The organism is Myxococcus xanthus (genome assembly GCF_006402735.1).
GTDB classification, from domain to species: Bacteria; Myxococcota; Myxococcia; order Myxococcales; family Myxococcaceae; genus Myxococcus; species Myxococcus xanthus_A.
In genome coordinates, this window is the sequence record NZ_CP017174.1 from 8,736,064 (window position 1) to 8,793,734 (window position 57,671).

A 57,671-nucleotide genomic window follows, 5' to 3' on the forward strand; every position below is an offset into this window, starting at 1 on the left:
GCAGCAGCGCTTCGAAGGCTTCACGTCGGTGGCCATCAACCTGCCTCGGATGCGGGCGGTGGCGCAGGAGCGTCTGGCTCCGGGTCAGCGCGCGCTGCTGGTGGACCCGGACGGCAACGTGGCCTTCGACACCGGCGCCACACCCGGGCCGGAGCCCCAGTCCCTGAAGGGCACCGCGTTGGGGGAGATGCTGTCGACGCTGCCCGCCACGGGCACCCGCACCTACGACACGGAGCCCCAGGCCCCCCCGTTGCGGCGGACCCTGGGGGCGCGGCACCTGGCCACCGCGACGCTGCTCCAACCGGGTTGGCGCGTCCTGGTGGAGCATCCGATGCACGACATGGACTTCAGCGTCATCGGCACCTACAGCGCGCTGCTGGCCACGCTGGCACTGGCGCTGGTGCTGGCCATTCCCGTCACCCGCCTGCTGACGCGCATGCTCTCCAGGCCGGTGGAAGCCGTGTCCCATGCGGCCGGCCGCATGGCCGCGGGCGAACGCGACGTGCGCGCCTTCGGAGCGCTCCACCACTCAGGCGCCATCGAGGTGGAGAAGCTGGGCCTGGCCTTCGACGAGATGGCGGCCCGGCTCCAGCGGCACCTGGAGGAAGTGGAGCGCGTCAGCCAGGCCAAGGCGGCCTTCTTCTCCATCGCCAGCCATGAGCTGAAGACGCCCCTGGCCACCCTCAAGCTGCGCTTGCAGCGGCTGCGTCCGGACACCGTGCGCCAGCAGGACCTGGTCCTCATGGACCGGCAGGTGGACCGGCTGGCGCGGCTGGTCAACCAACTGCTGGATGTGTCCGAGCTGGCCAGCGGCCGGCTGTCACTGGCGCAGGTGCCCCTGGAGCTGTCAGCGCTGGTGAGGCGGGTGTCGGAGCGGCGCGCGGCGTCCGCGCCCCAGCACCCACTGAAGCTGAGCCTGGAGCGCGTGGACGGTTGGTGGGACGAGCCCCGGCTGGAGCAGGTCGTCTACAACCTGGTGGACAACGCCATCCGCTACAGCCCGGAGGGCGGACCGGTGGAGGTGGTGCTCCGGCGGGAGGACGGTGACGCGCTGCTGGAGGTGAAGGACCGGGGCGTGGGACTGGGGCCGCGCGGGGGCGAGGAGCTCTTCAGCCGGGCGCTTCGCGGCGGCACGCTGTCCACCATCAGCCGCGTGGAGGGATTGGGCGTGGGATTGTATTTGAGCCGTGAAATCATCACCCGCCATGGCGGAAGCATCCACCTGGCCGCCCGCGAAGGCGGCGGCACCTGCGCCACGGTCCGCCTGCCCCGGAACGACCCGCGCGAGGCGTGACGCGCTCGCCCTCTATGGGTCGACGGGTGGCACGTCGGGCCAGGGCTGCGGCAAGGAAGGCGCGGCCACGTGTGTCAGCCGTAACAAGCTGCGTCCCAGGTCGAGCTGGTAGCGGACGCGAAAACCCGAGTCGAGCACCACCAACCCACCCTGGTCCGACATCAAAGGCCCGTCGAGCGGAAGGCCCGCGGCGAGAGCCCCCAGCTCACACTGGAGCTTCTCTCGCACCGGAGTCGAACATCCTGCCAGGGTCCGGAGTGCCCGGGGAGCGAGCTGAAGTCGAAGGGCCATGGTCGTTTCACACTGACGAGCCGTGGCGATGACGACAAGCTGTACCCGAAGTGCCTATTTGACGTCGGCTTCCAGCCCCATGAGGGGACCACCCCTCACTTCGCTGTGGAGTGCCAGACACCCAAGGGCGGTGAAGACGCCGTCCAGCCGATATTACCGCTGCCGCGCGAGGATACGCCGCCCTTCGACATCGATGGCGCAGGTCGCTTCCATGTCCATGATGATGTTCTGCTTTTCACAGACATCCGGACGCAATGTCACACGGACGAATGTCACGCCTTCGGGGCCCGGGGATGCAATCACTTCGTACGAGAAACCTGTTTCATCCGCCGGTACCGGTTATCGAATCTGGACGGGAAACGCTGGCGGGGTTGCCGTAGCGCCACCGAGGCTCGACTCCACCCAACCTGTTCAGCCCGTATCCGGGAAGAAACCTTTCAGGTGGGTATCGGCACAGCCCACAGGTCCTCGGGAAGCACCGGAGGCCCAGGTGTCGGGCATCGGACGCGGAGCGCGCTGGCCCCTGGCGCATCCCTCGGGTCCGGGGTATCCGAGCCCCCTCGCCTCTTCTTCCACCATGTCCCGGCCGCTCCAGCACCTGCTTCTCGTCGAGGATGACCTCGCCTGGCGCGAGCGGCTGACCGTGGTTGCTCACGCGGAAGGGGTGAAGGTCTCCCACGCGGCGGATGGCCAGGAAGCCCTGGACTGGCTGTGCACGCGGCCCCGGGCGAGCCACCCTGATCTCATCCTCCTGGACCTGCTGCTGCCGCGGATGGACGGGTGGGAGCTCTACGGACAGCTCCGGACCAACGCGCGTCTGCGCCATCTGGGCGTGCTGATGTTCTCTGGCGCGCTGAGCGGCCAGGAGCCCCCGCTGGACGGCGTGGTGGGCTACCTGCGCAAGCCGCACGCGCCCGAGGCCGCAGATGGAGCGCTGCGCGCCCAGCTTCGCGGGCTCCCTGAGCTTCCCTCGCGGGACTCCGCCGAGCCCTACGCACTGCACCTGCCCGAGGACGTGTCCCTGCCGCTGCGCACCCTGCCGGGCGCCCTGAGCCACGCGGTGCGCCTGCACCTGCTGCGCGCCGCGGAGCTGGCGGGCACGGAGCTGCCCCTGGCCTCCACCTGGCTGATGGCGCTCCCCGGGACGCCCCCCTCGCTCCTGGTGACTGTGGACGGCGTGCAGGTGGAGCTGGAGGTGGATGACGCGCGGCGACGGCTCACCGTCAGCGACGTCACCCTGTCACCGAACCTGCGCCACGGCGCCTGACGGCTCAAGGCACCGGCAAGTGCCGGACCTCACCGCTCTCCAAACATACACGAGCGGCCACAGGTCCGCGGTCCCTGGCGTGCGCCGGCCCGCGAGCGCCGCGGCGGCGGCGGGAGGTACTCGAAGTACGAGCCCCCAGGACACGTGCGGTGCGCCGCACGGCCTCGCTCTTCGCGGTGCCCGGCGGACCGATGACGAGCAGGTGCTCCCCCGCCACGGCGGAGAGCGCGACGAGCTCCACCATCGCCTCGCGTTCGACCAGGCCCCGGCCCGCACTGGGGAGTGCGTCACGAACGGCGGAGGCGGCGGATTCGAAGGAGATGGACATGGCCCCCCCTAACTTCCGGACTTGCCCTCCGAAAGCACATGCAGGTCCCCTCCCCGCCCTCCATCCGCCAGGGCGGCAGTAGTTGGACTGTCCGCAGGGATGCGCATGGCCTCACCGAGGCATGCGTGTCTGCCTGATTTCATGACACGCAGCGGCACTCGGAGTCCCCCACGGCGACCTCCAGGCATAGACTGCAACGCATGAGAAAGCAGTCGATGTGGGTGGCGGTGGTGGGCGTGCTGTGTGTGGGAACGGACGCGGTGGCGGCAGACTGGAATGGCTATGCATCGCTGGGCGCCGGCATCACCCTGGACCATTTGAGCAACTTCCGCACGAAGGGCCCGGCGCTGCACGGATACCTGGGCCTGGAGACCCCGCCCGGATTGTCGGTGGGCCTGCTGGCGGAAATCTCCGAGACGTGGGGCCAGCAGTTCCCGGACGCGATGCGACCGGGGCGGTTGGAGCGCTCGCAGCTCGACTACCGGGCGGTGGGCATCGAGGCGCGGCTGCGCTTCTTCCAGGACAAGCCCATCACGCCGTGGGTGGGCGCGCGGCTGTCGAAGAGCTGGGGCAGCACCTTCACGCCGGACGACGTGGGCACCTGGCTGCGGCAGAACATCGACACCACGAGCATGGCCTTCCGGGTGGGCGTGGACGGCTGGTTCAGCGACCGTTGGGGCGTGTCCGTCTCCACGGGCTTCCAGTTCTGTGACGTGAAGCTGACGTCCAACGCGCTCAACCAGTGCGCCAAGCTCATGCAGTCGGTGATTGCCGGGCCGGTGTTGCGCATCTGAAGCCACGGCCCCGCGCGCCCGTTAGAGTGGGCCTGTCATGAGCACTTCGACGACATCGCCTTCCGCCGTGGGTCCTCGCTGGCTGTACCTGCACGGCTTCGCCTCGGGTCCGGATTCGAAGAAGGGAGTGGCCGTGGCCCGGCACTACGAGGACCAGGGCATTCCGGTGGAGCGGTTGAACCTCCGCGTCCCCTCCCTGGAGCAGCTGCGCCTGAGCGCCATGCTGGACACGGTGCTGGCCGCGATGGGCGGGCCCGAGGAGCGGGTGGTGCTCATCGGCTCCAGCCTGGGAGGCCTCACGGCGGCCCGGGTGGCTGAGCAGGACGCCCGCGTGTGTGCGCTGGTGCTGCTAGCACCCGCCTTCCGCGTCGTCCCGCAGCTGCGCCGGAGAATGGGAGACGCGGCGTGGCGGCATTGGCAGACGTCGGGCTGGATTGAGACGGACGACTTCGTGACGCAGCAGAAGGCGCGCATCCATTCGGGCTTCATCGCCGACGCGGAGGCAGTGGACGCCCGCACCGGTGGCTGGCCCGACGTGCGCGTCCCGACGCTCATCATCCACGGCCGTCAGGATGACACCTGTGACGTCCAGAACTCGCGCCAGTGGGCGGAGGGCAAGCGCCACGTCCGGCTGGTGGAGGTGGACGATGGACACGAGCTCACCGCGTCACTGCCGCGGATCCTGGAGGAGACGGAGGTGTTCCTCCAGCCCTGGGGCGCCCGGGGTCCTCGCGCTCACAGTTCGATGCCGTAAGCGGCAGCCACCTGCTGCATGACGCGGAGGGTGTCGGGCGGCGTGTCGATGTCCAACGTCAGACGCGTGCGCTGGCCGTCCACGGTGGATTCGGACGTCGTCACCTGCCGGGCATGTACAAAGGGAGGAGGGGCGCTGCGATCTTCCTTGTATTCGTCCAGCCGGCGCGCGGCGATGAGCAACGTCGTGAGCCGATGCGCGTCGGCCGCGTTCACGTCGGATAGGAGCGAGCCGTTGCGCTTGAAACGGCCATCCCGAAGACCTCGATCCAGAAGTGCTGTGTATTGGGCATACCCGGCGACTTCTGGCCCCTGAGCACGAGCGGGTCCTCGTGATCTGCTCCCCAATTTTCGGACCAGTTGAAGCGCGAGAAAGTCCTCGCGTTCATGAGGAGTGACCAGGACGAGGCACCGGGACTCCAGTGCTCTGGGTGCTTTCGACCCACGCTCCTCGCGTTCACGAGGAGCGACCGTACAGGCTGGACTCGTGGAAGGTGCCGTAAACGTTTCAACCTACGCTCCCCTCGTTCATGAGGAGCGACCCGAGAGGTTGTCCACAGCTCGGCCAACTACGGAGATGTTTCAACCCACGCTCCCCTCGTTCACGAGGAGCGACCATAGCCCCGGCCACGAGTCTTGCCCGACCCTGGCGTTTCAACCCACGCTCCCCTCGTTCACGAGGAGCGACCACGACGGATGCGCCTGCCCGCAGGCACGTGTGGTTTCAACCCACGCTCCCCTCGTTCACGAGGAGCGACCGACCAGGCCGAGTGGAACACGCGTGAGGCCGCGCAGTTTCAACCCACGCTCCCCGCGTTCACGAGGAGCGACTTGCGGAGGTTCGCCACCACCTCGCGGTGCACGTGGTTTCAACCCACGCTCCACGCGTTCACGAGGAGCGACCGCGCGCCGGGCGCACCTTCTGTTCTGTGCGTGGTTTCAACCCACTCTCCTCGCGTTCACGAGGAGCGACGCGACACCGGAGGACACAGGACGTGGCTCTGTTCGAGTTTCAACCCACGCTCCTCGCGTTCACGAGGAGCGGCCTGGACCATGGCTGCTCGCAGATGGTGCTCGGGTTTCAACCCACGCTCCTCGCGTTCACGAGGAGCGACTGATGTTCTCTGCCATGAGTGATTCTCGAAACGGGTTTCAACCCACGCTCCTCGCGTTCACGAGGAGCGACGGCGCGGCCTTCCCGGCGCTGCCTGCGCTTGGGGTTTCAACCCACGTTCCTCGCGTTCACGAGGAGCGACGACGACAAATCTCCATGCTCAACAAGGCCCAGTTTCAACCCACGCTCCTCGCGTTCACGAGGAGCGACACTACGCGGTGGTGCGCGGACGCGACGCGCACGGGTTTCAACCCACGCTCCTCGCGTTCACGAGGAGCGACGGCGCAGCTGCTCCACCATCACCCCCTCTACGTTGATGTTTCAACCCACGCTCCTCGCGTTCACGAGGAGCGACACCACCGGCCCGAGGAGCGGCTCGCACGAGAGGTTTCAACCCACGCTCCTCGCGTTCACGAGGAGCGACCGAGGCGCCCACGCTCCCCACTGTTTGAAGAAGTTTCAACCCACGCTCCTCGCGTTCACGAGGAGCAACTTCAACGCCGGCAAAGGTCTACGCGGACTTTCTCCGGTTTCAACCCACGCTCCTCGCGTTCACGAGGAGCGACGCCTCCGGGTCCGCGCGCTTCGCGTTGTGCGAGAGGTTTCAACCCACGCTCCTCGCGTTCACGAGGAGCGACTGGCGACGACTCTACTGCGCGCTACCACGAGGAGTTTCAACCCACGCTCCCCGCGTTCACGAGGAGCGACTGGGCCGGCGTCCTGGAGGGTGCCGCCTGGAGGGTTTCAACCCACGCTCCCCGCGTTCACGAGGAGCGACTGGCCGATGCCATGCTTGCGGCTCGGAGCGCCAAGTTTCAACCCACGCTCCCCGCGTTCACGAGGAGCGACATCTCCAGGATGCAGCAGGCCTACCTCAACGCGTTTCAACCCACGCTTCCCGCGTTCACGAGGAGCGACCGGGCGCCTCTTTCGGTGGTAGGAGATAGACATGCGTTTCAACCCACGCTCCCCGCGTTCACGAGGAGCGACCTGGGCGGCCGTCGCGCAGGGGACTGGCGTCGGTGTTTCAACCCACGCTCCCCGCGTTCACGAGGAGCGACTTCGGCTTGCGCTTCTTGGGCCGCATGCGTTGGAGGTTTCAACCCACGCTCCCCGCGTTCACGAAGAGCGACTGTCGTGGCACCACAGCAGCACCAGGTTCTTGATGTTTCAACCCACGCTCCCCGCGTTCACGAGGAGCGACACGTCCTCCCGTGAGTTGCACCCGGAAGGGTAGCGGTTTCAACCCACGCTCCCCGCGTTCACGAGGAGCGACTCTCACGGCGAAGAGGTAGTCCTGGTAGCGGTGTTTCAACCCACGCTCCCCGCGTTCACGAGGAGCGACGTTGCGGAGTGAGGAGACACGCACATGCCCTACCAGTTTCAACCCACGCTCCCCGCGTTCACGAGGAGCGACAGCGCGAGAATCGGGCGGCACCGTCGAGTTGCCGGTTTCAACCCACGCTCCCCGCGTTCACGAGGAGCGACGCGCTCCAAGAGGCCTCGGTACTGCTCAACGCGGTTTCAACCCACGCTCCCCGCGTTCACGAGGAGCGACAGAGCGGCTTCGACGGTCAACTCGGTGCTTGCCGTTTCAACCCACGCTCCCCGCGTTCACGAGGAGCGACCGGATGCCGTCCAAGTCACACCGGGCCGCGAGCGCGTTTCAACCCACGCTCCCCGCGTTCACGAGGAGCGACTCGTCGTCGTCCAGCATCACGAGGGCCCTTTAGTTTCAACCCACGCTCCCCGCGTTCACGAGGAGCGACTGGACATGACTAGGCGAGGAGGGCTTGGAAGCCGGGTTTCAACCCACGCTCCCCGCGTTCACGAGGAGCGACGACTAGCTGCGCCGCTTTCCGGACCATTGCCGAGTTTCAACCCACGCTCCCCGCGTTCACGAGGAGCGACCTCGCACGGGCGAACTGGCGCTGTACGAGCCTCTTGTTTCAACCCACGCTCCCCGCGTTCACGAGGAGCGACGCCTCACGGAGTTGGAGGCGATGGCGGCCGAAGTGTTTCAACCCACGCTCCCCGCGTTCACGAGGAGCGACACTGCATTCTCACGCAGCGCCACCCGCCAGAGGGCGTTTCAACCCACGCTCCCCGCGTTCACGAGGAGCGACCTCGCGCTCCAGGGCCTTCGCCGCGCGGGCGTTGTTTCAACCCACGCTCCCCGCGTTCACGAGGAGCGACACGTGAACTCGCTCCGTGGCGGCTCCTGCACCCGTTTCAACCCACGCTCCCCGCGTTCACGAGGAGCGACGTGACTTGGAGCACCGAGGGCCGCGTCGTCGAAGGGTTTCAACCCACGCTCCCCGCGTTCACGAGGAGCGACAGTTCCTGGCAGTCCGCGAGGACGCCATCATCCCGTTTCAACCCACGCTCCCCGCGTTCACGAGGAGCGACCGCCGGGGCTCCGGGCCATGATCATGGGGGAGGTTTCAACCCACGCTCCCCGCGTTCACGAGGAGCGACCCGCGCGCAGTACCAAGTGGCCGTCGACTTCCGGTTTCAACCCACGCTCCCCGCGTTCACGAGGAGCGACCTGGGGATTCCCGCGCTCACGGGTGCAGGGCGGGTTTCAACCCACGCTCCCCGCGTTCACGAGGAGCGACATCGTAGGCGGCGCCCCCATCGCCCCCGAGAAGTTTCAACCCACGCTCCCCGCGTTCACGAGGAGCGACCTCCGAGGAGGGGCAGGCCAAGGCGGATGACGCAGCGTTTCAACCCACGCTCCCCGCGTTCACGAGGAGCGACGTCCAGGTCAATCTCGGTGAGGTTGTCGACGATGTTTCAACCCACGCCCCCCGCGTTCACGAGGAGCGACGGACGGGGCCCCCGCCCAGGTTCCCGCCGAGGAGTTTCAACCCACGCTCCCCGCGTTCACGAGGAGCGACCGTAAAATCGTCGCCAGTCCCCCAACACCAGGCGTTTCAACCCACGCTCCCCGCGTTCACGAGGAGCGACCAACCGGGCGCTCGTGACGAGCATCATCCTGGATGTTTCAACCCACGCTCCCCGCGTTCACGAGGAGCGACAACACGCTGAAGCCGCGCCAGGCGCGGAGCGGCGGTTTCAACCCACGCTCCCCGCGTTCACGAGGAGCGACCTGCCAGCGCTGGGCCCAGCCCTGGGGTGTGTCGGCGTTTCAACCCACGCTCCCCGCGTTCACGAGGAGCGACATTGCGAGGGTCAGGGCTGGCGGCGGCGGCCCACGGTTTCAACCCACGCTCCCCGCGTTCACGAGGAGCGACACCCGCGCCCGCATCGCCCCGACGCCCACGCCGTTTCAACCCACGCTCCCCGCGTTCACGAGGAGCGACATGGCAAGCCAGGAGTACAGACAACCCGGGAATGCGTTTCAACCCACGCTCCCCGCGTTCACGAGGAGCGACAGCGTTGGCACTCCACGCGAAGACGCCGAAGGAGTTTCAACCCACGCTCCCCGCGTTCACGAGGAGCGACGCCGCGACCTCGCGCGCTACATGGGCCTGGACTTCGTGTTTCAACCCACGCTCCCCGCGTTCACGAGGAGCGACCCCAGCAGCTCCAGCTTGCCCCGCCACTGCTCGTTTCAACCCACGCTCCCCGCGTTCACGAGGAGCGACTTCTTCATGCCGCCACCCGGGCGGGCTCCAGCCGGCGTTTCAACCCACGCTCCCCGCGTTCACGAGGAGCGACCGCTCAATGAGGGCGCCGAGAATGGAGGGTGCTGTTTCAACCCACGCTCCCCGCGTTCACGAGGAGCGACGACGAGCGCTCGGGTGCTGTCTAGCTTCTGCGGTTTCAACCCACGCTCCCCGCGTTCACGAGGAGCGACCTCTGGGCGGTATCCGTGAAGTCCTTCACTCCGTAGTTTCAACCCACGCTCCCCGCGTTCACGAGGAGCGACCAGGTGTCGAGCTGTATCAGCGCGGAAATGGGGTTTCAACCCACGCTCCCCGCGTTCACGAGGAGCGACCGCGGCACCCGTGAGGTCCTCGTCGCCTACCGGGAGTTTCAACCCACGCTCCCCGCGTTCACGAGGAGCGACTTGATGCGCAGGTGGGCGCTCACCGCGTCGTAGTTTCAACCCACGCTCCCCGCGTTCACGAGGAGCGACGTCGGTGGGCACAAAGCACAAGAGCTTCAACGTGTTTCAACCCACGCTCCCCGCGTTCACGAGGAGCGACGTGACTTGGAGCACCGAGGGCCGCGTCGTCGAAGGGTTTCAACCCACGCTCCCCGCGTTCACGAGGAGCGACAGGACGTCTGGACGACTCCGCCAAGCAAGGTGGTGGAGTTTCAACCCACGCTCCCCGCGTTCACGAGGAGCGACTCCCCGCCGTCTACCGTCGCACCACCCAGGCCCGGTTTCAACCCACGCTCCCCGCGTTCACGAGGAGCGACGTTCTGGCCGCCCACCTTCGTACGCTCGGCCAGGTTTCAACCCACGCTCCCCGCGTTCACGAGGAGCGACTTTCCAAGCTGCAGCGACGTCTGCCGCGCTCAGGGTTTCAACCCACGCTCCCCGCGTTCACGAGGAGCGACGACATTGTATGAACGACACGCCCCGCAGCTACTGGGTTTCAACCCACGCTCCCCGCGTTCACGAGGAGCGACAGTCACGTCGGCGGAGGCGCTGATGGCCAGGGAGTTTCAACCCACGCTCCCCGCGTTCACGAGGAGCGACAGCTGGAGCTGACGCTGGATGCCATGGCGGCGGAGTTTCAACCCACGCTCCCCGCGTTCACGAGGAGCGACTCTCAGCCATGTGCTGCCTTCCGCACGGGAGAGGGTTTCAACCCACGCTCCCCGCGTTCACGAGGAGCGACGCGTCGCGGTGACGCCCAGGATGCGCGAGTTCGGTTTCAACCCACGCTCCCCGCGTTCACGAGGAGCGACCGAATGAACGCGGAGCTGCGCCGGTGCGCCGCGAGGTTTCAACCCACGCTCCCCGCGTTCACGAGGAGCGACTGCCCAGCACCACGACCGGCGGGCCAGCTCTCTTGTTTCAACCCACGCTCCCCGCGTTCACGAGGAGCGACAGATGTACGCGCTCGCCTTCCTCTCGCGGGCTGAGTTTCAACCCACGCTCCCCGCGTTCACGAGGAGCGACCGCTCGTCTCGTGGCTCAGGTGTCATCCACCAATCGTTTCAACCCACGCTCCCCGCGTTCACGAGGAGCGACGACGTCCCCGTACGCGGCCCGGTCCGTCATCGGGTTTCAACCCACGCTCCCCGCGTTCACGAGGAGCGACCGCCGAGGCAGCGCGAGGTGTTCGCCCGCCCTCGTTTCAACCCACGCTCCCCGCGTTCACGAGGAGCGACCGAGCCGAGCAGCGAGAACGTGACGCCCTCTCATGTTTCAACCCACGCTCCCCGCGTTCACGAGGAGCGACCCGGGTCTGGTCGCTGTGGTGGATGCCCTGCTGGAGTTTCAACCCACGCTCCCCGCGTTCACGAGGAGCGACACCCGCGCCCGCATCGCCCCGACGCCCACGCCGTTTCAACCCACGCTCCCCGCGTTCACGAGGAGCGACGACGTCGTCCACCTGCTGGCCCATGCGGCGCTTGTTTCAACCCACGCTCCCCGCGTTCACGAGGAGCGACTCTGCCGGCGGGCGCAGCTCCGGCGGAAGCTGGTTTCAACCCACGCTCCCCGCGTTCACGAGGAGCGACCAAACGGACGATGAGATGATTGAGCGGGCGCTGGTTTCAACCCACGCTCCCCGCGTTCACGAGGAGCGACCGCGTAGCCCGCGCTATCCGCCACTGGCTCAAGTTTCAACCCACGCTCCCCGCGTTCACGAGGAGCGACCAAGCCGAAGGGCGCCGCATCCTCGCCCCCCGAGTTTCAACCCACGCTCCCCGCGTTCACGAGGAGCGACGGACGCAACCGGGCTCGCGATTCGGCAGCTCATGTTTCAACCCACGCTCCCCGCGTTCACGAGGAGCGACTGGCCGGGCGGTCTCGGGTTCGCCACTGAGTGGTTTCAACCCACGCTCCCCGCGTTCACGAGGAGCGACGTGGAATCGATCCTGCCCATCACCGTCCCAAGCGGTTTCAACCCACGCTCCCCGCGTTCACGAGGAGCGACCGCGAGCACAACCTGGTGGGCTCCTTCGTCGCGTTTCAACCCACGCTCCCCGCGTTCACGAGGAGCGACGATGCTCACCGTTGGCGCAATCCTCTCCTGCGAGTTTCAACCCACGCTCCCCGCGTTCACGAGGAGCGACTCAAGTCCGGCCCTCGCAAGGGGCGGCCGAACGTGTTTCAACCCACGCTCCCCGCGTTCACGAGGAGCGACCGCCGCATCTGGAGGGGCTGCCGGTGAAGGCGTGGGTTTCAACCCACGCTCCCCGCGTTCACGAGGAGCGACCGTGGTCCTCGATCGCGTTGTAGCGGATTGCGATGTTTCAACCCACGCTCCCCGCGTTCACGAGGAGCGACCGGCCGGCATTCTCGTACCCCTTCGTCGAGGCGGGGTTTCAACCCACGCTCCCCGCGTTCACGAGGAGCGACGTACTGGCAGGCACGTCAGGCGGAGCTCGACTACCGGTTTCAACCCACGCTCCCCGCGTTCACGAGGAGCGACTGCACTGGGGGCTCTTCTTGGGCGTGGCCCTGGCGCAGTTTCAACCCACGCTCCCCGCGTTCACGAGGAGCGACTTGATGTGGGTCTTCCGCCAGTTCACCTTCCGGTTTCAACCCACGCTCCCCGCGTTCACGAGGAGCGACCGCGGTGGGGGCACGTACACGGGCAACGCCAGTTATGTGTTTCAACCCACGCTCCCCGCGTTCACGAGGAGCGACGGAGCAGACGCGGCTTTCTTCTGACGCGGACGCGTTTCAACCCACGCTCCCCGCGTTCACGAGGAGCGACATGTCGAAGACGATGAAGTTACTGCGGATGTTAGTTTCAACCCACGCTCCCCGCGTTCACGAGGAGCGACTCTCCAAGGTCCGTTTTCGCTGGCCGGAGGCGGAACTGTTTCAACCCACGCTCCCCGCGTTCACGAGGAGCGACTGAGGACGGGCCATCCTGCGCGTCCTGCGATTCGTTTCAACCCACGCTCCCCGCGTTCACGAGGAGCGACACAAGGCGCCCACGTGCCCTGCCTGCCGCTCTAGTTTCAACCCACGCTCCCCGCGTTCACGAGGAGCGACTGGTGGGCGGCGTGTTGTCGACGAGGACGGTGCGGCGTTTCAACCCACGCTCCCCGCGTTCACGAGGAGCGACGGCGCTCAATCAGTTCACACGCTTCGGTGGAGCGTTTCAACCCACGCTCCCCGCGTTCACGAGGAGCGACCATCGAGCTGGCGCGCGTGAACGACCACCTCGCGTTTCAACCCACGCTCCCCGCGTTCACGAGGAGCGACTGGCGCGTCATCGCGTCCGCGGCCCAGTCCGCGAAGTTTCAACCCACGCTCCCCGCGTTCACGAGGAGCGACCGCCGATGTGGAGTGTCCAGAGTGCGAGTCCTGGTTTCAACCCACGCTCCCCGCGTTCACGAGGAGCGACCCTGAGTGATTACCGTCCGTGTTGCCACCTGCGCGTTTCAACCCACGCTCCCCGCGTTCACGAGGAGCGACAATCCGGGCTTGAGCATCACCATAAATGGGCTGTTTCAACCCACGCTCCCCGCGTTCACGAGGAGCGACCTGGAGCTCACAGGCATGACGTTGCCACGCAGCTGTTTCAACCCACGCTCCCCGCGTTCACGAGGAGCGACCACCGCCCGCGCGCACGTCACAGCGAGGGAGGACTCAGTTTCAACCCACGCTCCCCGCGTTCACGAGGAGCGACTGGCCTCGTGCGGGTAGTGGGGGTGGATGACGGCGTTTCAACCCACGCTCCCCGCGTTCACGAGGAGCGACCCCGCATCCGGTCAGCGCGCTTCGTGAGCACCTGGTTTCAACCCACGCTCCCCGCGTTCACGAGGAGCGACACCGCGGACGGCAAGGTCTTCACCGCCGCGGTGGTGGGTTTCAACCCACGCTCCCCGCGTTCACGAGGAGCGACGCGCCGCGCTGCAACGCGTAGCGCCAAACTCCCTCGTTTCAACCCACGCTCCCCGCGTTCACGAGGAGCGACAGGCAGTCATCCACACCGCTGGGACGTTGGGCGAGTTTCAACCCACGCTCCCCGCGTTCACGAGGAGCGACCCGGGCGCCTCCTCGGGATGTCCACACTGGGCGTTTCAACCCACGCTCCCCGCGTTCACGAGGAGCGACCGGCCACGTCGTGGTGACGTACCGGTCGAAGGTGTTTCAACCCACGCTCCCCGCGTTCACGAGGAGCGACCAAGAGCACCGGTGTGGGGCTCGGCGGCAACGTGTTTCAACCCACGCTCCCCGCGTTCACGAGGAGCGACGCACCGTGCCCGGGGGCAACAACGCAGCACAGGAGTTTCAACCCACGCTCCCCGCGTTCACGAGGAGCGACTCTCGTCGATGCGTGCCTTCGCCGCACGCTGGGGTTTCAACCCACGCTCCCCGCGTTCACGAGGAGCGACGGGCCGCGACCCGACGCCTTGCGCGTGCCAGAGGTTTCAACCCACGCTCCCCGCGTTCACGAGGAGCGACTGGGTATGCCCGCGCCATCGCCCAGGTGGAGCGGGGTTTCAACCCACGCTCCCCGCGTTCACGAGGAGCGACCGCCACGCAAGCGACGCCTTAGGCTTCGCGGCCTCGATGTTTCAACCCACGCTCCCCGCGTTCACGAGGAGCGACGGACCGGCTGCTCAGAGCCGGGCTGCCCGTACAGTTTCAACCCACGCTCCCCGCGTTCACGAGGAGCGACAACTCCTCTCTCTGGGGAGCGTGGATGACCGACGTTTCAACCCACGCTCCCCGCGTTCACGAGGAGCGACTACCCGCCGAGGAAGTCATGACCCAGGTGGCAGACGTTTCAACCCACGCTCCCCGCGTTCACGAGGAGCGACCCCGTGGATGTTGGGGGACATGGCCGTCATCCTGGTGTTTCAACCCACGCTCCCCGCGTTCACGAGGAGCGACTCTGCCTCTCCAACATAGCGTTCTGACTACGGAATCCGGCCGAATTTCGCGAACCGGCCTGCGCGGCCACGAAAGCGCCCCGCCGTTCCTGCCCCCACTCACCCAACTCGCTGATTCTATTCGGGATTTCAAAGAGCGCGAACCCTCGACGGAGCGCACACCGGGGCCGGTTCGCGGAGGCCTACAGGACCAGCGGCCCCTCGACGTCCAAGGGGGCCCTGGCGCCATGATGCTCCGTCTTTCGGGCATCGTCTTCCGACAGGAAGTAGAAGCGCAGGCTGTCGCATTCCGAATCGAATGCGCCGAGCAGGCGGGCGCGCAGGACGACCCAGTCCTTGGGCTCCAGGACACACTCGAAGACGGAGTATTGCACTCGCACGCCATGGTCTCTGCAAGCCCGCGCGATCTTGCGCAGGCGCCGAGGCCCCTGGGGGTCCGACACCCGCACGTCGTAACAAATCAACACGGTCAATCTACGCATCAGCGCATCGCGAAGGGAGGGTAGCCGTCCAGCTCCCCTCGGAGATGGCGTGCCAACAGCAGCGATTGCAGGTGAGGCGCCATGCCCCAGGTCGTCTCCTGCCCCAGGAACGCGTGCCGCACCCCCACCTGCTTCGCCTCCTGGTACGCCACGAGGAACGTCTTGCGCGCATCGTCCTTCAGCAACACAGCCCCCGCCGACTCCGTGCGGAAGTCCCCGGGCTTGAGTTGCCCCCGATTCACCAGCGAGAAGACGAGCCGGTCCACCACCGGCGCACGGAACTCCTCCATCAAATCCAGCGCCAGGGACAAGCGCCCAGGGCGGTCCTCGTGCAGGAACCCCACGGCGGGGTCGAGCCCAACACCCGCGAGCGCTCCCGCGCAGTCCTGCGCCAGCAGCGCATAGCCAAACGAGAGCATCGCGTTCAGCGGATTCCTCGGTGGCCGGCGGTTGCGACCATCGAACTCGAAGCCCTGGGCACTCTTCTTCAGCAGCGCGGGAAAGGACTCGAAGTAGTCGCGCGCCGCGATGCCTTCCAGCCCTCGCACCTGCTCCAAGTCCTCCACGCGGGTCAGCGCGCGCAGGTGCTCCGACAGCCGCCGCGCAGTCTCCGACAAGGCCTCCTGCCGCTCGGGCGCCGCGTCACGCCGCGCATGCAACACGAACTGCCGCGCGTTCCCGAGCTTCCCCACCACCAGTGCCCGGGAGATGGCCACCGAGCGAGCGATGTCATCCGCCGCCCGGTACTGCTGCCGCCGCAGCAAGACGTTGCCGCCCGGCACACCCTCCACCCTCGCCAGAAAGCGCCCCGTCATCCCGAAGAAGGAGACATGGATGCCCGCCTCCAGGCAGCTCTCCATCAACTCCGGCGTCAGCCACGCACGCGTCAGACACACCACCGAGCGCAGGTGCCGCAAGGGAACCTCCGCCTTCTTCTGGTCTTGAACCGTCACCACCACGCACTCACCTTCCTTGTTCAGGCGAGTCCCTTCCGCAGTGATGAACAGCGTGTTCAGCGCGGTCGTCATGCGTTCCTCCGTTCAGCCGGCCTCGTCCATCCACCGCGTCAGGAAGTCCTGGGCGCTCCGCTGCCCCGCCGTCACCCCAGGGAGGCACAACGGCTCCAGCGAGCACCCGTCACATCGTGGCGCGCGCACCACGACAGGGACCTCCTGCCGGCGCAGCACCTCGTGCATGCGCGCGATGGCGTCCTCGGTCCGCTGGCGCAGCTCCGCGTCGAAGCGCACCGCAGCACGCTTGTGCTCCACACCGTAGAAGAGTGCCCCTTCCGGGACGTCCACGCCGTGCATCTCCTCCAGGCACAGCGCCTGCGCGCAGAGCTGCACGCGGTCCGCCTCACCCGCCTTGCGCCGGCCGCGCTTCACCTCCACCGGATAGGGCCGCCAGCCCGCCCCCTTCGCGTCCCGCTGGTACTCGACCATGTCCGCGCGCCCGGACACGCGCAGCCGCTGCGAGCCCAGCAACACGGCCCGCTCCACCCGCCGTCCCACCCGCGCGTCATGTCCCGGCAGGTCCACGCGCTCGTGCAGCAGTCTGCCGGAGGCGGTGTTGACGTCCTCGCGCCATTGCCGCTCGACGTGGATGAGCGCCGCCTGCCGCTCGCAGTACAGCAGGTGCTGGAGCGCCGACAGCGCCACCCACGTCTCGCAGTCCGCGCTCATCCCACCAACTCCAGCACCTCGATGCCCTGGGGCAGCCCGGCCTTGTCCACACGCACCTCGTAGTCGGAGAAGCTTCGAGCTGGCTTCTCCGGCTGAGCGCGCACCGCATGGACGCGGTCGAACAGCGCGTGGGCCGGCGCGTTGCCGAGCTCCGAGCCATGCTTGAACACCACCACCTTGCGCATGGACATCAGCCCTCGCGCGGCGCTGCGGTCCAGTTCGAACATGTGCGTGAAGGACTGGAAGAGCAGCTCCAGGTCCGCCGTGCCGAACCCGGTCTGCTTCGCCAAATGTGGCGACACGAAGCCGTGCGCCCGGTAGAGCCCGTAGGGCACGGTGTTCTTCCGGCCCATGGTGCGGTTGTCACCGCCCTGCTTCTCGGCCTCGCCCTCCGTCGCCACGGCCATGCGGGTGATGGAGTGCTCCTGGGACACAATGGGGTCCACCGAGCGCGCGAAGGTGAGCTGCACCGGCCCTCGCACCTGCCCCGCGTTGGCCCCCGTGGACATGACGGCACCGAAGGTGCGGACATCGAAGAACGTCTTGCACATCCACGCGCGGCCCTTGTCCACCTCGGAGCCCTGAGCGAACCCCTTGTCGGTTCGCTTCTTCCCGTCCTCGGCGCGGGTGGGCTTCTCGTTCAGGTCGATGCCCAGGCTCTTGTACGCGTCCGCGATGCGGTTGTTCAGGATGGCCTTCTCCTTCACGAAGATGTCCAGCCCCTGCTTGCCCTCCTGCGTGAGCAGGATGAAGTTGCGCACCTTCCGCTTCAGGCTCACATCCGTCACCAGCCCGTGGCCTGTCTCCGCGTCGATGCGTGGCAGGTTGCCCGCGTCGGGGTCTCCATTGGGGTTTCCATCCAGCACGTCGAAGAACAGGACGAAGTCATGGCGCTGCTTGAGGTCGGTCATGGCGCTTTCTCTGGGAATGAGGTGAAGACAGTGGAACTTCAGGAGGAGGCCGCGTCGGACTCGGCCGAAGCCGCGGTCTCGCGCTTCGTGAAGAACGCCTCGCGTTGGTGGTAGTAGCCGACGGCGAAGAGGCCCTGGTCCTCCAGGCCGAGCACTCGTGGGAATCGCTCTGGAGGAAGCAGCGCCATGACCTCGCCCTTCGTGCGCTCCAGCCACCTGCCGTTCTCGCCCGCCTTGGAGGCGTGGTGGACGGAGAGTTGGAGCAACCGGGGGAAGACGGTGACGGGATTGCGGGACGCGGCGCCGAAGTAACGGTCGCGGATGGTGGCGTTGAGGTCCTTCAACGCCGCGCCCTGCAACCGCTCCAGCACGGCGAAGAGGCGGCCGAGCACATAGGGCTGCGAGGCGTTGTTCTTGTCCAGTGACACGGTGACCTCCAGGGGAGTGGTTCCACTTCGAGGGAGTCGCAGCAGGGTGGCCTTGATGAGCGCGACGCGGAGCCGCAGTTGTTCGCGCTCGAACCTGTCGTCGGCGGGTGGCAGCCGCAGTCGGTCCAGCGCGGATGTCAGGAGTTGACGCGGAAAGTGAAGCCCCCGCAGCGCCGCCCCCACCATCCGGGTCGCGACGTCCGGAGACAGACCGCGTCCGGACGGAGCCTCCACGGCATTGAGCAACCGGTAGATGGGCGTCGGCCCCGCGGGCGCGTTGCCGATGCGCAGGTCATCGAAGTAGCGCCGGATGTTCCGCTTCACCTCGCCCACGCGCGACTCGAACCAGTCACGCACCGCGACGCGACCCGCGTTCCCCGTCAGCGTCACGGCATAGAAGGCCCTGTCATCCAGCGCCCCTGGCTGCAGCCCGTGCAACGGCGACTCGGTGAAGCGCTGGAGGTCCTCCTCCGTCGGGTCCATCCACGACAACAGGAGGCTCTCCTCGGAAGGTGAAGCGCGCGTCCAGAAGACCAGCACCGAGCCATCCCCCAGTTGAATGCCCTGCCGGAAGCGGCGCTGCTCCGTCCTCCGGAGCATGTCGTTGAGCGCCAGCACGTAGCCCAGCGCTGCCTCCTGGGAGATGGGTGCATTGTCCCCCTGCTCCAAACCGTGTGACGAAAACGCGGGCGCGTTGAAGGACACCAGTGAAGCCCCCGACGACTGGGCTTCCGGGACGTTCTTCAGCTTGGGATGGGTGAGGGCCACCACACCCTCCAGGCCTGTCACCAGGCACCGCGCCGTCCGTCCCAGCGCGCGCTTCTCGCCGGAGCGCCGCTCCCAGCAGGCGCGAATGGCCGGGTTCTGATGCACGGGCGTCGTGGCATCGCCGACGACGAATGCGAGCAACTCTGAGCCCGTCCATTCATCCTCGTCGCGAGCCGCCAGCACCTTGCGCCGCTCGGCCTCGCTCGTGAGGAAGGACTCGACGGCCCGAGCCTCCGGGTCCTTCGTCTCCACGGCGACTTCGCGCACTGGTTTCAAGAAGGCGTCCAGCCGGGCCACGCGCTTCTCCACGCCCCCCGCCTTTGCCTTGGGCGCGTCCTTTTCGTAAGCAAGGACGTACTTCGGGTTGTCCGCGAAGAAGCCCGCCGCGATGTTCACCGAGCGCTGGGGCAGCCGAGGAATCGAGAGGGGCTTTCCCCGCCCGTCCTCTCCCGCTGTGCTCTCCAGCGAGACGAACTTCCCCGCCGCGCTGACGCGGATGAAGAAGTCCACGGGCTTCGTCTCGTAGAGCGGGTCGTCCGTGAGCCCGCGCTCACGGGCGAAGTCATTCAGTGCCGTCAGCATCATCAGCTATCTCCCCCCAGCACTTGGGCCCGAGGCGGCACGTGCAGCACGCCATCCTCCAGGAACGCCTGGAAGAACTCGGGGCGCACGGGGGCTCCGGGCACGTCGAAGACGAAGTCGTAGAACATGAGCCCCAATGGCCGCCGCCCGCTGCCCGCTTCATGAGGCAGCAGGCCGTCCTCGGCGGGCTCTACCCGGGCCGCGAACTCACGGCAGCCCAGGTAGGGCGCGTGGAAGAACTGGCCCCGCTCCAGGCGCCGCTCGAACATGTCCTCGAACTTGCGCGCGTTGTCCTCGGGCCCCGCCTTCCCGGGCAGCAGCGTGAAGGACGCGGTGATGACGTAGTCCACATCGCGCAGCGCCACCGTGTTGCGCTGAGCCCGGTCCTCGTCCGCCGCGTAGTCGAACCTGCCTACCGTGGCGCGGCTGTTGACCTCGTTGCGGCGGAAGCTGGTCCACTTCACCGGCGCGAGCACGGCGATCTCATGAATGTGCCAGCGGATGGCCGGCTTCCACAGGATGGCCTCCAGCACGCCGCGCGCAGCCGAGGGGGTCATCACCTCGTAGCTGACGCGCTCTGCTTTCATCTCGGGTCGCGTGAAGCACGCCACGGGCCCCCGGGCCCTCACGCGAAACCGCCTGCCTGTCGTCGATGCCATCCACACCTCCTGATGCGTGTCTCAGCCGGGAATGAGGAAGGACGGGTCGAGGATGCCGACCCGGTCCAGAAGAAGGCCGAAGCGCTCGTGGTACGCGGACGTGTGCTCCGGCCCCAGGTACGCCACCGTCTCCGCCGCGAGCCGGGCCAACTCCCGAGCCAGCCAGGCCTCCCGAACCTTGCGGGGGACCGTCACCGTGAAGCGTTGCAGCGCACGCAGGCGCTCTCGTGAGGGACCCCGCTCACGCAGCGCATCGAGGAGCGCCTCGCGGTTCGCGTAAGGCACCACCACCGACGCGCTCCAGTCGTCCTCCACGAGCTTGAAGGCCTTGGACACCGCGTCGAATTGGAGCTTCGCCCGCAGGTCCTGGATGCCCTTCTCATCCAGCTTGCGGGTGGCATAGAGCCGCTCGAAGTACCGTTGGAAACTCGCGGGCGCGAACAGGTCCAGGTCGGGCGCCTGCTCCAGCAGACCGCGAGTCACGTCCTGGGCGGCGCGCGGAACGCCTCGGGGTGGCTGGGTCTCGGGTTCGTAGACGCACAGCTCGCCGAGCCCGTCCAGCAACCCCTCCCGGTTGCACCGGCCCGCGGCCTGGGCCAGCGAATCCAGTCCTCCCAATCCACGGAAGACGACGCGGAAGTCCAGGTCCACACCCGCCTCGACGAGCTGAGTGGCCACCAGTCGCACCGGCTCCCCACGCCTCTTGCGGGCCTTGATGTCCGCGAGCACCTCCGAGCGATGCTCCGGGCACATCAGCGCGGACAGGTGCAGCGTCTCCTGGTGCCCCAGCCGTTCATCCACGAGTTCACAGAGCCGCCGTGCGTCGTCCCGAAGGTGCACCACCGCGAGGACGTCCCGCTCGGCCGCCACGGCGTCGGCCAGTTCGGTGTAGGGGAGCTTGTGCCCCAGGGTGGGCCACCGCACCCGCACCCGGCGCAGCCGCTCGAAGGCGCGCACGGAGGCCGGGACGATTTCGCGCGCGTCCGGCAGTCCCTCCTGAAAGTCCGGGCGGCGGCCCAGCGCGGGCTGCGTGGCGGTACAGATGACCACGGAGCAGTCGTAGTCCTTCACCAGCGCGCCCAGGCCATCCAGGATGGGCGCCAGCAGCGACGGCGGCAGCGTCTGGGCCTCGTCGAGCACGATGACACTCCGGGCCACCCGATGCAGCTTGCGGCACGCCGACGGGCGGCGGGCGAAGAGGCTCTCCAGGAGCTGCACCGTAGTGGTGACGATGACGGGCGCATCCCAGTTCTCACTGGCGACGCGGTTGAGCGCCGTCTCCTTCTCGGGGTCGACGGCGGAGTGATGTTCGATGACGGCGTGCTCCAGCCCCTGGAAAGCCTGGCGGTACACATCCGCGCTCTGCTCGATGATGGACGTATAGGGAATGGCGACGATGACGCGCTGGAGCCCATGCCGCCGCGCGTGTTCGAGCGCGAAGGCCATGGACGTCAGTGTCTTGCCCCCGCCCGTGGGCACCGTGAGGCTGAAGACGCCCGGATGCAGGGACGCCGCCTCCACCGCGGCCGAGAGCACCTCGCGCCGCACCCGGTTGACCTCCGTATCCGGGGCCACGCGCTGCTTCTCATCCAAGAAGCCACGGAGGCGTTCGGCGAGCTGGGACAGCGTCACCGGCACCTCGCGCTCCGAGCCCCGGCTCGCATCGAAGAAGGCTTCCGTGTCCAGGAAGTCCGCGTCGCACAGGAGCGAGAAGAGCATCCGCGTCCATAGCTCCAACCGGAGCGGCTCGAGCCGCACCAGCGCGTCCGGCTCGAAGCCTAGCGGACCGTCCAGCAAGGCGGGGACATCACACCGGGCCCTCGCGTCCGCGAGCAACGCCTGCTTCTCCTTGCGCCCCAGGCGCTCCTTGAACGCCGCCAGGTCCGGAAGCCCCGCGTGATGCCCGGCGATCGCCAGGGCCAGCGGGAGCAAGCGGCGATCCCGACTCAGCGACCAGAGCGCACCGGCCGTCGAGTGGTCGCGCTCCAGCGCGCCCTCTTTCTCCAGGTGCGCCTCGAAGCCATTCTCCGCGCGGATGCGATACCAGAAGTCCTGTGTGTACTTGCCCAGGTCATGCCAGCGCCCGGTGGCCAGGGCCGGCGCACGCAAATCCTCTCGCGGCGCCAGCCTCGCGGCCCACTGCCCCACGGCCTCCAAGTGCTCGCGCAGCAGATGAGGCCGGCCGTCTTCTGTCACGTGAGCCAATGGCTCCGCCGTGACCACGCGTGGCACGGCGGACTGCTCCGAAAGCCCGAGTTCCTTCTTCATGGCACTCCCCCCACCGCCCACGTGTCTGGCCGCACAAGCGAGCATGTGCGTCTGCATTCTCGTTTCCGTCTGGTGAGCGGCACAAGATGACTTGTCCTACGAAAGCCCGGGACGCGCGCTCCCCCTGGGGTGGTATGCCCAAGAGCGAGCAATGCGGGCAGACTTCTGGCCACACAGGCGGCAACCCATGCGTGCCAGACGGCTGAATCCGCCGCGACGTGCCAACCGATGAAGCGCTCAGCGCCGCTGCGCCATCACCTTGGCCAGGCTGCCTCTCCGCCCCTGGCAAGGCACGCGCACGAATGGCCTGGAAGCCTCGCGTTCAAAGCTCGACACCGTCAGTGGGAGCCGCAACGAACGCCCGGGCGGGTAGCCGCCGACTCGGCAAAGTCAGACATCCGCCCAGGTGTTCACTCCCGGCAGTCCGGCGGGCGGCCATTGCACTCCAGTCGCGGCCTTTGACGCATTGCGATTAAATTGCGCGCCATGAACCGCGAATATCACCGCTGGTACAGCGAGCGACTGCACCGCGACATGGAGCTGCTCATCTTCGGCCACTCGGGCGAGCCCGTGCTCCTGCTGCCGACCAGCAAGGGCCGCTTCTTCCAGGCCGAGGACTTCGGCCTCATCGGTGCCATCGCCGACCGCGTCCAGTCCGGCCGGTACATCGTGGTGTGCCCGGACTCGGTGGACGAGGAGTCCTGGTTCAACACCGCCATCCACCCGGCGGACCGCGTCCGGCGCCACCAGCAGTGGGAGGACTACCTCCTCCACGAGGTGGTGCCCCTGCTCAAGAGCCGCAGCACCGGCGGGCGCCTCACCCTGGCCGGGTGCAGCTTCGGCGGCTTCCACTCGTACAACATCGGCCTGCGGCACCCGCACGTCTTCCGGCGCCTGCTGTCCATGGGCGGCAAGTTCGAGACGGACGAGTTCCTCGACGGCCATCACGACTCGGACGTCTACTTCCATTCGTGCACGGAGTGGCTGCCGAACCTCACGGACCCCGCGCAGCTCTCCGCCCTCCAGCGCGTGGAGATGGTGCTGGCGGTGGGCGAGCACGACTTCTGCCGCCCCTCCAACGAGCACCTCTCCAACCTGCTGTGGAAGAAGGACATCGGCAACCACCTGTCCGTGTGGCAGGGCGGCACGCACGACTGGCCCGTGTGGCGGCAGATGATTCAGCAGTACCTGCCCTGGTAGCCGCCGCGCGCCGCTACGCTTCGACCGGACGCAGCGTGCCCGCGCTCATCCGGTTGAAGCGCCACACCAGCGCCACCGCGACGCTGATGAGGCCCGCGCACAGGCCCCACCAGATGCCCACCACGCCCAGGCCCAGCTTGAAGGCCAGCAGCAGCGTCACCGGCAGGCCAATGGCGTAATGCCCCACCATGTTCGCCAGGAAGGTGAAGCGCGTGTCGCCCGCGCCGCGCAGCACGCCCGCGCCCACGCCCTGCGCCCCGTCGAACACCTGGAAGATGGCGCTCACCATCAGCAGCGGAATCAGGAGCGGCAGCACGTCCGCGGGAGCCCCCGCCAGCTTCGCCAGCGTGTGAGGGAACAGCGCGAACACCAGGCCGCTCAGCGCCATGAAGCCCGCGCCGCCCGCCAGCGCCATGAAGCCACTGAGCCGCGCCTGCGGCGTGTTGTGCGCGCCCACCGCCCAGCCCACCCGCACGCTGCCCGCGTTGCCAATGCCCATGGCCACGGTGAAGGAGACGCTCGCGAAGGAGATGGCAATCTGGTGCGCGCCCACGCTCGCCGGCCCCAGCCCCGCCGCCAGCACGCCCGCCAGCGCGAACACGCCGACCTCCGCGCAGATGTGCAGACCAATGGGGAGGCCCAGCCGGATGGCTCGCGAGAGGTCCGCCCACACCGGCAGGCGCCGCGCGGGCGCCCCTTCCACCTTGCGGCTGCGAATGAACAGCACCGCGATGAGGAGCTCGATGCCAATGCTCGCTGACGTCGCCATCGCGGAGCCCGCCACGCCCAGGGCTGGCACCTCCCGCAGCGGGCCGAACCAGGCCGGCAGATTGGCGCCACCGAAGACGAGCAGCAGGTTGCCCAGCAGGTTGAAGATGTTGGCCACCACCGTCGCGATCACCAGCGGCCGCGTGAAGGCGGTGGCCTGGAGATAGGAGCGCATGGTGAGGAACATCAGCATCATCGGCATGCCGGGTGCGCGCCACGCCAGGTACTGGCTGGCGCCCGCGGCCTCCGTCTCACTGATGCCCGCCAGCGGCAGCAGCCGCGGCGCCAGCGTCATCAGCGTGGCCAGCATCGCCCCCACGCAGAACGCCATCCACGCGCCCTGCCACAACAGCGCCCGCGCCCGGGTGAACTGCCGTGCGCCAATGGCCTGGGAAATCATGGGGTCGAACCCCATCATCAAGCCTATGCCGAAGGAGCTGACCGCGAAGTAGAGGCCGTTGCCCAGGCCCACCGCCGCCAGCGCGGACGTCCCCGCGCGGCCCACCACCAGCGTATCCACCAACCCCATGAGCGCCTGCCCGCCCTGGGCGATGGCGATGGGAACCGCCAGCCGGGCCAGCTCCCGGAGCTCGGTGCGGGGAGAATTCACGGAGGACATTGGCAACACGGCGGTGGACATGGGGAGTGCGCCTATAGCGCCTTCCGGCAGGGAATGCGCTGCCCACGTCCGACGCGCCACGCCCCCTCGCCTGACGAGGAGGCCCGGCCACACACCTGTGATACGTCCCCCTGGGACACCCGGCGTCCCAGGGGGCAAGCCCGCGTCAGCCCCGCGTCACGGCAGCATGGGCGGATGGAAGGGCGCGGTGACCAGCGGCGTCTGGAGGCTGTCCACGTGGGACACGCGCAGCCCCGCGTCGGAGATGGTGTAGACGTAGTCGTCCGCCATGATGCTGCGGCGAACCGTGGGCTGCCAGTACCAGCTCCAGTTCCGGAAGTTGAACGACTGATACATGTCCCGCATGGAGACGGTGCCCACCGGCGAGAAGCCCGTGGCCGTGTCCACGCGGAAGACGCGCAGCTCGCTGCGGAAGCCGGACCAGTAGTCGTAGGCGTTGTAGTCCCAGTCCGTGAAGGGCAGGGCCAGCAATCCCTTGGCGGGGAAGTAGGTGAAGGCCTTGTGCTCGTAGAGCGCCTCGCTGTGGCTGCCCATCGAGCCCAACTGGTGCGTGAAGGTCTCCTTGGGCTGCGCCAGGTCACTCACGTCGAAGAGCGACAGCTTGAGGGCGCGGTCCTGCCAGGTGCCGTCCTCGTTGCGGTGCTCGCCGAAGGTGAGCAGGTGCGTGTCACCCAGCGGGTGGATGTACGTGGAGAAGCCCGGAATCTTCAGCTCGCCCACCTTGCGCGGGTTCGCCGGGTCGCTCAGGTCGAAGGTGAAGAGCGGGTCCACCTGCCGGAAGGTGACGACGTAGCCGCGCGTGCCCATGAAGCGCGCGCTGAAGATGCGCTCCCCCCGGGCCAGGTCCTCGCTGCGGCCCAGCTCCTTCAGGCGCCCGTCCTGCTCACGCAGCGTCACCACGCGGTTGACCGTCTCCGGAGGCGTCCACGCGGTGTCCCCGCCGTTCCCGGTCCCCGGGTTCTCCGGTGGGAGCTCCACGGTGGTGGCCACGCGCAGCACGCCCTCGCGCTCGTCCATGGCGAACTGGTTGACGATGTATCCCTCCACCGTGCCGCTGCCCACGTAGGTGGCCTGGTCCGGGTCGCGGATGTCGAACTTGTGGAGGTACGTGTGCGTCGTCTGGCCGGGCTCCGGCCACCACCACCAGTGGCGAGACGCCACGTAGAGCGCCTCATGGGACGCATACACCTCGCCGGGCAGTCCCACCACGCTGGTCCGGCTGGGCGACGACGCCTCCGCGTCCAGGTTCAGCGACAGCACCGACACCAGGCCCAGCCCGGTGGGCCCGTTGGCGCGGTAGAACGACGTGCAGTCATACGCGAGCGGCTTCACCTCGCCGTCCGCCGTCACGCGCCGGCCCTTCGGCAGCCAGTGCTCCAGCGACTGCGCGCGGATGCGCTGCTCGTTCTGCTTGATGAGCGCGTCGATGGACGCGACCAGTCGGCCCCGGTCATCGAAGAGCCCCGGCGAGTACTCGGGATAGAGGCGCACGTCCGCCGGCCAGCGGAACCCGTCCGAGAACACCAGGCGCACCGCGCTGTCCACGCGCCGGGCGTTGATGTAGCTCCCGGGCAGGTAGATTTGCTCCAGCACCCGAGGCGCCTCCAGGTCCGCCACGTCCACCACCGTCACCTTCACGGTGTTGCTGTACGCATAGCCGCAACCGAAGCCGGCGCAGTCGATGACCGGCATGTCGTCCATGCCGCGCCCCCCCCCCACCGTCCCGAGCCGGTCCTCGGCCACCCCCGAGGTGATGACCAGCCGGTTGCGCTCGGCGTCGAGCAGCATCTCGAGCGGCCAGCCCTCCACCTCCAGCGCGGCCGTCCGCGTGAGCTGCTCCGCGGGCCACGAACGGTGGATGTAGAGCCGGGGGCCCGACAGCACGAAGATGCGCGTGCCGTCGTTCTGCACGAAGTCGGCCTCGTGCACGCCGGCCACCTGGTTGTTCGTGCCCGTGTAGTCATTGGGCCTGCCGCCGCCTCCGGAGGAGTCCTCCTGCGGCGCGCCCGTCATGGGCGGCGCCTCGCCCCCACGGCCGCCTCCGTAGGCGTACTGCTTGTAGCTCTCCAGCGCCGCGCGCATCTGCTTCGTCGCGGTGTCCTCGATGTGCTGCTCCAGGGCCTCACAGCCAGGGAAGCTCTCCAGCCGGGCCTCCTGCTGCACGGGCTCGTTGTCGACCGGGGACAACGGCTTGTTGCCCTCGTCACACCCCGCCGCGACGACAGCCACCACTCCGGCCCAGCTCCAGCGTTTCCACTGCCGCATTTCGACCCTCCCTTTGCACTTCGGCCCCACTGACAGCCCCCGGACCTCCCCGGTGCCACGCCAGCGGCGGCCGGGCTCTGATGCCACCGGCGTGCCAAGGCTTCGTCCACCCGGGCCCCCTGGCTTCGTCGAGCCGTTGCGGGCGCCCGTGCCTCTCAGAAACCTGATGCGCGCGGCGAACCTGGAGCCGGAAAACCGAGACCCCGTGGCACGAAGCGGACGAACTGCTGGGTGAGCACCGGGTCCATCTGCTCCAACCGCAGCCCCATGCCCACCGCGGACCGGAAGACGCCCTGCGGCAGGGGCGGGTTGGACCACGCCACCGTCGCCTCCGCGGTGCAGGGCGCGCGCTGGCCCGCGAGCAACACCTTCAGCGTCAACCGGGTGCCCTCGCGCGCCGGCGTCAGGGTGCGCACGAAGAGCGCGCCCGGCCCCGCGTCATGGCTGAAGCCCGACAGCGTCGTCCCGTTGGGCGTGGTGAACTCCACCACCGTGAAGAAGGGCACGCGCTCCGCGGCGCGCAGCGGGGTGTGGCCCGGAACCAGCCGCCCCAGCACGCGGCCGAGCAGTTCGTCCGCGCCCATGTGACGCTTCTCCAGGAGCGGCGCGCCACCCAGCGCCTGCGCCCGGGTGAGCACTTCCTGCGACTCCTCCGCGCGCGACAGCAGCACCAGCGGCTTGCGCGGATGCGCGTCATGGAGCTTCGTGGCCAGGGCCAGCGCCTCGCGCGGCGTGCGCGACACGTCCACCACGAAGCCATCCAGCTGCGCGCCGTGCTCCGCCGCCAGGTTCGCCGCGTCCCCCATGTCCCGCGCGTAGAGGACGTGGAGGCCCTCCTGCTCCAGCGAGCCGCCCAGGAAGGTGTGCAGGAAGCGCCCGCCCTCCACCAGCAGCACCCGGCGCCCACGCGGCAGTCCCTCGCGGACACGCTCCCGGGCCTGGCGCACCGCGGCCAGCTTCGCTTCCAGGGCGCCCAGCGCCACCGGCTTGGGCAGGAAGTCGTCGGCGCCCGCGCGCCAGCAGTGCATCACCTCGTGGGGCTCGCCGCCGGAGGTGAACATGATGACGGGCACGTTGCGCCCCGCGGGGTGTGCCTTCACCAGCCGGCACACCTCATCACCCTGCATGCGCTCCATGCGCAGGTCCAACAGGATGAGCGCCGGCGTGCGCCGGGCCAGCTCGGCCATGCACGCCTCGCCGCCCTCCAGCGCCACCGCCTCGCAGCCCAAACGTATCAGGTGCAGGCGCACCACCTCCCGGGCGGTACGGGAGTCATCCACCACGAACACGGTGTCACGCGCGTTGGGAGGAGGGCTCATACGTTCACGGATAGGTGGAAAGGGGTGCCAAGGCCACGGGCGCCCGGGGCCACCGTTCGGGGATGGACGCTCAGGCGCGAGGCTCCTGGCGACCGGACAACAACCGCGTGAGCTGCTTGGCAATGGTGGCGCACTGCGCCGCGTTGCCGCTGTCCAGGGCAGAGCGGCCGCCATCCAACAGGCGCTGCACCGTGCCCAGGGTGGCCTGCGCCTCCGGGCTGGGGTTCTCCTGCGCGCTGCGCTGGAGCAGCCGCGCCAGCTTCTCCCCGCGCTCCAGCAGCTTGCGGAACAGCTCCTCCGCGCGCTTCGCGTCCACCACGCCCTGCGAGCGCGCGTAGTGGGCCTGCTCGGCGCCCAGCTTCTCCGCCTCGCCCTGCGGCAGCCCCGCACGGGCCTCCAGCCGCACGGCCTCCATGTTGCCGGTGGTCAGGTCCGTGGCCTTGACGGACAGGATGGCCTCGCTGGACAGCTCGAAGACGACCTCCAGCGGCACGTCTCCGCGCGCGGCGACGTGGAGGCGCTTCAGCACCACCTCGCCCAGCTTGTAGTTCTCGTCCTGGAACTCGCTCTCGCCCTGGTACACGGGGATGCGCGCTTCCTGCTGGCCGGAGCTGCCCGGATAGAAGATGTCCCGCGCCACCACCGGCACGCCCGTGTTCTTCGGGATGAGCCGCTTCACGCGCCCGCCCATGACGCCCACGCCCAGGCTCTGGGTGGCGACGTCCAACAGCAGCGCCTGACCGGACTGGCGGATGAGCTCGTCGGCCTGCACCGCGGCGCCCAGCGCGACGGCCTCTTCCGGGTGCACGTCCGTGGAGGGCGCGCGGCCGAAGAAGTCCGCCACCAGCCGCCGCATCAGCGGCACGCGCGTCATGCCGCCCACCAGCAGCACCACGTCCACCGCGTGGGGGTCCATCTTCGCCTCGCGCATCACCGACTCGCAGACATCGAGGCAGCGGCGCGACAGCGGCTCGGACAGCGTTTCGAAGAAGGAGCGCGTCAGCACCGTCTCCAGCTCCGCCATCCGCCTGCCGGGCGCCAGGTGGTCGCCCAATCCGGCGACGTAGATGGACGCCTCTTCCTTCTCGGTGAGCTCGCGCTTGGCCTGCTCCGCGGCCACCTTCAGCCGGCGCAGGCTCTGCGCGTCCTGCGACACCACGTGGCGCAGCTCATCGTCCACCTGCGCCAACAGCCACTGGACGATGCGCTGGTCGAAGTCCTCGCCGCCCAGCTTCGGGTCACCGCCCGTGGCGCGCACCTCGAAGACGCCGGCCTTCACCTCGAGGATGGACACATCGAAGGTGCCACCGCCCAGGTCGAACACCAGCGCGTTGCCCTCGAAGCCGCGCGACAGGCCATATGCCAGCGCCGCGGCGGTGGGCTCGTTCACCAGCCGCACCACGTCCAGCCCGGCGATGTTGGCCGCCTCGCGCGTGGCCTGCCGCTGGTTGTCGTCGAAGTTGGCCGGAACGGTGATGACACACTTGGTGACGGGGCGGCCGAAGTGCGCCTGCGCGTCCAGGGCCAGCTCGCCCAGAATCATCGCGGACACCTGCGTGACGGGCATCACCCGCCCGGCGAGCCGCACGCGCACGTCGCCAGAGGGCCCGGCCACCAGCGGATACGGCACCAGTGCCTTGGCTTCCTGAACCAGCTCCGGCGTGTAGCGGCGCCCCAGGAAACGCTTGGTGGCCCACACCACGGAGTCCGGATGCTCCTCGGCCAGGGATTGTGCCGCGACGCCCACCACGCGCTCGCCAGCTTTGTTCACGCCCAGCGTGGACGGCGTCAACCGGCCACCCGCGCGTGCGGGAATCATGCGCGGGCGTCCGTCTTCAACGGTCGCCACGGCGCTGTTGGTAGTACCCAGGTCGATGCCGATGACGAGGTCATGCATGGGGGGCCGAGAGGACACCACCCTACGGGTGTTCGCGCCAGCTCGCCAAGCCCCCTTCCCTCACCTGCCCGCCGATAAGCGCCGCTTTCCCACGCCACGGCCCGGGCCAGCAAGCGTGCCCCCGGCGACAGGGCGTCACGATGCCAGGGACGTTGCCCGGGAGAAATCCCCGTGCTAAGGGCGCGACCGCCATGGTGAACGTGTCGATCGCCCGCCGCTACGCCCGCGCCCTCCTCGATGTCGCTTCGGAGGCGGGCCGCACTGACGCCGTCGCCGAGCAGCTCACCGCCTTCGCCGACGTCATCGCGAAGAACGCCGAGCTGACGGATGTGCTCGTCAACCCCGCCTACACCCGCGAGCAGCGCCTGCGGGTGGTGGAGTCGGTGATGAAGGCCATCCCCGGCGGCGTGGAGCCCACGCTGGCCAATACCCTCCGCCTGCTGGTGGACCGCAACCGCCTGGGCTACCTGGCGGACATCGCCCGCCTCTTCCGCGACATGGCGGATGCCCGTGCCGGCCGCGTCCGGGGCCACGTCACCAGCGCCGCGCCGCTTCCGGCCGACGCCCTTGCCCAGCTCCAGCAGACCCTGCAGCAGCTGACCCAGCGCAACGTCCTTCTGGAGACGCGCGTGGACCCCAGCCTGTTGGGTGGTGTCGCCGCCCAGGTGGGCAGCATCCTCTACGATGGCAGCATCCGGACCCAGCTCGAAGAGATGCGCCGCGAACTGAAGCAGCGCTGAAGCCCGCCCGCTCGCCGGGCAACCAACGTTCCAGGTCGTCTTTATCACCCCGCAGTCCAGGGCTAACCGGTATTCCCAGCGGACCCTGACAGCGGTATACTCCCAGGTGGTGCGGGACAGCCCCGTGCCGCCTGGACGACCTGACCATGCCGCAGTCCCTACTCCACCGGTATTCCGAAGGTCCGTCCACGTTGGCGGCGCCGGAGGAGGCTCGGCCCTTTCTTGGGGCCCTCCTGCGCGCGGCGGGTTGTGGGGTGGCCCTGCTGGACCGGGACCTGCGTCCGGTGTGGGTGAACGCCACGCTGGCGGCGCTGTCTGGCCTGGAGCCGCGCGCGCACGTGGGCCGTCCTCTGACGGAGCTGTGGCCGCAGGTGGCGCAGGCACTGTCACCGCTGCTGGCCCGGGCACTCTCCGGAGAGGACGTCACGGATGCCCCTGTGCGGGGCGTGCTGGCCCCCGCCGTGGGTGAGCGGCACCTGCGGGTGGGCCTGTCCCCGGCGCTGCAGGGCGGCGCGCTGGCGGGGGTGGCGTTGTGGGTGCGCGACGAGACGGAGCGCTTCCTGGAGGAGCAGCGGCTGCGCGCGCGGGAGTCCCACATGCGCAGCCTGGCGGACGTGGCCTGTGACGGGCACTTCCTGCATGACAACGGCATCGTGATGGACGCCAACCGCGCGATGTCGCAGCTGCTGGGCTACGCGTCACCCTCAGAGATGATCGGCCGGCACCTGGCGGACTACGTCGCCCCGGAGTTCCGCTCGCAGGTGGGGCTGGTGCTCAGCCGCGGGCTGGAGACCCCCTATGAGGTGGTCGTCCTCCGCCGGGATGGCCAGCGGCTGCCCCTGGAGGTGCTGGGGCGCTACGTGACGTGGGAAGGCCGGCAGGTGCGGTTGGCCGCCGTCTGGGACATCAGCAGCCGCAAGGCCGCGGAGGAGCTCTCCGCGAACACCGAGCAGTTCCGACACCAGATGCTGGGTGCGGTGGACGCGGAGCTGCGAGCGCCCCTGCAATCGCTGCAGGAAGGCACGCGCTCCCTGCAGCGGCTGGACGGGCTGGAGGAACCGCAGCGCACCCTGGTGAGCCAGGTGGCCCGGTCCGCCCGGCGCATGGAGCGGATGCTCCAGGAGTTGATGGACTTCACCCGCACGCGGCTGGCGGGCGGACTGGCCCTGCGGCCAGAGCCCGCGGTGCTGGACGCGGTGGCGGCGCGCGTCGTGGAGGAGCGCCGCCGTGAGCATCCCCGGCGAACCCTCCACCTGGAGACGGAAGGCGACCTGCGCGGCCACTGGGACACCCACCGGCTGGCGCAGCTGGCCGACAACCTGCTGGGCAGCGTGCTCCATCAAGGGGGCGAGGATTCGCCGGTCACCTTGCGCGTGGTGGGCGCTGTGGGCGGCGTCACGCTGTGTGTGAAGAGCCCTGGACTCACGGTGGCGGCGGAGGAGCACTCCTCCCTCTTCGAGCCCTTTCGCAAGGAGCGCGGCGCCACGCCAGAGGGCCTGGGCCTGGGGCTCTATCTCGCGCGGCAGATCGCCGTGGCCCACGGCGGGAAGCTGGCGGTGGAGTCCTGCTCCGGGGGCGGCGTGAGCTTCACCGCCTGGCTGCCCCGCGAGGGGCCGGGGCACTGAAGGACTCCGCGACTGGCGCCACCTCAACGGCGGCTGATGCACCAGAGTAGCCGGGCGCGATTTTGACCCACTTCTGGAGCGCCTTCGCGCGGCCGCCTGTCCCACTCCTGAACGGGCGTCCTCTGCCACCCCGTGGCGGGTGGCGCGGACCGCATTGCAGCGGGTGGGTGTGCGTGGTAAGGGGCCCCGACTTCAAGGTTTCGGCGGCCTGCTCCACGTCGGCCGCCCCTGCGCAAGGACGCATACGCTCATGGAAATCCGCGCCGACGAGATCAGCAGAATCATCCGGGAGCAGATCAAGGACTACGGGAAGAAGGTCACCGTCGCGGAGACGGGTACCGTGCTGTCCGTCGGTGACGGTATCGCGCGCATCTACGGCCTCGAGGGCGCGCTCGCCGGTGAGCTCGTGGAGTTCGCCAACGGCGTGCAGGGCCTCGTCCTCAACCTGGAAGAAGACAACGTCGGCGTCGCCATCATGGGTGACTTCCAGGCCATCCGCGAGGGTGACACGGTCAAGCGCACCCAGCAGATCGCCTCCGTTCCGGTGGGCAAGGAGCTGCTCGGCCGCGTGGTGGACCCGCTCGGCAAGCCGCTGGACGGCAAGGGCCCCATCGCCGCCACGGAGACGCGCCGCCTGGAAGTGAAGGCGCCCGGCATCGTGTCCCGCAAGAGCGTGCACGAGCCCCTGCAGACGGGCATCAAGGCGCTGGACGCGCTGGTGCCGGTGGGTCGTGGTCAGCGCGAGCTCATCATCGGTGACCGCCAGACGGGCAAGACGGCCGTCGCCATCGACACCATCATCAACCAGAAGGGCCTGAACGTTTACTGCATCTACGTGGCCATCGGCCAGAAGCAGTCGACGGTGGCGCAGGTGGTGGAGAAGCTGACCCGCTTCGGCGCCATGGAGTACACCACGGTGGTGGCGTCCAACGCCTCCGACCCGGCTCCCATGCAGTTCTTCGCGCCGTACGCCGGCGTGGCCATGGGCGAGTACTTCCGCGACAACAAGATGCACGCGCTCATCGTGTACGACGACCTGTCCAAGCAGGCCGTGGCGTACCGCCAGCTGTCGCTGCTGCTCCGCCGTCCGCCGGGACGCGAGGCCTACCCCGGCGACGTGTTCTACGTGCACAGCCGCCTGCTGGAGCGCGCCGCCAAGCTGTCCGACGAGGAGGGCGCCGGTTCGCTCACCGCGCTCCCCATCATCGAGACGCAGGCCGGTGACGTGTCGGCGTACATCCCGACGAACGTCATCTCCATCACCGACGGGCAGATCTTCCTCGAGACGGACCTCTTCTTCGCCGGCGTCCGCCCGGCCATCAACGTGGGCCTCTCCGTGTCCCGCGTCGGTTCGGCCGCGCAGATCAAGGCCATGAAGCAGGTCGCCGGCACCATGAAGCTGGAGCTCGCGCAGTACCGCGAGCTGGCCGCCTTCGCCCAGTTCGGCTCCGACCTGGACAAGGCCACCCAGGAGACGCTGGCGCGCGGCGCCCGCATGGTGGAGCTGCTCAAGCAGGGCCAGTACGAGCCCATGCCCGTCGAGAAGCAGGTCATGCAGATCTACGCCGCCACCAACCGCGACGACCCCAAGAAGCGCGGCTGGATTCGCGACATCCCGGTGGCCGACGTGGTGCGCTGGATGAGTGAGTTCCTGGAGTTCGCCGACGGCAAGCACCCGAACGTCGCCAAGGACCTGGCGTCGAAGCGCGAGCTGACCGCCGACATCAAGACGGCGCTGAGCAAGGCCATCACCGAGTTCAACGAGGTCTTCCAGCCGACGCCGGGCGCCAAGGTCTAACGCCCTCGCCGGTTGTGACCCACGAGCCCCGCGCTCCCTTCACCGGGAGGCGGGGCTTCGTGCTTGCGGGCCCGGCCTTCAGCGAAGGCGGGGCAGCACGCCGTGCAGGCTGCGGTCCACGCCGCCGCGCGCGCCCAGCAGCTCCATGGCCTTCAGCTCGTAGGGCAGCACGTTGTCGCGGGCCACCAACTGCACGTGCGCGCCCAGCGCGGCGGGCAGCGCCAGGTCCAGCTCGTAGATGTCACCAGCCACCAGCGTCTCTTCCGGCGTGGTGCCCGTGGTCTCCCAGACGCGCTTGAGGGCCTCGAAGTACCGGCCCCGGCGCAGGTAGACGGGGCGGCGCAGCACGCCGTCCAGCGTCTGCGTCTCCGGCACCGCGGCGAAGCGGGCGTCCGTCGCGTCCGGCGGGTCCAGGAGGAACTTGCGCGCGTCCCCGGACACCGTCAGCTTCTCGCGCCCCTTGGGCGCCAGCTGGTCCAGCTTCTTCTCCACCAGGTCGGTGTGCGCGTTGGTCACCACCGTCACCGGCAGGCCCGTGGCCACCAGCGCCTCCAGCACCTCCTTCGCCTCCGGCTTGAAGGCGGTGGCCGAGTGCGCGTAGGCCTCGCGGTAGAGCTTCTGCACCACGTCGGAGCGGCGGGCCTCGTCCTGGCCCTGCCCGAAGCGCTGCATGAGGCGGTGGGCCGCGCAGGTGGCCGTCAGGTACGGATCCGCCGTGGCGGGCGCCACCACCCGGCCGCCCAAATCCCACCCCAGCGCGTCCGCGCCCGCGCGCAACGCGGCGACCTCCTCCTCCCACGCGGCCTCCAAATCCTCGCCCAGCGCCGCCGCCAATCCCTGCCGGAAATGCCGGAGGAAGGGCGCGCTCTCCGCCGCCACGTCCGTGAAGGTTCCGTCGAAGTCCAGCACCACGCACGCAATCGCCATCAGACCACCGGCTCCCGAAGTTGAAGAAAGGGGCCGGATGACGCCTCACCCACGGGCCTCGAATCAAGCCCGCCCGCATCAACATGCGGCCGGGCGGCCACCGCCCCCCGGGAGCATCACCCCGCGGACGTTCCCCCAACACCCCGGGTTGTCATCCGGCCCCGGAACGGCCCAACGTACAGCCCAGGCCACACCCGTGGCCTGTCGCCCATGTCCGAGCCCCTTTTGCCCTGTTCCCGTGAGAACGCCGCGGCCTCGGCGCGGGCGCGGGAATTCCTCGCCGAGGCCAGCCGCCTTCTCGCGGAATCCCTGGACTGGGAGCGCACCCTCACTTCGGTCGTCCAGCTCACCGTGCGCGAGTGGGCGGACGTGGCCCTGCTGGACGTGCTGGCCGCCGACGGCGGCATGCTCCCTGGCGCGCACGCCGCCCGGGAGCCGTCATGGCAGCAGCGGCTGGAGCAGGAACGGCCCTGTCCACCGGCCTGGGATTCGCGAACGGACGGGGGCTCACTGCGCGTGGCCGGCCCGGCGCCGGAATGGCTCGCGGCGTATGCGGGCCTGCTGGACGCGGGAGCATCGCCAGGTCTCGCGTCCCGCTCCCTGCTGGTACTGCCGCTGAGGAAGGAGGCGCGGCCGCTTGGCCTGCTCACCCTCGCCTTCACGGGCGACACGGTGCCGGCCGTGGAGGTGGCGGAGGACTTCGCCCACCGCGCGGCGCTCGCGCTGGCGAACGCGCTTCAGTACCGGGAGGCGCAGGCGCGGCTCGCGGACCTCCAGGCCTTCATGAATGCCTCGCCCGTGGGCATGTCCCTCTTCGATGGGGATTTGCTCTGCCTGCGCACCAACCCCGCGCAGGCCGCCTTCAACCGCCTGCCGCAGGCCGCACACGTGGGCCGCACTCCGTCGGAGCTGATGGGACCCCGCGCCGCACCGGTGGAGGCGGTGATGCGGGAGGTGATGCACACCGGCGCGCCCGTGGTGGACCAGTTGCTGACGGACGTACACGCCGGGGAGCGGCGCTACTTCCGCATCACCTACTTCCCAGTGTGTGACGGGGAGGCGCCGGTGGGTGTGGGCACCACGGTGTCGGAGGTGACGGCGCAGAAGGTGGAGGAGGAGCGGCTGCGTTTCCTCGCCGAGGCCACCTCGCGGCTGTCCCACTCCCTGGACTGGCGCACCACGCTGCGCACCGCGGCGCAGCTGCTCGTGGGCGGGAAGCTGGCGGACTACTGCACCGTGGACGTGCTCGCCGATGACGGCCAGGGCCTGGAGCGCGTGGAGGCCCTGGCGAGTGACGCGGCCACCCAGCGACTCATGAAGGAGGCGCTGCGCTACCCACCGCCGCCCGGCTCGCGCTCGCCCATCCGCCGCGTGCTGGAGACGGGCCGCCCGGTGCTCGCCGCGCAGGTGGACCCGGCCTGGCTGGACGCCCTCGCCCTGTCGCCCGAGCACCGGCGGCTGATGGAGGCACTGGGCGGCCAGTCGGTGATGTTCGTCCCGCTGGTGGCGCGCGGCCGTACGCTGGGGGTGCTCAGCGTCGTCTCGCAGGACCCGCACCGGCGCTACCAGGACCGGGACCTGGACTTCCTGGAGGACCTGGCGTCCCGCACGGCGCTCGCGGTGGACAATGCCTGGCTGTACCGCGAGGCCTCGCGGGCGGTGGCCGCGCGCGACGAATTCGTCGCCATTGCCACCCACGAGCTGCGCACGCCGCTGTCCGCGCTCCAGCTCCAGCTCGCCTCGCTGTGGCGCGCGCTGGACAAAGACGTACCGGGCCCTCCGGAGCGGCAGAAGCTGGGTCTGGCCAGCGCGCAACGGCAGGCGGAGCGGCTGTCCCTCCTGGTGACGCACCTGTTCGAGGTGGCGTGCATCAGCACCGGCCGCCTGACGCTGGAGCGCGAGGACGTGGACCTGTCCGCGCTGGTGCACCGGTTGGTGACGCGCATGGAGGACGCGCTGGTGGCGGCCGGCTGCGCGCCGGTGCTGCACGCCAGCGCGCCCGTGTTCGCCCATGTGGACCGCCTCCGGTTGGAGCAGGTGCTGATGAACCTGCTGTCCAACGCGATGAAGTACGCCCCGGGCCAGCCAGTGGAGCTGTCCGTGGACGTGGACGGCGCCGCCGCCCTCATCGCCGTGCGCGACTGGGGGCCGGGCATCCCCACAGGCGCGGACGCCCGCATCTTCGAGCGCTTCGAGCGCGCCACCGGCGAGCATGCCCGCGCCAGCCTGGGCCTGGGCCTCTACATCTCCCGCCAGATTGCCCGCGCCCACGGCGGCGAGCTGACGGTGGAAGCGCCTCCCCTGGGCCCCGGCGCGCGCTTCGTGTTGCGCCTGCCCATGCCCCAGGTGCCGCAGGCTCCCACGTCCTCCCCTTGAAGCCTACCCCGCCCAAGCCGCTAACCTCGCGGGCATGGAAGCGATGCAGCGAAACGAGTCGGCGCCCCCGCGCCGGGCGTGGCTGCCCTGGGGCCTGCTGGTGAGCGCGGTGCTGCTCGCCACGACAGGGGCCTGGGCGGGTTCGCGCTCCATCTCCGCCCTGGTGGAACGCAACGACGCGCTGACACGCGAGGCGGCCGAGTCCGAGGCCCGCGTGGCCGAGCTCCAGGCCCTGCGCGAGGCCATGTCGCGCCGGCTGCGCACGCTGGAGCAGCAGCACCACGCTGCCTATGCCGCCGCGGTGACGGCCACCGCCGCGTGCACCACGGCGCTCCAGCCGCCGCCCGCGCCGGGCAAGCCCGAACCCCGGCGCCTGGCCAAGGCCAAGAAGCAGGGCCGGCGCTGACGGCGCGTGGCCTCCAGGTCCACACCCCCTGAGAGGGTGTGGCTCCCCAGGCAACAGGGCCCACCGCCAACCCCGCGAAACCGCGGGCCTGAGTGCCCGGCCCGCTACGTGCTACCGCCGGAGCCACCGAGTCCCTTTTCGCTCCGAGGTCCACGCTCCATGTCGCCCTTCGCGCTTCGCCCCTCCTCGCGCTCCCTGCGGGCCGCGCTCCTGTTCCTGACCGCGCTGCTGCTTCCCCAGGCCCCGGCCCAGGCGGAGCCCGGCATCCGCATCCTGAACTCGCTCCGCGCCGAGGAGCTGGCCTTCAACGCGCTCACCAGCAACCGGGCCGCGCTGGACGCCCTCACCGAGATGCCGCTGCACTCGAAGACGTTCGTCTTCGACGGCCGGCTCAAGCACGCGCTGGAGCACCCACCTGCCCGGAACGTGATGGCGTACCTCACCGAGTGCGCGCTGCCGCCCGGCGCCGCCGTGGAGTGGACCAGCCGCGCCGGCGATACGTACACCTTCAAGGGCGAGGTGGGGCTGTGCCCCGAGTGGGCAAAGGACAAGCCGAGCCAGGCCTGCCTGGGCTACGTGACGGCCTGTCTCCTGGCGCGCAACAACGCCTTCGGCCGCCGCGTGATGGTGTCCATGCGCGGCGAGGACCCGAGCGAGCCCCGGCGCTTCAATCCCTCGGGAGACCGTCAGGAGTGGAGCCCCATGTTCCTGCCCTGCGCGTCGGGTGAGGCGGGCCTCCATGCCGAGTGCGGCTGGCTGGGGGAGAACGTGGGCACCTGCACCCCGGGCGACAAGGTGACGGTGGCCGCGGGCGCGCCCCACCCGGCCACGTGCACGGGCCAGCTGGGCCGCATCTTCGGAGACCGGGTGCTGCGCGTGTGCGAGGACCCGCGGGGCTGCGCCTGGGAGGACCGTCTGGCGGACACGCTCGGCAACCCCTGCGGCGGAATCGAGCCCAGCGTCGAGTTCAAGTGCCCCGCGAGCGGCCGCTACAGCGTCATGTCCGCGCCCTACAGCCGCGCCGCGATTCCGGGCTCGTGGGTGGCCCCGGTGGCCACCTCCGGCACCTACCCGGCCGAGCCCTTCGGCGCGTACACGTTCCGGGAGGGCTCCTTCTACGGGAACATGTTCGACTCGCGCGGCCTGACGGTGGAGGTCGTCCTCAATCAGGACAACTTCCAGCCCAGGCTCGTCAACCTGCGCTTCAAGGGCGTGGTCCACGATAACGTCCACGCCTGCCACGGCCGGGACTGGGTGGACGGCGACAGCCACCTGCGCTCGCGCATCTGCGCCAACGCCGACATCGGCGGCGAGCGCATCGCCGGATGCATGGCCTACGCGGCGGGCCCCTGCGAACCGGGCAGCTACAACCCCCGCCCCGCCCGCTGCAAGGTGAACGACGGCACCGCGGTGTGGGGGGACGGCGACTTCGAGGGTTGCATGGACGAAGCCGGCTTCCAGCACCCCGAGCCCATCACCGTGTACCTGCGCTCGCCCTGCGAGGTGATTTCCCCCAAGACGCAGACCACCTGTGGGGTGACGTGTGACTACTCCGAGTTCCCTCCCAAGTGCTCGGACACGTGCAAGCTCAAGAAGTCCCCGGGCCAGTGCCTCCAGACGGACGCGTGCCTGAACAACCCCAAAAACTGCCCGGCGCCACCGCAACAGTGAGGCGGATTGAATAAAGCAGGCCGCCAGGCGTCCAGGTCTCCGGCGGCCGCATCCCCGGCCCATCTTCAGGAGCTGCCCCGTGTTCCCAATCCGGACCCTGCTGTGTGCCCTTCTCGCGCTCGCGCTGGGCCTGGGTCCCACGGCGGCGGAGGCCCGCTTCGGCAAGCGCTCGCGGCCGTCCCAGAGCGACTCGAACCGGGACAGGGATGACAAGGAGCACGGGGCCTCCGCCATCGGCTCGGACGATGACGACGACGACGACGACGACGCGCCCCGCCGCTCCTCCCGGCGGCGCTCCTCGAGCAACCGGCGGCACGTGAGTGGCGGCTCGAGCACGGTGACGGTGAGCTGGCTCTCCTACCTCTTCATCACCGGCAACCATCGGATGAGCGTGTCGCCAGAGCTGCGCGGGGAGCGCCACGCGGCGGCGCTGTCCTTCCGCGTGGGCATCCAGGGAGGGCCGCTCAACGAAGGGGGCGGCGGCGCCGACCTGTTCCTCGGGCTGGAGGGCCGGCGCTTCGGCGTGGACCTGCGGCTGACGGGCGTGGGCCTGCCCACGGATGACGGGACGAGCGGTTCGGATTCCATCACCCTGACGCAGTCGCACCTCACCTGGGCGCTCATCTCCCACGAGCGTGCCCGCCTGCGCGCGGAGGCCGGTGTCAGCACCGCGCACGCGCCGGACATCACCTTCGTCGGCCCCAGCTTCGGCGCCTCCCTGGAGGCCTGCATCGCCGGCCCCCTGGACCTGGAGGCGCGCCTGCAGGTGACGCCCTTCCCCTACCGGCAGGTGGACGCGAGCGCCGCGCTGGCGTTGAAGCTGGGCGCGGTGGTGCTGCGCGGCGGATACCGGGGCATGGTGCTGGATGACGCCGGCTACGTGGATGGCGTCTCCCACGTCGACACCTTCCACGGCCCCTTCCTGGGCCTGGGCCTCACCTACTGACGTCCGCTGATGTCCTCACGCCCGCGTCAGCGCGCAGCCCGCGCTCACGCGGGCGTCTTCACCACGCCGTCGGCCACCGGGCAGTGCCGCCGCGTCGCCTCCAGCAGCATCTCCAGTCTCACCGGCTTGCGCAGCACCCCCGCCGCGCCTGGCGGCAGCGGCCCGGCCTCCGCCGTCATCACCACCACCCGCGTCCCGGCGAAGCGCTCATCGGACCGCAGCCGCTCGAGCAGACCTCGCCCGTCCACGCGCGGAATCTCCCAGTCGAGCAGCACCAGGCAGGCGGACTCCAACGCCGCGAGCACGCGAAGCGCCTCCACGGCGTTGATGGCCATGGACACCTCGAAGCCCTCGTCGTGCAGCGCTTCCGCCATGGCCCCCCGAACGTCCGGGTCATCCTCCACAATCAGGACCTGCGGCTGCACCACGGGATGAGTCACACCCGGCACCCTAGTCCCTCCTTCGCGCCCAGGCACGAGCGACTTCGCCGCATTCCGCTCTCTGTCAAAGCATGAGCATCTGCCGGGCCCGCGCATGCAGATATTACAGCACGCGAAAGGCCGACGCGGCCCCTCCAGAACCGCGAGCCACACGGCCTCCCGGGCAGGCGCGCGGCGTGAGCTTTCACCGGGTGGCATTCGCAGCGACGGCGAACCGGCGCGGTGTCCTGCGCCGCACAGCATGCGCTGGTGGACGACACCTCGCGCCTGGAGGTCCATGGCCCCTTGGGAGGGAAGGCGATTGAATCCACCCGCCCCCGAAATCCCCACGAGGAGTGGACCTTGCCCGCATCCAAGGCCGTGCTGTGCGCCGCGCTCGCGGTCAGTGTCCTGCTGGGCACCTCTCCCGCGCAGGCGCGCTTCGGCAAGCGAGACACCTCCTCGTCTTCGTCCTCGTCACGGAGCACGTCCCGTCAGGCCTCTCCGTCCCAGGAGTCACGCGGCGCCCGAGCCCATCCCGCGTCCGCCATTGGCCAGTCCCGCGAGGGCGCGCATGGCAACCGCCGCACGCACGCGGCCTCCGCCATTGGCCACGAGCGCACGCCCCGGGGTGACGACGCGCCCCGGCGGCGCGCCGCGCGCGTGCGCCGGCTGCCACCGGGCTCCATCGTCGCGGGGGCCGTCATCGGCGCAACCCGCCCGGGCTTCGCCTCCGTGCGGCCCGCCCAGCGGGTGGTGCGCGAGCCAGAGGACACGGTGCCGCTGCAGGTGCGCATGGGTGTGCAGGGAGACTTGCTGGGCGGCGCCGGAGCCATGGGGCTCTTCATGGCCATGGATGGCCGCCACCTGGGCCTGGACGCGCGCATCACCGGCATGTCGCTGCCCGCGGCGGATGGCTCGGATGCCACCGACCGCATCACCCTGCTGAGCGCGCACGCCTCCGCGGCGCTGTGGGCGGGAGAGCGGGGCCGGCTGCGGCTGGAGGGCGGCGTCGCCAGCGCGCATGCGCCGGACATCCTCTTCGTGGGCCCCAGCTTCGCCGCGTCCGTGGAGGCCTGCATCGGCCCCTCGCCGGTGGACCTCGAGGCCCGCATCCAGGCGGTGCCCTTCCCGCACCGTCAGGTGGATGCCCAGGCCGGCCTGGCCGTGCACGTGGGTTCGCTCCACCTGCGCGGCGGCTGGCGGGCCCTGTACCTCAACGACGCCGGGCACACGACCGGGGAGAAGCAAATCGAACGGCTCACTGGCCCATACCTGGGCCTGGGCCTCACGTTCTGACGCATGGGGTGGTGCTGGCCGGAGCCCCTTCTCTCACGGGCCCCAGCCAGCCAGCTGTCGCGCGCTACTCCTCGGACGCGGCGGCCATGGGCGCCGAACCGCCGCCCAGCTCCGCCACGTTGGACGTCGCAGGCCCGGTGCCACGCTTGGCGCCGCGCCGCTTGGGCGGAGGCGCCAGCCGCGGCTGCGTGCCGAACAGGCGCTCGTACGTCTCCGGCGTGTTGATGTTCACCACCACGCCCGGGTCCTTCACCGGCACGCGGCGCACCTTCATCGTCGCCAGCGCTGGCTCCAGTTGCTGGCCCTCCGCGGCGCGCAGCCGCTCCGCCCCACTCCGTGAGAGCACCAGCGGCCAGCCAGGCGCGCTCTCGAACTCCGGGCGCAGCAGCTCATCCGCGTCTCCCGCCATCTTCAGGAGCGACTTGAGCGTGGACGCGCGCAGCGCCGGCATGTCCACCGGATGCAGCAACACCACGTCCGCGCCCGCCTCCAGCGCGGCGTCCAGCCCCGCTTTTATCGACAGGAGGGGCCCTTCCTGCCACCGCTCCGCTTCCACCAGCTCCATCCCCGGATGCTGCTCACGCACCGCCTCGGAGTCCTTCCCCACCACGCCAAGCACCATGGAACCCGCCTTGCCAAAGGTGGATGCCAGGGACTGGAGGAAGCTCTTGCCTCCCTCGTGCTCGATAAGCGCCTTGGGGTGGCCCATCCGCCGGGCCTCACCCGCAGCGAGGATGATCGCCACTGCCTTCATGCCAGCCTCCTCCGCCCCCATGAATGAACGCCGCAGGCCCGGGGGCCTCCTCTCAAAGGCTGTGGCGTCCGCGTGGGATTGCAGCCCACCCCTGGGTCCCAGCCGTCAGCCAGACGCCAGTCACTCCGGACGGGTGTTCGCTGGGTGAGCATCCGGCCAGGCGCTCCGTCCTCCATCCGTCATCCGAAACGCCGCGCCCTGTCGTGGGGCTCCCCGAGCGGAACCGTGGGCCCCAGCGGCACCACGCGCGTGGGATTCACCGTCGTCTGGCTCCAGTAGTAGTGCAGCTTGATGTGGTCCAGCTGCGTCGTCTCCGTGAAGCCGGGCGTCTGGTAGAGGTCCTTCAGGTACCCCCACAGGTTCGGGGAGTCCTGGATGCGCCGCAGGTTGCACTTGAAGTGGGCGTGGTAAACGAGGTCGAAGCGCACCAGCGTCGTGTAGAGACACACGTCCGCCTCGGTGAGCGTGGCGCCGCACAGGTAGCGCCGCGTGCCCAGCACCTGCTCCCACGTGTCGAGCGCGGAGAACAGCTCGCGGCACGCGTCCTCGTAGGCCCTCTGGCTGGTGGCGAAACCCGCGCGGTACACGCCGTTGTTGATGGACGGGTAGATGGCGTCCAACGTGGCGTCCACCTGCGCGCGCAGGTGCGGCGGCGCCAGTTGCACGGACGCGTCCCCGTACGCGTCGAACTCCGTGTCCAGCATGCGCAAGAGCTCGCGCGATTCGTTGTTGACCACCGTCTCCCGCTGCCGGTCCCAGAGCACCGGCACCGTGACGCGGCCCGTGTAGTCCGCGCGGGCCTTCACGTAGAGCTCCCGCAGGAACTCGAAGCCGTAGAAGGGCTCCGGGTCGGAGCCGGGGTAGCCCTGGAAGGTCCACCCGTCATCGCCCATGCGCGGGTCCACCACCGTCAGGCCGATGGCGCCCTCCAGCTTCTTCAGCTTGCGGATGATGGCCAGCCGGCTGGCCCACGGGCACGCATAGGAGAGGTAGAGGTGGTAGCGCCCCGGCTCGGCGGGAAGGCCGCTGGAGCCATCCGCCGTCACGCGCTCGCGGAACACCGTGGGCGGGCGCTCGAAGCGCCCCTCCGCGTCGGGCGCGTACCAGCCCGTGTGCCACCTGCCCTCAATCAACTGCCCCATGGCGGATGCCTCCCCTCGCTCAACGTGGCCATCCTCGCCGCCAGGTGCACCACCTCCAGCGGGGGTTTCCGCTCCCAGGCCGTGTCCTCCGGACGCGGCGTGCGAAGCGGAGGGCGCCCTTCTGACACCGCTGCAACCTTGCACCGCCAGACACCTGCGCACACCGGGGCGCCTTGAGGCGCACCCTGGACGTCTGGCTACGGTGGCCCCCGTTCCACTCGGGAGGTCGCGACATGACGGAGTCCACGCAGCACGGCCAGGCACAGCACGGACGGCCCTGGGTGCCCTGGCTGGTGACGGCGTTGGTGGTGCTGATGTCGGGCGGCGTGATGTACCTGGCGCACCGCGGGACGAGCCAGGCCGAGGCGCTGGCGGAGCAGTCCCGCCAGTCGGCCGTGGACGCCGCCACGCGGGCGCGGGACGCGGAGGCCGCGCGGCTGCAGTTGGAGCAGAAGCTGGCGGCGCTGGAAGCCGAGCGCGCCCAGCTCGCCACGGAGAAGGAGCAGCTCAGCTCGGAGAAGGAGCAGCTCAGCCAGACGGTGCAGGAGCAGGAGGCGGAGCTGGCGAAGCTGAAGGCCACCTACGACGACCTGCAGGACAAGATGAAGGCGGAGATCGCCGAGGGCGCCATCCGCCTGTCCCACGCCGAGGGCCGCATCCAGGTGGACCTGGTGGACAAGGTGCTGTTCGACTCCGGCGACGCGAGCATCAGCGCGCGCGGCCAGGAAGTGCTGACGCGGCTGGGCAGCGTGCTGGCCAAGGTGGAGGACAAGTCCATCCAGGTGTCGGGCCACACGGATGACTCGCCACCGTCGCAGAAGCTGCAGAGCACCTTCCCGTCCAACTGGGAGCTGTCCGTGGCGCGCGCGGTGAACGTGGTGCGCTTCCTCCAGGACACCGGCGGCGTGCCCGCGCGCCGGCTGGTGGCGGCGGGCTACGGGCAGATGCGGCCGGTATCCACCAACGCGACCCCGTTGGGGCGCGCGCGCAACCGGCGCATCGAGGTGCTCCTCATGCCGGACCTGCCCTCCAAGCGCACGCCGGCCGCGGCCGTCCAGCGCGTCGTCGCGGGCGGCACCGCGCCCAAGGCCCAGGCGAAGCCCGCGCGCGGGGCGAAGTAGCGCCGCGGGCCGCGACTGGCGCTACTGCTTCTTCACCGACTCCAGCAGCTTGCGGAAGGACTTCTCCGAAGCGGCCACCGTCTTCTCCGGGCCCGTCAGCTTGAAGAAGACGGCGCCTTGGGCGCCCTCGACGATGGCGCCCAGCAGCCGGAAGCCGGGCTTGGGCGTGGAGGGGCCCATCATCGGCCCGCCGCCCGTGTACGTGCCCTTCACGTCCACCGTCGTCAACGGCATGCCGTTGAGCTTCTCTGACTTCGTCTTCGCCTTGTCCTGCGGGATGGGCTTGCCGTCCGCCGTCTGGAACTGGCCCACCCAGCGCTTCACGTTGGCGTCCACCGCGCCGCCCTGGCCCTGGCCGAAGTAGAAGACGGCCAGCTCCGCGCCCTCCGTGTCCCCCTTGGTCGCGGGAATCTTGTACGTCGCCGCGCGCATCGGCCGGGCCCCCTGCACCGCCCAGTCCGCGGGCGCCGTCCACGTCAGGCCCCCCGCGTCCTCCGCATGCGCCACCACCGCAACGGCCACCACCAGCACACCCAATAGTCGGTTCATGCGCGGCAGCGTAACCGCCTGGGGCCCACTGCGCAGCGTGTCAACGACCACCCGTCTCACCACCCCGCACGCGCCATCACAAGTGACACGACGCGTCAAGTCCCTCGTCTTCCTGCCAACCCATGGACGTGGTACGCCACAGACGTTTCCAGTCCAGTCATCCCAACCCAGGACTTGGAGGGGGTTGTACCCATGAGAAAGGTGTTGTTCCTCGGGGCCTTTGCCCTGGGCGCCTCGGCCTGTACTCCCGATATCGCCCAGGATCCGCCGCGGAGCCCCGAAGACTCCGTCGTCGCGGAGTTTGATCCAACCGGGTCTCCACCCGTCGTCCCGTCGCCCAACGACCTGGCCATCGTCAACGGTCTGGTCAATGCGCCCATCAATCCGCAGGCACCGGCGGCGGAGCAGGAGTTCACGCGCGACTACGTGAACACGCTCAACGGCTTCCCGACCACGGTCACCGCGACCACCCGCATCCGGGGCCTGGAGGCGGGAACGGTCAACACGAACACGGTGAAGATCATCGACGTGTACGCGGGTACGCCGCTGGCGAAGCCGGCGACGCCCAGCTACATCGGGTACAACGAGGAGACCAACCTCGTCACCATCATCCCCCCGCTGCCCGGGGGCTGGCCCAAGGGTGGCCGCTACGCCGTGGCCATCATTGGCGGTGAGAACGGCGTGAAGACGACGGCCGGCAAGCCGGTCATCCCGTCCGCCACGTGGGCCTTCGCCAGCTCCACCGAGTCGCTGGTCACCTGCGACGACCTGCAGGCGCCCAACTGCCAGACGGCCACCGAGCTCATCCCCTCCACGGTGACGGAGCCCGCCGCCCGCCTGGCGGACCAGACGGCCAGCGCCCTGCGGCTGGAGCAGCTGCGCCGCGGCTACGCGCCCATCCTGAAACTGGTGTCCGAGCAGTTCAGCGTGAAGCACGAGGACATCGTCCTCCTGTGGACCTTCTCCATCATGGACCACCCGGAGGCCACCTTCGATCCGGGCAACGGCGTCGTCCCCTTCCCCAATGACCTGCTGCGCAACCCCGAAACCGGGCAGCTGGCCCTGCCGGTGCCCCCCGAGGCCGGCCCCGCGCAGAGCCTCATCAGGGGCCTCAATACCCTGGACGGCTGGTCCACCACCGCGCCCATCGTGTCGGAGAACGGCGCGAGACGCGGCCCCATCGACACGGGTTCCCTGCTGGACGCGAACACCGTGCGCATGAAGATCGGCTTCACGCCGGACGACGAGACGGAGCAGAAGACCACGCTGCGCTTCGTCAAGCTGACCAACCACACCTCGGGCACCAACCCCCAGGTGAAGGTGTGCTTCAACTGCGAGCCCGTCGTGGAGGGCCTGACGCCGGCGCCGAACTCGCCGCAGCAGCTCCAGATTGTCCCGGAGGTGCCGCTGGATGAGGCCACCCAGTACGGCGTGGTGATGCTGCGCGGCATGAAGGACACGCTGGGCCGCACCGTGGCGCCCACCGCCGCGCAGGCGCTGATGCGCATGGCCAACCCGCTGGTGGACGCCAACGGCAAGAGCCAGGTGGCCGCCGTTCCTGACACGCTCGCCCGGGACCTGGAGCCGGTGCGTCTGGGCATGAAGCGGCTGTTCGACGGCCTGGAGGCTGCGGGCATCCCGCGCAAGGACATCAACCTGGCGTGGGCCTTCACCACCCAGAGCACCCGCTCCATCCTCGAGCGGCTGAACGCCATCCCCTCGCAGGCGAACATCCCGGCCGACCCCGTCTACCTGCTCGACCAGACGGCCACCATCAAGGGCACGATGAGCGCCCTGACGCTGGAGAACAACGCGGTGGGCCGCGTCTTCATCGGCGCGTACCACTCGCCCTTCCTCCTGGATGACGCGCAGGGCACGCTCAACCGCGCCACGCCGCGCATCGACCGCGTCCCGTTCATGCTCTTCACGCCCGCGGGCGAGGTGCCCGCGGACGGCTACCCGGTGGTCATCTACGGCCATGGGCTGACGGGCAACCGCACCAACATCATGACGGTGGCCAACAACTTCAACGCGGCGGGCTACGCCGTGGCGGCCATCGACACCGTGTTCCACGGTGAGCGCGCCAGCTGCGCTGGCATCAGCGAGGACGCCCCGGTCATCATCGACGAGAACCGCGATGGCACGCCCGAGTACGTCTTCACCACGCCGGACGAGGCCTGCGACGACGGCGACACCTGCGACGTGACGGCGGGCAGCGCCACCTTCGGCCGCTGCGTGTCGAACAACCCGCCCGCGTGCAACGTGGCGCCGGGCGCCTCGCCGCACGGTGACGTGTTCTGCTCCAGCCAGGGCCTGGGCCGCTGCGTGGCCGCGCCTGGCAGCGCCACCGGCACCTGCGAGGGCGGCGACTTCGCCCGTCCGGGTCCCAACCAGCCGCCGTACGTCTCCGGCGCGGGCTTCCTGAACCTGGTCAACCTGTTCGCCACCCGCGACAACTTCCGCCACCACGTGGTGGACTTCGCCCAGTTGGTGCGCGCGCTGGACACCGACAGCCTCAACGCCCGCCTGACGGGCGCGGGCGCCGGTACGCTGAACACCAGCCAGTTCCACTACGTGGGCCAGAGCCTGGGCGGCATCCAGGGCGTCCTGTCCGCCTCCGTGTCTCCTGTCGTGGGCCGCACGGCGCTCAACACGGTGGGCGGTGACCTGGTGGACATCCTCCTGACGGCCACGGACCCGGCGTTCGTGCGGTACCGCTCGGGCTTCTTCCAAACCCTGGAAGGCATCGGCCGCGCCCCGGGCACGCCGGAGTTCTACGAGTTCATCACCCTGGCGCGCACCATCCTGGACCCGGCCTCGCCCCGCAACTACGGCAAGTACCTGGAGAACGCGCCGTCCGCGCCCGCCAACCGCGATGCGTTCATCCAGTACATCGAGGGTGACATGGTCATCCCCAACGCGGTGACCGAGGGCCTCATCAACGCGGCCAACCACCCGCTGGTCAACGCCTCCACGCCCCGCACGGTGCAGACGTACCTGGCGAAGGACGGGATGGGCCTGCCGGCGGACGTGCGTCACGCGTTCTTCGGCATCGTGGACCCGTCACTGGACCCCAGCTCGGGGACCAGTCAGTTCCTCCGGTCCGTGCGCAACACCGCGCAGAACCAGGTCATCCAGTTCCTGAACACGGGCGTCGCGTCGCCCACCCCGTAACGACCTCCAGAGAGAGAACGAACCAACATGAAGAAGACACTCTCCCTCATCACGTTGCTCGCCGCCGGGACGACCCAGGCCGCGGGCTTCCAGGTCAACACCCAGAGCGCCCGCTCCTCGGGCATGGCCAACGCGGCGGCGGCGTGGCTGGATGACTCGTCCGCCATCTACTCCAACGCGGCCAACATCCTGGGCGTGGAGAAGCTGGACATCACCGCGGGCGTCACCGGCATCCTCCCCAGCCTGCAGTTCACCCCCACGGGTGGCTCGGTGCAGGGGCAGAAGACGACGCTGTCTCCGCCGCCGCACGTGTTCGCCGTGTACAAAATCACGGACTCGCTGGCGGCCGGCGTGGGCTTCTACACGCCGTTCGGCGCGAGCAGCCGGTGGAAAGACGACTTCGTGGGCCGCTTCCGCGCCCAGGAGTCCGGGCTGTCCATCTACAACATCAACCCCACGGTGGCGTACCAGGTGCACGACCGCTTCCGCGTGGGCGCGGGCCTGAACATCACCCGCGGCACGCTGGAGATTAAGCGCGCGCTGGGATTCGTCACCAGCGAAGGCCAGGTGCACCTGGGCGGCGCGGGCTGGGGCCTCGGCTTCAACGCCGGTGTCCAGGCCGTGGTGGTCCCCAAGCTCGTGACGTTGGGCGTGCAGTACCGCAGCCCCATCAGCATGACGTTCAAGGGCGACGCGGACTTCCGGGACGTGCCGCCGGCCTTCCAGGGCCGTCTGCCGGACACCCGCGTGGAGGGTGACGTCAAGCTGCCGCAGTCGGTGGTGGCGGGCATCGCCGTCACGCCGCTGGACCGCCTGACGATTGCGTTCGACGCCAACTGGGTGGGCTGGTCCAGCTTCCCGGAGCTCGCCATCGAGTTCCCGGACAACCCGGCCATCAACAACCCGCTGCCGAAGAACTGGCGCTCGACGTGGAACTTCCACCTGGGCGGTGAGTACGGCATCACCGACGCGCTGCAGGTGCGCGCCGGCGTGCTGCTGGACCCGGCGCCCAGCCCGGATGACACGCTGACGCCGGACCTGCCGGACGCGGACCGCTTCGGCGTGTCGGCGGGCGTGGGCTACAGCTTCGGCGCCGTGCGCGTCGACGCGGCCTACCAGTTCGTCAACCTGTCCGACAAGAACAGCACCGCGCCGGGCATGACGGGTACCTACAATGGCACGGCCCAGGTGTTCGGCCTGACGCTCGGCTACTCCATGTAGTCTTCCGGCACCGTCCGGACCTCACCGCGCCCGGGTCTCCTCACGGAGGCCCGGGCGTTGTGTTTCCAGCGCCAGCCCTTCGCTTCAGACGCGCAGGTCTCCGTCGTGCAACACCCGCCCGGAGGCCAGCGCCTGCGCCGTGCGCTGGAGCCGCTCCGTGCCCATGCGCATCAACTGGCCCTTGAGGCCCGGCTGGCTGAGCAGGTGCTTCTGGAAGGCGTCGCGCTCCAGCCGCAGCACCACGCCCGCCACGTCCGCGCGCACCGTGGCGGACACCGGCTTGTCCAGCAGCAGGGAGATTTCACCGAAGACGTCGCCCTCGCGCAGCGCGGACAGCGCCACGCGCCGTCCATGAGGCTGCTCCAACCACGGCGTGCAGCGCCCACGCAGCAGCACGTAGAAGGCGTCTCCCGGCTGGCCCTGCGTCATCAGCGCCTCGCCCGCGGCGAAGGAGCGCAGCTCGAAGTCGCGCGACACCGCGGCCTTCTGCGCGGGCGACAGCTGATTGAAGAGCGGGTTGCTGCGCAGCAGGTTCTCCACCATCCGCCGCCGGTAGAAGGCGTCCACCACCGCCGTCACGTCCGGGTGCCGCGCCGCCACCGCTTCCATGTGCTGGCGCGTGAGCTCCAACAGCACCGCGCGCTCGGTGGCCACCACGGTGGCCAGCCGGGGCCCCTCGGAGATGAGCGCCAGCTCCCCGAAGAAGTCCCCGGGCGTCACGGTGCCCACGCTCCGCCGTTGGCCGTCCTCCAGCGCGCGCACCACGTCCGCGAGGCCCTCCACCAGGGCGAACATGGAGGCGCCCGGCGTCCCCTCCTCCACCACCGTCTGTCCCGGAAAGAAGGCGCGCACCTGGAGCACCTCGAGCAGCGCGACGAAGGTCTCCCGGCTCACCTGCGAGAGGATGGGCAGCCCGGTGGCACCCTCCACCGCGACCTGCGCCCGGCTGGCATCCACGGGCACCGCTGTCCCCGGCGGCAGGGCGAAGCGCTCCGCCAGCACGCGCGCGGTCCGCACCAGCGCGGCGTGGGACGCGCCCAGCCGGGGCAGGGCCACGCACGCGGCCACCGCGCGCAGGGGCTGGCCCGCCTTCGTCCAGGCCAGCGCGGCCTCCTGGTACGCGGCGGCGGCGTCCGCGGGACGGCTGAGCCACTCCAGCAACTCCGCCATCTTCTGACGCACCTCCGCGTCGTCCGGCGCGTCCTTCACCACACCCTGGTACTCCGCCAGGGCCTCCTCCAGCTTTCCCTCGCTGGCGAGCTGGACGGCCCGCTGCCTGTCCGCGCCGTGCACGTGCGCCATGGCCGTCTCCCCTGCTACGCGCTGAGCGCGCGCACGCGCTCCGCGAGCTTTTCCGTGAAGAGGCGGAGGATGCGCAGCGCGGCCGCCTCGTGCGTGTCCAGGTAGTGCTGGAAGTCCACGCGCGTCACCCGCAGCGCCCGCACGTCCGTGCGCGCGCACACCTGCGCGGACGTGTCTCCGTCCAGGATGAGGGAGACTTCGCCGATGAAGGCCCCAGGCCCCAGCGTGTTGAGCAACCGGGCGCCGGGCTCCGGACCGACGAGCACGTCCACCGTCCCCTCCAGCAGCACCAGCAGCCCCGAGCCGGGCGCGCCCTTCTCCAGCACCGTGGCCCCTTGCGCGAACTGCACCGGCCGCGCCAACTGGTAGAGGTCCTTCATGTCCACCAGGGACAGCTCGCCGAAGAGGGGAATGGCCTTGAGGTATTCATAGCCGTCCGGCGGAGGAGGCGGCGCGCGGGCGGGCTCCACCGACGGGCCACCATTCAGGTTCAGGTGACGCAGCAGCCGCGTGTGCTCCGCCTGGAGCGCGATGTCCCCCCGAAGCTCCGGCTCCTGGAGCGCATCCGCCAGCAGCACCAGCGCCCGCCACGAATCCCCCTGCGCATCCAGCAGTGCGCTCATCCGCAGCACCGCCTCACGCCGCGCCACCGCGATGTCCGGGGACACGGCACGCAGGGACTCCAGCTCCGCGTGCGGGTTGCCCAGCTCGCGGTACACCGCAGCGGCCTCCATGGGACGGCGCAGCCGGGTGAGACAACGGGCCATGGCCTCGCGTGCTTGCAGCGACTCGTACAGCGACAGCGCCCGCTCCAGCGCGCCGCCGCGCTCGAAGGCCGCCGCCGCCCGGGCCGGTTCACCCGCGCGCAGCCACGCCTCCGCGGCCAGGAGCAGCGCGCCCGCCTGCTCATGGAGTTGTGCGACGTCGGCCGCGGCGCCATCCACCTCCAGCACCCGCGCGGCACCAGCGAAGTCACGCGCCCGCCGCAGCACCGACACCAGCGTGGCGCGAGCGGACGCGGACACGCGCGAGGACTCCTCCAGCACGACGCCCCGCTGCGACGCCGCCAGGGCCTCGTAGGTGCGGACAGCCACGTCCACCGTCCCCTGCGCCACCGCCTCCCAGAAGGGCCGCGTGCCCGTGCTGGCGGGCAGCTCGTCACCGTGCCCCGACTCCACCGTGGAACGCGCCATGCCGTGAACTCCCCCAGGCACCCCTGGGCCCACCCCCTGGGCTCTCCACGTGCCGGACTGAGCGCCGTGCGTAGCAGACCCCATGCAGGGAGGCGAGCGTCCTCGCGAGGCGCCAGGCCAGGCTCAGTCCACCTTCGTGGGGAACGGGTTTCGCTCGGCGAAGCCGAGCTGGTGCCAGTACGGGTAGGTGGGCGTCACCGCGCTGGCCGCGTCGAGCCGGGCCACCTGGTCAGGGGAGAGGTTCCACCCCACCGCGCCCAGGTTCTGCCGGAGCTGCTCCTCGTTGCGCGCGCCGATGACGATGGTGGACACGGAGGGGCGCTGGAGCAGCCAGTTGATGGCGACCTGAGGCACCGTCTTCCCCGTCTCCGCGGCGACGGCATCGAGCGCGTCCACCACGCGGAAGAGGTACTCCTCGGAGAGAGGCGGCGCCCCCTGGGCATTGAGCGAGGACTGCATGCGGGAGCCTTCGGGCCGGGGCTGTCCCCGGCGAATCTTCCCCGTCAGCCGCGCCCAGCCCAGCGGGCTCCACACCACGGTGCCCACCTTCTGGTCCAGGGCGAGGGGCATCAGCTCCCACTCGAACTCCCGGCTCACCAGCGAGTAGTAGGCCTGGTGCGCCACGTGCCGCGCGAGGCCGTACTTCTCCGAGGTGGCGAGCGACTTCATCAGGTGCCAGCCGGAGAAGTTCGACGCGCCGATGTAGCGAATCTTCCCGGCGCGCACGAGGTCGTCGAGCGCCCGCAGCGCCTCCTCGACGGGCGTGAGCGCGTCGAAGGCGTGCAACTGGTAGAGGTCGATGTAGTCGGTGCCCAGCCGCTTCAGGCTGGCCTCCACCGCGCGGGTGATGTGGAAGCGCGAGGAGCCCACGTCGTTCGGCCCTTCGCCCGAGCGGAAGGTGCCCTTGGTGGAGAGGATGACCTTCTCCCGGCGGCCGGCGATGGCCTTGCCGAGAATCTCCTCCGCCAGGCCGCTCGAGTAGTTGTCCGCGCTGTCGAACATGTTCAGCCCGGCCTCCAGGCTGATGTCCACCAGGCGCGTGGCCTCCCCGACCCCGCTGCTGCCCCACACCTTGAAGAAGTCCCCCTGGCCTCCAAAGGTTCCCGTCCCGAGCGTCAACACTGGAACCTTGAAGCCAGAGCCGCCGAGCTGCCGATATTCCATTCCCATAGAGGGGCCTCCAGGTAACGGGCGAGCCCCAGACGCTCAATCGGAATGCGCATCCCGGGGCGCGATTCCTCCCGGTATGTTCCAACGCGGTGAACGTTAACGTGGGGGCCGGCACGTTCTCCCGGAGTCCATTGGAATGAAGTCGCGCATCACGGTTGCCTGGAGCACCGTCGCGTCCCTCCTGGCCTTGCTGCCTGGAATGGCGGCGCATGCCCACGCGGGCCTCCCGGAGACGTCCAACGTCACTCTCCGACGAGGCCACCCCCAGGACTTCTTCTCCGGGACGACGTTCGGCGCGGTCATCTCCCGCGACAGCGGAAAGACGTGGCGATGGGTGTGTCCGGATGCCATGGGGTATGGCGGATGGCGCCCGGAGGCCTACCTGTGGCGGGAAACCGGCGACATCCTCGCCGCCACTGGCAGCGCGCTGCTGCACTCCCCGGACGCGGGCTGTTCCTGGCGCACGCACCCCTTCTTCAAGTCGACCTGGGTGACGGGGCTGGCGGCCCACCCCACCGATGACCGCGTCTTCCATGCCGTCACCGGACGGCCCGGCATCGCCAATGGCGTGTACCGCTCAGACGACGGCGGAGAGACGTGGACCGCCACGCCGCTGCTGCGCACGGGGCTGGAGCTGAACGCGGTCCGCGTGTCCCCGGTGGACCCCCGCCGCCTCTACGTGTCGGGCGTCTCCAACAACCAGATGGTGGTGCTGCGCAGCGACGACGCGGGCGACACCTGGCAGGAGTTCCCCCATGCGCTCCCGGAGCTGCTGCGGCCCTACGCGCTGACGGTGGTGGCGGTGGACCCCGTCGCCGTGGACGTGGTGTGGGTGCGCGTGTCCGCCCAGGGCTACACGCACCTGCTGCGCAGCGAGGACGGAGGCCGCACGCTGACGCAGGTGACGGTGCTGGATGACACGTTCATCAACATGGACCTGTCCTCCGACGGCGGCACCGCCTGGGTGGGCACCCTCAACTACTTCTTCATGGGCGCCAGCACCGGCCCGCTGGAGAAGCAGCCCCTGCCCACCGGCAACGCGTGCGTGCTGCGCGACGGCGAGACGCTCTACGGCTGCGGCTCCACCTGGCTGCACGACTGGGCCCTGGCGCGCAGCACGGACCAGGGCCGCACCTGGGAGCACATCTTCGCGCTGTACGAAATCCAGGGCACGCAGCTGTGCCCGCGCGGAACCCCTGTGCGGGACCTCTGCCCTGCCCGCTGGCCGCAGCTCGCGGAGCAACTGGGCGCTCCGCTCTACCCGGATGGTGGCGTGGAGGAACCGCCGCCGCCGGATGCGGGCACGCCCGACGCGGGGACCCCGGACGCGGGCGCGGCCGACGCGGGGCAACAGCCGCCCGAGCAGCGCCCACCCGAGCCGAAGTCCGGTGGCTGCGCCGCCGCCGCGGGCCCCGCCCTGCCCCTGCTGTTGCTGCTGTCCTCCCTCCTCCCGAGGCGCCGTGGCCCACGGCGTCCACATCGATAGGCTTCTGATGACACTCCCGATTCGAAAGTGGCGGTGGGCCCCCTGCGCGGCCGCGCTGCTGGTGCTGGGCACCGCCTGCGACGGCGAGGACGCGCCACGGGACGAAGCGTGCGGCGAACCGCTCTACGGCGGCGATGCCACCGACGAGGCGTGGCGCACCTTCGTCGACGCGCAAGGCCGGCCCACCGACAGCTCCCAGGCGGTGACGCTGGAGTCCCCCGTCCCGGGCCAGACCTATGCGTTGGACGCGGCGCCGCCCACGTGGCGTTGGACGTCTCCGCTGGCCTCCTGGCTTCCGTCCCACGCGCCGCGCACGCCCGCCCGCCCGCGAGAGACGCCCCGCGCCATGATGGCGTGGCTGGGCAACCTGCTGCTGCCGTCCGCCCAGGCGCATCTTCCGCCCGTCACCGGCGACTTCTACTGGGTGCAGGTCACCGTGCCCGGGCGGCGGTGTCCGGTGGAGCTGCTGACGTCGAACATGGAGTGGCAGCTCGACGCGGCGACATGGGACGTGCTGCGTGCCGCCTCGGGTCAGGACCTCCGCGTCCAGGTGACCAGCGCCTACCTGGTCCAGAACCGGTTGCGTGAAGGTCCGTATCGCCTGGAGTCACCACACACCATCCGCATGGAGGATTCACGATGAACCACCGGGCACCGTGGTGGATGCCGGCGCTGGCGCTGCTGATGACCGGCTGTAATGAGAACTCGGCGCGGGTGGTGGGCGTGACGCCGCCGGAAGGGCTGGACTACGCGCACGAGGAGCCCTGGGCGGAAGGAACGTTCATTCCACCGCCGGGCCCCGGCGGACGCATCCTGGTCACCAACAGTCTGGACGACACGCTCAGTCTGGTGGAGCTGAACACCGTGGGCACGCCGGGCTTCCGTGAGCTGGCGCGCGTGCCGGTGGGGCTCAACCCGGTGGAGCTGGAAGGACCGCACCACACCGCCGTGTCGCCCGCGGGGGACTTCTATTACGTCGGCATCTCCAACTACGTGCCAGGAGGTGGCTCGGGGCCGCACGGCGCCCACGGCACGGGCGCGGATGACGGCTACTGCCTGAAGCTGGACGCGCGCAACAACCGGCTCGTGGGCTCGGCGCGTGTGAATCCCAATCCCGGCGACGTCATCATCAGCGCGGATGGGAACACGCTGTACCAGACGCACTTCGACACGCTGAAGATTGCCGAGATGGCACGCCAGGGCCGCCCCGAGTCGGACATGAACGCGAACCTGGCCATCATTGACGCGCGGACCATGACCCGGAAGGCCATGGTGGAGGTGTGCCCCGCGCCTCACGCGGTGCGCCTGTCCGCGGACGAGCGCACGGCCTATATCGCCTGCTGGTCGGACGAGGTGGCCATCGTCGACCTCGCGGAGGCGGACACGCCGGTGACGCGGGTGAAGGTGGCGGCGGGCTCGGGCGGCGCGGTGGCGCCCCGGCACCAGCCCTACGCGCTGACCCAGTCCCCCACCACGGGTGAGGTCTGGGTCAGCTCCATGGCCAGCCGGCAGGTGCACGTGCTCAATCCCCAGACGCGCACCATGATACCCGAGCGCGCCGTGCCGCTGCGCGGGCCGCCGATGTTCGGCGCCTTCACCGCGGACGGGCGCACGCTATACATGCCCTACCAGTTGGTGG

41 protein-coding genes and 1 CRISPR repeat array (2 of these 42 only partly in view) are annotated in these 57,671 nt (G+C 69.5%); of the genes, 19 read left to right on the forward strand and 22 right to left on the reverse strand.

Annotated features, from left to right (window positions below):
* A protein-coding gene (locus BHS09_RS36065; RefSeq protein ID WP_140800331.1) for a sensor histidine kinase crosses the window boundary here: on the forward strand, window positions 1-1,294 show its 3' portion. Its footprint begins 1,004 nt before the window's first position; only the last 1,294 of its 2,298 coding nucleotides appear in the window; its start codon lies beyond the left edge, outside the window; the stop codon is at window positions 1,292-1,294.
* Window positions 1,295-1,306: 12 nt separating this feature from the next.
* On the opposite strand, the gene BHS09_RS39785 is transcribed toward BHS09_RS36065, so the two are convergent.
* Complete coding sequence (locus BHS09_RS39785) at window positions 1,307-1,522, reverse strand: hypothetical protein (protein ID WP_237077794.1); 216 nt, start codon at window positions 1,520-1,522, stop codon at window positions 1,307-1,309.
* Between the two features lie 640 nt (window positions 1,523-2,162).
* Between BHS09_RS39785 and BHS09_RS36075 the strand changes: the two genes are divergently transcribed.
* Entirely contained in the window at window positions 2,163-2,852 is a 690-nt protein-coding gene (locus BHS09_RS36075; RefSeq protein ID WP_140800332.1) for a response regulator, read from the forward strand.
* Between the two features lie 4 nt (window positions 2,853-2,856).
* Here BHS09_RS36075 and BHS09_RS36080 read toward each other — a convergent pair whose 3' ends face one another.
* Window positions 2,857-3,180 carry a hypothetical protein gene (locus BHS09_RS36080; protein WP_237080038.1) on the reverse strand — a complete coding sequence of 108 codons (324 nt, stop codon included), beginning with the start codon at window positions 3,178-3,180 and terminating at the stop codon, window positions 2,857-2,859.
* A 200-nt stretch (window positions 3,181-3,380) separates the two neighbouring features.
* Between BHS09_RS36080 and BHS09_RS36085 the strand changes: the two genes are divergently transcribed.
* Entirely contained in the window at window positions 3,381-3,974 is a 594-nt protein-coding gene (locus BHS09_RS36085) for a hypothetical protein (RefSeq protein ID WP_140800333.1), read from the forward strand.
* 37 nt (window positions 3,975-4,011) lie between these two features.
* Entirely contained in the window at window positions 4,012-4,728 is a 717-nt protein-coding gene (locus BHS09_RS36090; protein ID WP_140800334.1) for a YqiA/YcfP family alpha/beta fold hydrolase, read from the forward strand.
* On the opposite strand, the gene BHS09_RS39790 is transcribed toward BHS09_RS36090, so the two are convergent.
* From BHS09_RS39790 to BHS09_RS36130, 8 genes are all read right to left on the reverse strand, one after another.
* On the reverse strand, window positions 4,710-4,943 hold the full coding sequence (locus BHS09_RS39790; RefSeq protein ID WP_237080039.1) for a hypothetical protein: 234 nt from the start codon (window positions 4,941-4,943) through the stop codon (window positions 4,710-4,712). The genes BHS09_RS36090 and BHS09_RS39790 overlap by 19 nt on opposite strands.
* Window positions 4,944-5,161: 218 nt before the next feature.
* A CRISPR array of direct repeats spans window positions 5,162-14,845; the repeat unit is 37 nt; unit sequence GTTTCAACCCACGCTCCCCGCGTTCACGAGGAGCGAC.
* Between the two features lie 181 nt (window positions 14,846-15,026).
* The gene (gene cas2 / locus BHS09_RS36100; RefSeq protein WP_225888307.1) at window positions 15,027-15,326 is read right to left on the reverse strand and encodes a CRISPR-associated endonuclease Cas2; all 300 of its coding nucleotides are present in this window, start codon (window positions 15,324-15,326) and stop codon (window positions 15,027-15,029) included.
* Complete coding sequence (gene cas1c / locus BHS09_RS36105) at window positions 15,326-16,354, reverse strand: type I-C CRISPR-associated endonuclease Cas1c (protein ID WP_140795887.1); 1,029 nt, start codon at window positions 16,352-16,354, stop codon at window positions 15,326-15,328. Before cas1c ends, cas2 begins: the two co-directional genes overlap by 1 nt.
* 12 nt (window positions 16,355-16,366) lie before the next feature.
* The gene (gene cas4 / locus BHS09_RS36110) at window positions 16,367-17,008 is read right to left on the reverse strand and encodes a CRISPR-associated protein Cas4 (RefSeq protein ID WP_140800335.1); all 642 of its coding nucleotides are present in this window, start codon (window positions 17,006-17,008) and stop codon (window positions 16,367-16,369) included.
* Window positions 17,005-17,919 (reverse strand): type I-C CRISPR-associated protein Cas7/Csd2, encoded by a 915-nt coding sequence (gene cas7c / locus BHS09_RS36115; protein ID WP_140800336.1) that lies wholly within the window; start codon window positions 17,917-17,919, stop codon window positions 17,005-17,007. Before cas7c ends, cas4 begins: the two co-directional genes overlap by 4 nt.
* A gap of 38 nt (window positions 17,920-17,957) precedes the next feature.
* A complete protein-coding gene (gene cas8c / locus BHS09_RS36120) occupies window positions 17,958-19,700 on the reverse strand; it encodes a type I-C CRISPR-associated protein Cas8c/Csd1 (RefSeq protein ID WP_140800337.1) in 1,743 nt (580 codons plus the stop codon).
* The gene (gene cas5c / locus BHS09_RS36125) at window positions 19,700-20,356 is read right to left on the reverse strand and encodes a type I-C CRISPR-associated protein Cas5c (protein ID WP_174258996.1); all 657 of its coding nucleotides are present in this window, start codon (window positions 20,354-20,356) and stop codon (window positions 19,700-19,702) included. The genes cas8c and cas5c overlap by 1 nt, the downstream gene beginning before the upstream one ends.
* A gap of 21 nt (window positions 20,357-20,377) precedes the next feature.
* On the reverse strand, window positions 20,378-22,624 hold the full coding sequence (locus BHS09_RS36130) for a CRISPR-associated endonuclease Cas3'' (RefSeq protein WP_237080041.1): 2,247 nt from the start codon (window positions 22,622-22,624) through the stop codon (window positions 20,378-20,380).
* 486 nt (window positions 22,625-23,110) lie between these two features.
* Between BHS09_RS36130 and BHS09_RS36135 the strand changes: the two genes are divergently transcribed.
* A complete protein-coding gene (locus tag BHS09_RS36135) occupies window positions 23,111-23,824 on the forward strand; it encodes an esterase family protein (protein ID WP_140795893.1) in 714 nt (237 codons plus the stop codon).
* 13 nt (window positions 23,825-23,837) lie between these two features.
* On the opposite strand, the gene BHS09_RS36140 is transcribed toward BHS09_RS36135, so the two are convergent.
* The 4 genes from BHS09_RS36140 to BHS09_RS36155 form a co-directional block, all read right to left on the reverse strand.
* Window positions 23,838-25,232: an MATE family efflux transporter gene (locus tag BHS09_RS36140; protein WP_140795894.1), complete on the reverse strand. Its 1,395-nt coding sequence runs from the start codon at window positions 25,230-25,232 to the stop codon at window positions 23,838-23,840.
* Between the two features lie 156 nt (window positions 25,233-25,388).
* On the reverse strand, window positions 25,389-27,497 hold the full coding sequence (locus BHS09_RS36145) for a beta-propeller domain-containing protein (protein WP_140800340.1): 2,109 nt from the start codon (window positions 27,495-27,497) through the stop codon (window positions 25,389-25,391).
* A gap of 155 nt (window positions 27,498-27,652) precedes the next feature.
* On the reverse strand, window positions 27,653-28,816 hold the full coding sequence (locus BHS09_RS36150; RefSeq protein ID WP_140800341.1) for a TIGR02266 family protein: 1,164 nt from the start codon (window positions 28,814-28,816) through the stop codon (window positions 27,653-27,655).
* A 70-nt stretch (window positions 28,817-28,886) separates the two neighbouring features.
* Window positions 28,887-30,713 carry an Hsp70 family protein gene (locus tag BHS09_RS36155; protein WP_140800342.1) on the reverse strand — a complete coding sequence of 609 codons (1,827 nt, stop codon included), beginning with the start codon at window positions 30,711-30,713 and terminating at the stop codon, window positions 28,887-28,889.
* Between the two features lie 191 nt (window positions 30,714-30,904).
* Here BHS09_RS36155 and atpH point away from each other — a divergent pair, with 191 nt between their 5' ends.
* From atpH to atpA, 3 genes are all read left to right on the forward strand, one after another.
* Window positions 30,905-31,453, forward strand: coding sequence for an ATP synthase F1 subunit delta (gene atpH / locus BHS09_RS36160; RefSeq protein WP_140795898.1), 549 nt, complete (start codon window positions 30,905-30,907; stop codon window positions 31,451-31,453).
* Between the two features lie 146 nt (window positions 31,454-31,599).
* Window positions 31,600-33,078, forward strand: coding sequence for a PAS domain-containing sensor histidine kinase (locus BHS09_RS36165; protein WP_140800343.1), 1,479 nt, complete (start codon window positions 31,600-31,602; stop codon window positions 33,076-33,078).
* Window positions 33,079-33,328: 250 nt separating this feature from the next.
* On the forward strand, window positions 33,329-34,876 hold the full coding sequence (gene atpA, locus BHS09_RS36170) for a F0F1 ATP synthase subunit alpha (protein ID WP_140795900.1): 1,548 nt from the start codon (window positions 33,329-33,331) through the stop codon (window positions 34,874-34,876).
* Between the two features lie 78 nt (window positions 34,877-34,954).
* Here atpA and BHS09_RS36175 read toward each other — a convergent pair whose 3' ends face one another.
* Window positions 34,955-35,803, reverse strand: a complete 849-nt coding sequence (locus BHS09_RS36175) for an HAD family hydrolase (RefSeq protein WP_140795901.1) — start codon at window positions 35,801-35,803, stop codon at window positions 34,955-34,957.
* A gap of 210 nt (window positions 35,804-36,013) precedes the next feature.
* On the opposite strand from BHS09_RS36175, the gene BHS09_RS36180 reads away from it, so the two are divergent.
* The 4 genes from BHS09_RS36180 (at window position 36,014) to BHS09_RS36195 (ending at window position 41,202) form a co-directional block, all read left to right on the forward strand.
* Window positions 36,014-38,179 (forward strand): sensor histidine kinase, encoded by a 2,166-nt coding sequence (locus BHS09_RS36180; RefSeq protein ID WP_140800344.1) that lies wholly within the window; start codon window positions 36,014-36,016, stop codon window positions 38,177-38,179.
* A gap of 43 nt (window positions 38,180-38,222) precedes the next feature.
* On the forward strand, window positions 38,223-38,585 hold the full coding sequence (locus BHS09_RS36185; protein WP_225909612.1) for a hypothetical protein: 363 nt from the start codon (window positions 38,223-38,225) through the stop codon (window positions 38,583-38,585).
* 159 nt (window positions 38,586-38,744) lie between these two features.
* Window positions 38,745-40,256 (forward strand): hypothetical protein, encoded by a 1,512-nt coding sequence (locus BHS09_RS36190; protein WP_237080042.1) that lies wholly within the window; start codon window positions 38,745-38,747, stop codon window positions 40,254-40,256.
* 79 nt (window positions 40,257-40,335) lie between these two features.
* Entirely contained in the window at window positions 40,336-41,202 is an 867-nt protein-coding gene (locus BHS09_RS36195; protein WP_140800346.1) for a porin family protein, read from the forward strand.
* Window positions 41,203-41,246: 44 nt separating this feature from the next.
* On the opposite strand, the gene BHS09_RS36200 is transcribed toward BHS09_RS36195, so the two are convergent.
* Complete coding sequence (locus BHS09_RS36200) at window positions 41,247-41,651, reverse strand: response regulator (protein WP_140795905.1); 405 nt, start codon at window positions 41,649-41,651, stop codon at window positions 41,247-41,249.
* A gap of 333 nt (window positions 41,652-41,984) precedes the next feature.
* Between BHS09_RS36200 and BHS09_RS36205 the strand changes: the two genes are divergently transcribed.
* Window positions 41,985-42,920: a hypothetical protein gene (locus BHS09_RS36205; protein ID WP_237077801.1), complete on the forward strand. Its 936-nt coding sequence runs from the start codon at window positions 41,985-41,987 to the stop codon at window positions 42,918-42,920.
* Window positions 42,921-42,984: 64 nt separating this feature from the next.
* Here the strand turns inward: BHS09_RS36205 and BHS09_RS36210 are convergent, their stop codons facing one another.
* Both BHS09_RS36210 and BHS09_RS36215 read right to left on the reverse strand, forming a co-directional pair.
* Window positions 42,985-43,674, reverse strand: a complete 690-nt coding sequence (locus BHS09_RS36210) for a nucleotidyltransferase family protein (RefSeq protein ID WP_174258997.1) — start codon at window positions 43,672-43,674, stop codon at window positions 42,985-42,987.
* A gap of 179 nt (window positions 43,675-43,853) precedes the next feature.
* A complete protein-coding gene (locus BHS09_RS36215; protein ID WP_140795908.1) occupies window positions 43,854-44,816 on the reverse strand; it encodes a glutathione S-transferase family protein in 963 nt (320 codons plus the stop codon).
* A gap of 233 nt (window positions 44,817-45,049) precedes the next feature.
* Here BHS09_RS36215 and BHS09_RS36220 point away from each other — a divergent pair, with 233 nt between their 5' ends.
* On the forward strand, window positions 45,050-45,937 hold the full coding sequence (locus BHS09_RS36220) for an OmpA/MotB family protein (RefSeq protein ID WP_140795909.1): 888 nt from the start codon (window positions 45,050-45,052) through the stop codon (window positions 45,935-45,937).
* A 21-nt stretch (window positions 45,938-45,958) separates the two neighbouring features.
* Here the strand turns inward: BHS09_RS36220 and BHS09_RS36225 are convergent, their stop codons facing one another.
* Entirely contained in the window at window positions 45,959-46,486 is a 528-nt protein-coding gene (locus BHS09_RS36225; protein WP_237080043.1) for a hypothetical protein, read from the reverse strand.
* Between the two features lie 192 nt (window positions 46,487-46,678).
* Here BHS09_RS36225 and BHS09_RS36230 point away from each other — a divergent pair, with 192 nt between their 5' ends.
* Together BHS09_RS36230 and BHS09_RS36235 are read left to right on the forward strand one after the other, a co-directional pair.
* Complete coding sequence (locus BHS09_RS36230) at window positions 46,679-49,660, forward strand: hypothetical protein (protein ID WP_140800347.1); 2,982 nt, start codon at window positions 46,679-46,681, stop codon at window positions 49,658-49,660.
* 27 nt (window positions 49,661-49,687) lie between these two features.
* On the forward strand, window positions 49,688-50,881 hold the full coding sequence (locus tag BHS09_RS36235) for an OmpP1/FadL family transporter (protein ID WP_140795911.1): 1,194 nt from the start codon (window positions 49,688-49,690) through the stop codon (window positions 50,879-50,881).
* Window positions 50,882-50,965: 84 nt separating this feature from the next.
* On the opposite strand, the gene BHS09_RS36240 is transcribed toward BHS09_RS36235, so the two are convergent.
* The 3 genes from BHS09_RS36240 to BHS09_RS36250 all read right to left on the reverse strand — a co-directional run bounded on the left by BHS09_RS36240 (window position 50,966) and on the right by BHS09_RS36250 (window position 54,540).
* Entirely contained in the window at window positions 50,966-52,183 is a 1,218-nt protein-coding gene (locus tag BHS09_RS36240) for a cyclic nucleotide-binding domain-containing protein (RefSeq protein ID WP_140800348.1), read from the reverse strand.
* 14 nt (window positions 52,184-52,197) lie between these two features.
* The gene (locus BHS09_RS36245) at window positions 52,198-53,376 is read right to left on the reverse strand and encodes a cyclic nucleotide-binding domain-containing protein (protein ID WP_174258998.1); all 1,179 of its coding nucleotides are present in this window, start codon (window positions 53,374-53,376) and stop codon (window positions 52,198-52,200) included.
* Window positions 53,377-53,499: 123 nt separating this feature from the next.
* Window positions 53,500-54,540, reverse strand: coding sequence for an aldo/keto reductase (locus BHS09_RS36250; RefSeq protein ID WP_140796735.1), 1,041 nt, complete (start codon window positions 54,538-54,540; stop codon window positions 53,500-53,502).
* Between the two features lie 142 nt (window positions 54,541-54,682).
* On the opposite strand from BHS09_RS36250, the gene BHS09_RS36255 reads away from it, so the two are divergent.
* The 3 genes in view from BHS09_RS36255 to BHS09_RS36265 are tightly spaced (at most 7 nt apart) and all read left to right on the forward strand, a layout consistent with a single transcriptional unit that may run on beyond the window.
* A complete protein-coding gene (locus BHS09_RS36255) occupies window positions 54,683-56,032 on the forward strand; it encodes a WD40/YVTN/BNR-like repeat-containing protein (RefSeq protein ID WP_140795914.1) in 1,350 nt (449 codons plus the stop codon).
* Window positions 56,033-56,039: 7 nt separating this feature from the next.
* Complete coding sequence (locus BHS09_RS36260; protein WP_237080044.1) at window positions 56,040-56,675, forward strand: hypothetical protein; 636 nt, start codon at window positions 56,040-56,042, stop codon at window positions 56,673-56,675.
* Window positions 56,672-57,671 carry the 5' portion of a YncE family protein gene (locus BHS09_RS36265; RefSeq protein WP_140800350.1) on the forward strand. It continues 251 nt past the right edge of the window, so the window shows 1,000 of its 1,251 coding nt (coding positions 1-1,000); the start codon lies at window positions 56,672-56,674; its stop codon lies off the right edge, out of view. Before BHS09_RS36260 ends, BHS09_RS36265 begins: the two co-directional genes overlap by 4 nt.

Bases quoted from the DNA above. Each gene is read 5' to 3' on its own strand.
- BHS09_RS36075 (WP_140800332.1), top strand. From the start codon at position 2,163: ATGTCCCGGCCGCTCCAGCACCTGCTTCTCGTCGAGGATGACCTCGCC.
- BHS09_RS36080 (WP_237080038.1), bottom strand. From the start codon at position 3,180: ATGTCCATCTCCTTCGAATCCGCCGCCTCCGCCGTTCGTGACGCACTC.
- BHS09_RS36085 (WP_140800333.1), top strand. From the start codon at position 3,381: ATGAGAAAGCAGTCGATGTGGGTGGCGGTGGTGGGCGTGCTGTGTGTG.
- BHS09_RS36090 (WP_140800334.1), top strand. From the start codon at position 4,012: ATGAGCACTTCGACGACATCGCCTTCCGCCGTGGGTCCTCGCTGGCTG.
- cas2 (WP_225888307.1), bottom strand. From the start codon at position 15,326: ATGCGTAGATTGACCGTGTTGATTTGTTACGACGTGCGGGTGTCGGAC.
- cas1c (WP_140795887.1), bottom strand. From the start codon at position 16,354: ATGACGACCGCGCTGAACACGCTGTTCATCACTGCGGAAGGGACTCGC.
- cas4 (WP_140800335.1), bottom strand. From the start codon at position 17,008: ATGAGCGCGGACTGCGAGACGTGGGTGGCGCTGTCGGCGCTCCAGCAC.
- cas7c (WP_140800336.1), bottom strand. From the start codon at position 17,919: ATGACCGACCTCAAGCAGCGCCATGACTTCGTCCTGTTCTTCGACGTG.
- cas8c (WP_140800337.1), bottom strand. From the start codon at position 19,700: ATGATGCTGACGGCACTGAATGACTTCGCCCGTGAGCGCGGGCTCACG.
- cas5c (WP_174258996.1), bottom strand. From the start codon at position 20,356: ATGGCATCGACGACAGGCAGGCGGTTTCGCGTGAGGGCCCGGGGGCCC.
- BHS09_RS36130 (WP_237080041.1), bottom strand. From the start codon at position 22,624: ATGAAGAAGGAACTCGGGCTTTCGGAGCAGTCCGCCGTGCCACGCGTG.
- BHS09_RS36135 (WP_140795893.1), top strand. From the start codon at position 23,111: ATGAACCGCGAATATCACCGCTGGTACAGCGAGCGACTGCACCGCGAC.
- BHS09_RS36140 (WP_140795894.1), bottom strand. From the start codon at position 25,232: ATGTCCACCGCCGTGTTGCCAATGTCCTCCGTGAATTCTCCCCGCACC.
- BHS09_RS36145 (WP_140800340.1), bottom strand. From the start codon at position 27,497: ATGCGGCAGTGGAAACGCTGGAGCTGGGCCGGAGTGGTGGCTGTCGTC.
- BHS09_RS36150 (WP_140800341.1), bottom strand. From the start codon at position 28,816: ATGAGCCCTCCTCCCAACGCGCGTGACACCGTGTTCGTGGTGGATGAC.
- BHS09_RS36155 (WP_140800342.1), bottom strand. From the start codon at position 30,713: ATGCATGACCTCGTCATCGGCATCGACCTGGGTACTACCAACAGCGCC.
- atpH (WP_140795898.1), top strand. From the start codon at position 30,905: ATGGTGAACGTGTCGATCGCCCGCCGCTACGCCCGCGCCCTCCTCGAT.
- BHS09_RS36165 (WP_140800343.1), top strand. From the start codon at position 31,600: ATGCCGCAGTCCCTACTCCACCGGTATTCCGAAGGTCCGTCCACGTTG.
- atpA (WP_140795900.1), top strand. From the start codon at position 33,329: ATGGAAATCCGCGCCGACGAGATCAGCAGAATCATCCGGGAGCAGATC.
- BHS09_RS36175 (WP_140795901.1), bottom strand. From the start codon at position 35,803: ATGGCGATTGCGTGCGTGGTGCTGGACTTCGACGGAACCTTCACGGAC.
- BHS09_RS36180 (WP_140800344.1), top strand. From the start codon at position 36,014: ATGTCCGAGCCCCTTTTGCCCTGTTCCCGTGAGAACGCCGCGGCCTCG.
- BHS09_RS36185 (WP_225909612.1), top strand. From the start codon at position 38,223: ATGCAGCGAAACGAGTCGGCGCCCCCGCGCCGGGCGTGGCTGCCCTGG.
- BHS09_RS36190 (WP_237080042.1), top strand. From the start codon at position 38,745: ATGTCGCCCTTCGCGCTTCGCCCCTCCTCGCGCTCCCTGCGGGCCGCG.
- BHS09_RS36210 (WP_174258997.1), bottom strand. From the start codon at position 43,674: ATGAAGGCAGTGGCGATCATCCTCGCTGCGGGTGAGGCCCGGCGGATG.
- BHS09_RS36215 (WP_140795908.1), bottom strand. From the start codon at position 44,816: ATGGGGCAGTTGATTGAGGGCAGGTGGCACACGGGCTGGTACGCGCCC.
- BHS09_RS36220 (WP_140795909.1), top strand. From the start codon at position 45,050: ATGACGGAGTCCACGCAGCACGGCCAGGCACAGCACGGACGGCCCTGG.
- BHS09_RS36225 (WP_237080043.1), bottom strand. From the start codon at position 46,486: ATGAACCGACTATTGGGTGTGCTGGTGGTGGCCGTTGCGGTGGTGGCG.
- BHS09_RS36230 (WP_140800347.1), top strand. From the start codon at position 46,679: ATGAGAAAGGTGTTGTTCCTCGGGGCCTTTGCCCTGGGCGCCTCGGCC.
- BHS09_RS36235 (WP_140795911.1), top strand. From the start codon at position 49,688: ATGAAGAAGACACTCTCCCTCATCACGTTGCTCGCCGCCGGGACGACC.
- BHS09_RS36240 (WP_140800348.1), bottom strand. From the start codon at position 52,183: ATGGCGCACGTGCACGGCGCGGACAGGCAGCGGGCCGTCCAGCTCGCC.
- BHS09_RS36245 (WP_174258998.1), bottom strand. From the start codon at position 53,376: ATGGCGCGTTCCACGGTGGAGTCGGGGCACGGTGACGAGCTGCCCGCC.
- BHS09_RS36250 (WP_140796735.1), bottom strand. From the start codon at position 54,540: ATGGAATATCGGCAGCTCGGCGGCTCTGGCTTCAAGGTTCCAGTGTTG.
- BHS09_RS36255 (WP_140795914.1), top strand. From the start codon at position 54,683: ATGAAGTCGCGCATCACGGTTGCCTGGAGCACCGTCGCGTCCCTCCTG.
- BHS09_RS36260 (WP_237080044.1), top strand. From the start codon at position 56,040: ATGACACTCCCGATTCGAAAGTGGCGGTGGGCCCCCTGCGCGGCCGCG.